59 protein-coding genes and 1 tRNA gene (1 of these 60 running past the window's edge) are annotated in these 57,146 nt (G+C 40.7%); 24 read left to right on the top strand and 36 right to left on the bottom strand.

The annotated features are described in order from the left end of the window. The 4 genes in view from GTQ34_RS00300 to GTQ34_RS00285 are tightly spaced (at most 33 nt apart) and all read left to right on the top strand, a layout consistent with a single transcriptional unit that may run on beyond the window. On the top strand, window positions 1-533 hold the 3' portion of the coding sequence (locus GTQ34_RS00300) for a thioredoxin family protein (protein WP_166521766.1). Its footprint begins 28 nt before the window's first position; the window shows 533 of its 561 coding nt (coding positions 29-561); the start codon falls outside the window, past its left edge; it ends in the stop codon at window positions 531-533. Window positions 534-548: 15 nt separating this feature from the next. Further along, entirely contained in the window at window positions 549-1,079 is a 531-nt protein-coding gene (locus tag GTQ34_RS00295) for a DinB family protein (protein ID WP_166521765.1), read from the top strand. A gap of 33 nt (window positions 1,080-1,112) precedes the next feature. After that, window positions 1,113-1,442, top strand: coding sequence for a cupin domain-containing protein (locus GTQ34_RS00290; protein ID WP_166521764.1), 330 nt, complete (start codon window positions 1,113-1,115; stop codon window positions 1,440-1,442). Then, complete coding sequence (locus tag GTQ34_RS00285) at window positions 1,432-1,959, top strand: GNAT family N-acetyltransferase (protein WP_166521763.1); 528 nt, start codon at window positions 1,432-1,434, stop codon at window positions 1,957-1,959. Before GTQ34_RS00290 ends, GTQ34_RS00285 begins: the two co-directional genes overlap by 11 nt. Before the next feature lies 1 nt (window position 1,960). Here GTQ34_RS00285 and GTQ34_RS00280 read toward each other — a convergent pair whose 3' ends face one another. Further along, window positions 1,961-2,503, bottom strand: coding sequence for a YfiT family bacillithiol transferase (locus GTQ34_RS00280; protein ID WP_166521762.1), 543 nt, complete (start codon window positions 2,501-2,503; stop codon window positions 1,961-1,963). Window positions 2,504-2,663: 160 nt separating this feature from the next. Between GTQ34_RS00280 and GTQ34_RS00275 the strand changes: the two genes are divergently transcribed. Then, on the top strand, window positions 2,664-3,302 hold the full coding sequence (locus GTQ34_RS00275) for a peroxiredoxin (protein WP_166521761.1): 639 nt from the start codon (window positions 2,664-2,666) through the stop codon (window positions 3,300-3,302). A gap of 488 nt (window positions 3,303-3,790) precedes the next feature. Here the strand turns inward: GTQ34_RS00275 and GTQ34_RS00270 are convergent, their stop codons facing one another. Further along, window positions 3,791-4,723: a peptidylprolyl isomerase gene (locus tag GTQ34_RS00270; protein ID WP_166521760.1), complete on the bottom strand. Its 933-nt coding sequence runs from the start codon at window positions 4,721-4,723 to the stop codon at window positions 3,791-3,793. A 203-nt stretch (window positions 4,724-4,926) separates the two neighbouring features. On the opposite strand from GTQ34_RS00270, the gene GTQ34_RS00265 reads away from it, so the two are divergent. Both GTQ34_RS00265 and GTQ34_RS00260 read left to right on the top strand, forming a co-directional pair. Continuing rightward, window positions 4,927-5,349: an SRPBCC family protein gene (locus GTQ34_RS00265; RefSeq protein WP_166521759.1), complete on the top strand. Its 423-nt coding sequence runs from the start codon at window positions 4,927-4,929 to the stop codon at window positions 5,347-5,349. A gap of 27 nt (window positions 5,350-5,376) precedes the next feature. Next, the gene (locus GTQ34_RS00260; RefSeq protein ID WP_166521758.1) at window positions 5,377-5,751 is read left to right on the top strand and encodes a hypothetical protein; all 375 of its coding nucleotides are present in this window, start codon (window positions 5,377-5,379) and stop codon (window positions 5,749-5,751) included. A gap of 35 nt (window positions 5,752-5,786) precedes the next feature. Here the strand turns inward: GTQ34_RS00260 and GTQ34_RS00255 are convergent, their stop codons facing one another. Continuing rightward, window positions 5,787-7,187, bottom strand: a complete 1,401-nt coding sequence (locus GTQ34_RS00255; protein WP_166521757.1) for a M20/M25/M40 family metallo-hydrolase — start codon at window positions 7,185-7,187, stop codon at window positions 5,787-5,789. After that, entirely contained in the window at window positions 7,184-8,068 is an 885-nt protein-coding gene (locus GTQ34_RS00250; RefSeq protein WP_166521756.1) for a PPK2 family polyphosphate kinase, read from the bottom strand. Before GTQ34_RS00250 ends, GTQ34_RS00255 begins: the two co-directional genes overlap by 4 nt. 177 nt (window positions 8,069-8,245) lie before the next feature. Here GTQ34_RS00250 and GTQ34_RS00245 point away from each other — a divergent pair, with 177 nt between their 5' ends. Then, window positions 8,246-8,965: a hypothetical protein gene (locus tag GTQ34_RS00245; RefSeq protein WP_166521755.1), complete on the top strand. Its 720-nt coding sequence runs from the start codon at window positions 8,246-8,248 to the stop codon at window positions 8,963-8,965. Here GTQ34_RS00245 and GTQ34_RS00240 read toward each other — a convergent pair whose 3' ends face one another. The 10 genes from GTQ34_RS00240 to GTQ34_RS00195 form a co-directional block, all read right to left on the bottom strand. After that, window positions 8,966-10,129 (bottom strand): sigma-54-dependent transcriptional regulator, encoded by a 1,164-nt coding sequence (locus GTQ34_RS00240; RefSeq protein WP_166521754.1) that lies wholly within the window; start codon window positions 10,127-10,129, stop codon window positions 8,966-8,968. A 10-nt stretch (window positions 10,130-10,139) separates the two neighbouring features. Further along, on the bottom strand, window positions 10,140-10,925 hold the full coding sequence (locus GTQ34_RS00235; RefSeq protein ID WP_235914935.1) for a DUF6268 family outer membrane beta-barrel protein: 786 nt from the start codon (window positions 10,923-10,925) through the stop codon (window positions 10,140-10,142). 104 nt (window positions 10,926-11,029) lie between these two features. After that, window positions 11,030-11,929: a mechanosensitive ion channel family protein gene (locus GTQ34_RS00230; protein WP_166521753.1), complete on the bottom strand. Its 900-nt coding sequence runs from the start codon at window positions 11,927-11,929 to the stop codon at window positions 11,030-11,032. 7 nt (window positions 11,930-11,936) lie between these two features. Beyond that, on the bottom strand, window positions 11,937-13,280 hold the full coding sequence (locus GTQ34_RS00225; protein WP_166521752.1) for an ABC transporter permease: 1,344 nt from the start codon (window positions 13,278-13,280) through the stop codon (window positions 11,937-11,939). After that, window positions 13,270-14,208: an ABC transporter ATP-binding protein gene (locus GTQ34_RS00220; RefSeq protein WP_166521751.1), complete on the bottom strand. Its 939-nt coding sequence runs from the start codon at window positions 14,206-14,208 to the stop codon at window positions 13,270-13,272. Before GTQ34_RS00220 ends, GTQ34_RS00225 begins: the two co-directional genes overlap by 11 nt. A 185-nt stretch (window positions 14,209-14,393) precedes the next feature. After that, entirely contained in the window at window positions 14,394-15,509 is a 1,116-nt protein-coding gene (gene dnaJ / locus GTQ34_RS00215) for a molecular chaperone DnaJ (protein WP_166521750.1), read from the bottom strand. A 6-nt stretch (window positions 15,510-15,515) separates the two neighbouring features. Continuing rightward, window positions 15,516-16,091: a nucleotide exchange factor GrpE gene (locus GTQ34_RS00210; protein WP_166521749.1), complete on the bottom strand. Its 576-nt coding sequence runs from the start codon at window positions 16,089-16,091 to the stop codon at window positions 15,516-15,518. A gap of 134 nt (window positions 16,092-16,225) precedes the next feature. Continuing rightward, on the bottom strand, window positions 16,226-17,185 hold the full coding sequence (locus GTQ34_RS00205; RefSeq protein ID WP_166521748.1) for a TIGR01777 family oxidoreductase: 960 nt from the start codon (window positions 17,183-17,185) through the stop codon (window positions 16,226-16,228). A 136-nt stretch (window positions 17,186-17,321) separates the two neighbouring features. Further along, the gene (mnmC2, locus tag GTQ34_RS00200) at window positions 17,322-17,984 is read right to left on the bottom strand and encodes a tRNA (5-methylaminomethyl-2-thiouridine)(34)-methyltransferase MnmC2 (RefSeq protein WP_166521747.1); all 663 of its coding nucleotides are present in this window, start codon (window positions 17,982-17,984) and stop codon (window positions 17,322-17,324) included. After that, complete coding sequence (locus tag GTQ34_RS00195) at window positions 17,981-18,457, bottom strand: DUF4920 domain-containing protein (protein WP_166521746.1); 477 nt, start codon at window positions 18,455-18,457, stop codon at window positions 17,981-17,983. Before GTQ34_RS00195 ends, mnmC2 begins: the two co-directional genes overlap by 4 nt. A 105-nt stretch (window positions 18,458-18,562) precedes the next feature. On the opposite strand from GTQ34_RS00195, the gene GTQ34_RS00190 reads away from it, so the two are divergent. After that, entirely contained in the window at window positions 18,563-19,630 is a 1,068-nt protein-coding gene (locus GTQ34_RS00190) for a branched-chain amino acid aminotransferase (RefSeq protein ID WP_208103799.1), read from the top strand. A gap of 29 nt (window positions 19,631-19,659) precedes the next feature. Here the strand turns inward: GTQ34_RS00190 and GTQ34_RS00185 are convergent, their stop codons facing one another. Continuing rightward, window positions 19,660-20,046 carry a pyrophosphohydrolase domain-containing protein gene (locus tag GTQ34_RS00185; protein ID WP_166521745.1) on the bottom strand — a complete coding sequence of 129 codons (387 nt, stop codon included), beginning with the start codon at window positions 20,044-20,046 and terminating at the stop codon, window positions 19,660-19,662. Between the two features lie 540 nt (window positions 20,047-20,586). Between GTQ34_RS00185 and crcB the strand changes: the two genes are divergently transcribed. The 4 genes from crcB (at window position 20,587) to GTQ34_RS00165 (ending at window position 24,037) form a co-directional block, all read left to right on the top strand. Next, window positions 20,587-20,961, top strand: a complete 375-nt coding sequence (gene crcB / locus GTQ34_RS00180; RefSeq protein WP_166521744.1) for a fluoride efflux transporter CrcB — start codon at window positions 20,587-20,589, stop codon at window positions 20,959-20,961. Between the two features lie 270 nt (window positions 20,962-21,231). Next, on the top strand, window positions 21,232-21,570 hold the full coding sequence (locus GTQ34_RS00175; RefSeq protein WP_166521743.1) for a P-II family nitrogen regulator: 339 nt from the start codon (window positions 21,232-21,234) through the stop codon (window positions 21,568-21,570). 33 nt (window positions 21,571-21,603) lie between these two features. Then, complete coding sequence (locus tag GTQ34_RS00170; protein ID WP_166521742.1) at window positions 21,604-22,860, top strand: ammonium transporter; 1,257 nt, start codon at window positions 21,604-21,606, stop codon at window positions 22,858-22,860. Window positions 22,861-22,978: 118 nt separating this feature from the next. Continuing rightward, window positions 22,979-24,037 (top strand): outer membrane beta-barrel protein, encoded by a 1,059-nt coding sequence (locus tag GTQ34_RS00165; protein WP_166521741.1) that lies wholly within the window; start codon window positions 22,979-22,981, stop codon window positions 24,035-24,037. A 47-nt stretch (window positions 24,038-24,084) separates the two neighbouring features. Here the strand turns inward: GTQ34_RS00165 and GTQ34_RS00160 are convergent, their stop codons facing one another. Beyond that, window positions 24,085-24,732, bottom strand: coding sequence for a DUF1684 domain-containing protein (locus GTQ34_RS00160; protein ID WP_166521740.1), 648 nt, complete (start codon window positions 24,730-24,732; stop codon window positions 24,085-24,087). A gap of 61 nt (window positions 24,733-24,793) precedes the next feature. On the opposite strand from GTQ34_RS00160, the gene GTQ34_RS00155 reads away from it, so the two are divergent. After that, window positions 24,794-25,531: a DJ-1/PfpI family protein gene (locus GTQ34_RS00155; RefSeq protein WP_166522732.1), complete on the top strand. Its 738-nt coding sequence runs from the start codon at window positions 24,794-24,796 to the stop codon at window positions 25,529-25,531. On the opposite strand, the gene GTQ34_RS00150 is transcribed toward GTQ34_RS00155, so the two are convergent. After that, a complete protein-coding gene (locus GTQ34_RS00150) occupies window positions 25,518-26,933 on the bottom strand; it encodes an alpha/beta hydrolase (protein WP_166521739.1) in 1,416 nt (471 codons plus the stop codon). The genes GTQ34_RS00155 and GTQ34_RS00150 overlap by 14 nt on opposite strands. Window positions 26,934-27,000: 67 nt before the next feature. Then, window positions 27,001-27,453: an Lrp/AsnC family transcriptional regulator gene (locus GTQ34_RS00145; RefSeq protein ID WP_166521738.1), complete on the bottom strand. Its 453-nt coding sequence runs from the start codon at window positions 27,451-27,453 to the stop codon at window positions 27,001-27,003. A gap of 123 nt (window positions 27,454-27,576) precedes the next feature. Between GTQ34_RS00145 and GTQ34_RS00140 the strand changes: the two genes are divergently transcribed. Continuing rightward, window positions 27,577-27,978: a TIGR03643 family protein gene (locus GTQ34_RS00140; protein ID WP_166521737.1), complete on the top strand. Its 402-nt coding sequence runs from the start codon at window positions 27,577-27,579 to the stop codon at window positions 27,976-27,978. A 15-nt stretch (window positions 27,979-27,993) separates the two neighbouring features. Here the strand turns inward: GTQ34_RS00140 and GTQ34_RS00135 are convergent, their stop codons facing one another. After that, on the bottom strand, window positions 27,994-31,452 hold the full coding sequence (locus tag GTQ34_RS00135) for a methylmalonyl-CoA mutase family protein (RefSeq protein WP_166521736.1): 3,459 nt from the start codon (window positions 31,450-31,452) through the stop codon (window positions 27,994-27,996). A 141-nt stretch (window positions 31,453-31,593) separates the two neighbouring features. Between GTQ34_RS00135 and purU the strand changes: the two genes are divergently transcribed. The 4 genes from purU (at window position 31,594) to GTQ34_RS00115 (ending at window position 35,663) form a co-directional block, all read left to right on the top strand. Next, entirely contained in the window at window positions 31,594-32,442 is an 849-nt protein-coding gene (gene purU, locus GTQ34_RS00130; RefSeq protein ID WP_166521735.1) for a formyltetrahydrofolate deformylase, read from the top strand. A gap of 70 nt (window positions 32,443-32,512) precedes the next feature. Further along, the gene (locus GTQ34_RS00125) at window positions 32,513-33,217 is read left to right on the top strand and encodes a DUF4197 domain-containing protein (protein ID WP_166521734.1); all 705 of its coding nucleotides are present in this window, start codon (window positions 32,513-32,515) and stop codon (window positions 33,215-33,217) included. A gap of 368 nt (window positions 33,218-33,585) precedes the next feature. Further along, a complete protein-coding gene (locus GTQ34_RS00120; protein ID WP_166521733.1) occupies window positions 33,586-35,109 on the top strand; it encodes a helix-turn-helix domain-containing protein in 1,524 nt (507 codons plus the stop codon). Between the two features lie 359 nt (window positions 35,110-35,468). Continuing rightward, entirely contained in the window at window positions 35,469-35,663 is a 195-nt protein-coding gene (locus GTQ34_RS00115) for a hypothetical protein (RefSeq protein WP_166521732.1), read from the top strand. Here GTQ34_RS00115 and pyrF read toward each other — a convergent pair. From pyrF to GTQ34_RS00065, 10 genes are all read right to left on the bottom strand, one after another. Beyond that, window positions 35,660-36,490, bottom strand: a complete 831-nt coding sequence (pyrF, locus tag GTQ34_RS00110) for an orotidine-5'-phosphate decarboxylase (RefSeq protein ID WP_166521731.1) — start codon at window positions 36,488-36,490, stop codon at window positions 35,660-35,662. The genes GTQ34_RS00115 and pyrF overlap by 4 nt on opposite strands. Before the next feature lie 9 nt (window positions 36,491-36,499). After that, window positions 36,500-37,576: a peptide chain release factor 1 gene (gene prfA, locus GTQ34_RS00105; protein ID WP_166521730.1), complete on the bottom strand. Its 1,077-nt coding sequence runs from the start codon at window positions 37,574-37,576 to the stop codon at window positions 36,500-36,502. A gap of 66 nt (window positions 37,577-37,642) precedes the next feature. Beyond that, a complete protein-coding gene (locus GTQ34_RS00100) occupies window positions 37,643-38,899 on the bottom strand; it encodes a DUF3570 domain-containing protein (protein WP_166521729.1) in 1,257 nt (418 codons plus the stop codon). Between the two features lie 61 nt (window positions 38,900-38,960). Then, window positions 38,961-39,170, bottom strand: a complete 210-nt coding sequence (locus GTQ34_RS00095) for a DUF4266 domain-containing protein (RefSeq protein WP_166521728.1) — start codon at window positions 39,168-39,170, stop codon at window positions 38,961-38,963. A gap of 9 nt (window positions 39,171-39,179) precedes the next feature. Continuing rightward, window positions 39,180-40,172: an FAD:protein FMN transferase gene (locus GTQ34_RS00090; protein WP_166521727.1), complete on the bottom strand. Its 993-nt coding sequence runs from the start codon at window positions 40,170-40,172 to the stop codon at window positions 39,180-39,182. Further along, the gene (locus tag GTQ34_RS00085; protein WP_166521726.1) at window positions 40,169-40,606 is read right to left on the bottom strand and encodes a thioredoxin family protein; all 438 of its coding nucleotides are present in this window, start codon (window positions 40,604-40,606) and stop codon (window positions 40,169-40,171) included. Before GTQ34_RS00085 ends, GTQ34_RS00090 begins: the two co-directional genes overlap by 4 nt. Window positions 40,607-40,623: 17 nt before the next feature. Then, complete coding sequence (locus GTQ34_RS00080) at window positions 40,624-41,064, bottom strand: QcrA and Rieske domain-containing protein (RefSeq protein ID WP_166521725.1); 441 nt, start codon at window positions 41,062-41,064, stop codon at window positions 40,624-40,626. Window positions 41,065-41,110: 46 nt separating this feature from the next. Continuing rightward, window positions 41,111-42,289, bottom strand: coding sequence for an AIR synthase related protein (locus GTQ34_RS00075; protein ID WP_166521724.1), 1,179 nt, complete (start codon window positions 42,287-42,289; stop codon window positions 41,111-41,113). Window positions 42,290-42,338: 49 nt separating this feature from the next. Then, a complete protein-coding gene (locus GTQ34_RS00070) occupies window positions 42,339-43,331 on the bottom strand; it encodes a serine/threonine dehydratase (RefSeq protein WP_166521723.1) in 993 nt (330 codons plus the stop codon). A gap of 6 nt (window positions 43,332-43,337) precedes the next feature. Further along, the gene (locus GTQ34_RS00065; RefSeq protein ID WP_166521722.1) at window positions 43,338-45,524 is read right to left on the bottom strand and encodes a glutamine synthetase III family protein; all 2,187 of its coding nucleotides are present in this window, start codon (window positions 45,522-45,524) and stop codon (window positions 43,338-43,340) included. Between the two features lie 211 nt (window positions 45,525-45,735). On the opposite strand from GTQ34_RS00065, the gene GTQ34_RS00060 reads away from it, so the two are divergent. Continuing rightward, window positions 45,736-46,746, top strand: a complete 1,011-nt coding sequence (locus GTQ34_RS00060; RefSeq protein WP_166521721.1) for a glutamine synthetase beta-grasp domain-containing protein — start codon at window positions 45,736-45,738, stop codon at window positions 46,744-46,746. Window positions 46,747-46,802: 56 nt separating this feature from the next. Here the strand turns inward: GTQ34_RS00060 and GTQ34_RS00055 are convergent, their stop codons facing one another. Next, window positions 46,803-47,744, bottom strand: a complete 942-nt coding sequence (locus GTQ34_RS00055; RefSeq protein WP_166521720.1) for a calcium/sodium antiporter — start codon at window positions 47,742-47,744, stop codon at window positions 46,803-46,805. 662 nt (window positions 47,745-48,406) lie between these two features. Between GTQ34_RS00055 and GTQ34_RS00050 the strand changes: the two genes are divergently transcribed. After that, window positions 48,407-50,185 (top strand): DUF885 domain-containing protein, encoded by a 1,779-nt coding sequence (locus GTQ34_RS00050; protein WP_417936238.1) that lies wholly within the window; start codon window positions 48,407-48,409, stop codon window positions 50,183-50,185. A gap of 84 nt (window positions 50,186-50,269) precedes the next feature. After that, window positions 50,270-50,413, top strand: coding sequence for an SsrA-binding protein (locus GTQ34_RS00045; RefSeq protein ID WP_166521719.1), 144 nt, complete (start codon window positions 50,270-50,272; stop codon window positions 50,411-50,413). Here GTQ34_RS00045 and GTQ34_RS00040 read toward each other — a convergent pair. After that, complete coding sequence (locus GTQ34_RS00040) at window positions 50,410-50,922, bottom strand: adenine phosphoribosyltransferase (RefSeq protein WP_166521718.1); 513 nt, start codon at window positions 50,920-50,922, stop codon at window positions 50,410-50,412. The two genes, GTQ34_RS00045 and GTQ34_RS00040, sit on opposite strands and share 4 nt — an antisense overlap. Before the next feature lie 64 nt (window positions 50,923-50,986). Between GTQ34_RS00040 and GTQ34_RS00035 the strand changes: the two genes are divergently transcribed. Together GTQ34_RS00035 and GTQ34_RS00030 are read left to right on the top strand one after the other, a co-directional pair. Next, a tRNA-Arg gene (locus GTQ34_RS00035) sits at window positions 50,987-51,060 on the top strand. 229 nt (window positions 51,061-51,289) lie between these two features. Continuing rightward, complete coding sequence (locus GTQ34_RS00030) at window positions 51,290-52,513, top strand: site-specific integrase (RefSeq protein WP_166521717.1); 1,224 nt, start codon at window positions 51,290-51,292, stop codon at window positions 52,511-52,513. Window positions 52,514-52,623: 110 nt separating this feature from the next. Here GTQ34_RS00030 and GTQ34_RS00025 read toward each other — a convergent pair whose 3' ends face one another. The 5 genes from GTQ34_RS00025 to GTQ34_RS00005 all read right to left on the bottom strand — a co-directional run bounded on the left by GTQ34_RS00025 (window position 52,624) and on the right by GTQ34_RS00005 (window position 57,027). Then, entirely contained in the window at window positions 52,624-53,169 is a 546-nt protein-coding gene (locus GTQ34_RS00025; RefSeq protein WP_166521716.1) for a BfmA/BtgA family mobilization protein, read from the bottom strand. A gap of 316 nt (window positions 53,170-53,485) precedes the next feature. Further along, window positions 53,486-55,051, bottom strand: a complete 1,566-nt coding sequence (locus GTQ34_RS00020) for an outer membrane protein assembly factor BamB family protein (RefSeq protein WP_166521715.1) — start codon at window positions 55,049-55,051, stop codon at window positions 53,486-53,488. Between the two features lie 80 nt (window positions 55,052-55,131). Further along, the gene (locus GTQ34_RS00015) at window positions 55,132-55,410 is read right to left on the bottom strand and encodes a hypothetical protein (protein WP_166521714.1); all 279 of its coding nucleotides are present in this window, start codon (window positions 55,408-55,410) and stop codon (window positions 55,132-55,134) included. A 145-nt stretch (window positions 55,411-55,555) separates the two neighbouring features. Further along, complete coding sequence (locus GTQ34_RS00010; protein WP_166521713.1) at window positions 55,556-56,218, bottom strand: hypothetical protein; 663 nt, start codon at window positions 56,216-56,218, stop codon at window positions 55,556-55,558. Window positions 56,219-56,277: 59 nt separating this feature from the next. Continuing rightward, window positions 56,278-57,027, bottom strand: a complete 750-nt coding sequence (locus GTQ34_RS00005; RefSeq protein ID WP_166521712.1) for a hypothetical protein — start codon at window positions 57,025-57,027, stop codon at window positions 56,278-56,280. Window positions 57,028-57,146 lie beyond the last annotated feature (119 nt).

Here is a 57,146-nt window from a genome sequence, read left to right as displayed (position 1 = left end):
CCCTTGGCACAAAAGCTCCTGATTTTCAATTGTTGGACACGGTATCAGACCAAGTGCTAACCTTAATGGATGTTAAGGGTGAAAAAGGCACTGTGGTGATGTTTATCTGCAACCATTGTCCTTTTGTGGTCCATGTAAATCCTATGATTTCAAAGCTCGGCAAGGAATACCAAGACAAGGAAATTGGTTTTGTGGCCATTTCCAGCAACGATATTGTCAATTATCCGCAAGATGCTCCACATTTAATGAAGGAAAAAGCTCAGGAAGAGGGCTATACCTTTCCCTATTTATTTGATGAAACACAAGAGGTTGCGCATGCTTATGATGCAGCTTGCACTCCGGATTTTTACCTTTTCGATGCCAAAATGGAGTTGGTATATCGTGGTCAATTGGATGATTCACGGCCGGGAAATGGCCTTCCTCTAACCGGAAACGACCTGAGAGCAGCCATGGACGCACTTTTATCGGGCGAGGAAATAGATTCAAATCAAAAACCAAGTATTGGTTGCAATATAAAATGGACAAATACCTGAACTACTTTTTTACAAATGGAATTTAACCTAACGGAAAGCATACAGATTCTTGGCAAAACACCCTATGTGATTTCAGATATTCTTAAGGACCTTCCTGATACCTGGATCAAAACCAACGAAGGAGGTGATACTTGGAGTCCTTATGACATTGTTGGACATTTAGTACACGGTGAGAAAACCGATTGGATTTCCCGCACTTTAATAATACTAAGCGAGGTAACGGATAAAACGTTCGAACCTTTTGACAGATTTGCACAGTTTAAAAACAGCAAGGGGAAAACCCTGGATAAGTTATTAAATGAATTCTGTCAACTGAGAAGCGAGAATCTTCAAAAGCTGAAAGCTTTTAAGATTGATGAACAGGCGTTAATGAAGACAGGGGTGCATCCCGAGTTTGGTCCTGTAACGCTCAAACAGTTATTGTCTGCATGGGTTGTGCACGATTTAGGCCATATCAACCAAATAACCCGGGTAATGGCGAAGAATTATAAAATTGAAGCTGGTCCATGGCCTAAATACCTCGCAGTGCTACAGGACAAATTATAGAGGCAGATTTTGACAATCAACTTTAATCATACAATGAAGATAACTCCTAAGGAAGCCCTAAAAAAATTGACCGAAATAGATTCTCCCTTTTTGACCTTGTTTGAACACGGAACACTATCCTTGGAGATATACAAGCCAGAAAAAGTAGATTTACAAAAACCCCATTCCAGGGATGAAGTTTATGTTGTGGTAGCTGGAAGTGGTACATTTATGATGGATGGCAAACATACTGATTTTGGTCCTGGAGATTTTTTGTTCGTTCCTGCTGGAGTAGAGCATCGGTTTGAAAACTTCACAGACGACTTTGCCACTTGGGTGTTGTTTTACGGTCCGGAAGGAGGTGAAAGTGCTCATGGAAAATAATGTTGTTTTAGAAATAGTTAGAGCGGATACGGTTGATACCTACATACGTGTTGGCAAGAAATCCTATTGTGAACATTATCTGCATTTATGGGAAAACGAAGACCCCAGTCCCTACTTAAATAGCAGTTTTACCCACGAGGTGGTCAGTTCTGAATTGGAAAATCCCAATGTTATCAATTTTTTGGTGAAGGCCAACGATGTGCCCACTGGAATTGTGAAACTGATCATTGATCAACCCTTGGATGAACATTCCGCCAAAGATTCCCTGTTGGCCCAAAAAATATATTTACTCAAATCCTTTTCGGGAATGGGCATAGGACAAAAAGTGCTTCGCCTTATAGAAAATTATGCTATCGACCTTAACAAGAAATTGGTGTGGCTGGATACCATGCAAAAAGGAAAACCCCTAAACTTTTATCTTAAAAATGGGTTCAAAATTAATAAGGAAAGTGCTTTAACGCTGCCAGGTGCCATACCTTCTGAAAAACCCATGTGGATTCTTACAAAACAACTCTGATTTACCAACCCTCTCGTTTAATCAGGCCCTCTATATGCGAAAAATGATGGGAGCCGTGCCATGCATAGCGTCCTACATTTTCAGCAAGAGTGGTTTCAGTGTTTCCCTCCGGATGGGTGAACACACGCTTCAAATCCTCTTTGGAAAGTCCTTTTAGCAAGAAGACCAATTTGGCATGGACGGCCTTGAGGTGGTCCAGTGAAAGTTGAATGGGTGCCGATTTTGCATCGAACAAGTTGGACCACTCTTTTTCCCGATACGGTTTTATAATGGGATTATCCTCCGTTAAGGCCCATTTAAAACGAATATAACTGTGATGATGACTGTCAGCAATATGATGGACCAATTGTCTCACCGTCCACCCTCCCGGTCTATAGGGTGTTTCCAGTTGGCTCGCAGAAAGTGGGGATACCAACATTTCCAACTTGGCCGGTAGGTGTTCCAAAACCGATATCCATTCCTTCAGATGGTCTTCGGTAATCTTTCTTGGGATTTGGTAATGCCCAACAGGATAGCGAAGTTGTTCCAGTGTTTCTTTTTCCATAGCTAAAAATAACAAACTTCAGGTTGTTAAGGGAGGTGAAATGATCAAAATCATTTTGGATTTCAAAACTTTAATAGACATTTAACGCTTTCATATTTATAACTGTTGAACATCTACTAATTTTGTAGACTACTAGTATTAACTTAATAAAATAACACCTATGGCCACTATCAGATTAGGCGATACTGCCCCAGATTTTACCGCAGAAACCTCCCAAGGAACCTTGAATTTTTACGATTATATTGGCGATGGATGGGGAATTTTGTTTTCGCACCCTGCAGATTTTACTCCTGTTTGTACCACGGAGCTTGGCACAGCCGCCAAGTTTAAGGATGAATTTGATAAAAGAAACGTAAAAATGATGGCTTTGAGTGTAGATGGCGCAGCATCGCACAATGAATGGATCAAGGATATCAACGAAACGCAAAACACTGTCGTTAACTTTCCCATAATTGCCGATGAAGACCGAAAAGTGTCCGACCTTTATGATATGATTCACCCCAATGCCGACGATACACTTACGGTAAGGTCGGTTTTTATTATTGGGCCTGACAAAAAGGTAAAGTTGATTTTGACCTATCCCGCCTCAACGGGACGAAATTTCTATGAACTATTGCGTGTCATCGATTCGCTTCAACTTACAGCGCACCACAAAGTGGCAACACCTGCAAATTGGAAGAATGGAGAAAAAGTGGTAGTGAGCCCGTCAATTCCTACGAATGAAGCCAAAAAAATTTTCACGAAGGGCGTGGAAGAAATCAAGCCTTATTTGCGTATGACACCAGACCCTAGCACCTAAATAAAAAGGCGCCCATAAAACCATTGACCCGAACTTAAGTTTGGGTCTTTTTGTTTTCTCCAGCTGAACGCAACCCTTACATTATTTTTAATCTATTGTTGTAAACACCGTTCCCCATAACCATTAAATAAACAAAGCATGAACACTTTCTTTGGAGTACTCCTGTTGTTACTGCTCGTTAATCTACTACTGCTTATTTTAAGCGTTAACGGGTCCAAAAAATAGTTGTATTTGGGATACATGTACCAGCCGCTTTTCTATTGCTAATGGAATTTTGCACAATATGGTAGGGTATTTTTGCGTTGGATTGTTATTGAATTGTAAAGACGCCAGATAGCTAAATTCGACAACCAATGAATACCTTTTTCACAATTTTGTCTTTATTGCTTGCTTTAAACCTGTGTTTACTTTTAGTGAGTGTGAACAGGTCAAAATAAAAAGCTCCCAAAAGAAATTTGGAAGCTTTTTTATGGGAATGGAATGAGAACTTACCCCACTTTCATCAATTCGACATCAAAAATCAAGGTTGCGTCCGGTGGTATTACACCGCCAGCGCCAGCACTGCCATATGCCAAATCTGATGGGATTACAAAGCGTGCCTTATCACCCACTTTGAGCAGTCCAATGCCTTCATCCCAACCAGGAATTACCTGACCAATACCCAGGGTAAAGTCTATAGGCTGGTTTCTTTTATAGGAAGAGTCGAAAACCTGTCCATTTGACAAACAACCCTCATAATGTACTGAAACAGTTTTTCCCTTTTCAGCTTTTGCACCATTTCCTTTTTGTATTATTTGATAACGCAGTCCGCTTTCGGTTTTATCAAAACCAGTAGCCAATTCCTCCATTTCAGCCTCCGCTCGCGCTTTAGCTTCCTCAATCCTTTTTTCTCTGGCCCCCTCAAAGGTCCGGAAGGCTTCAATGGCGTTCCATTTTTCAGCTTCTCCCCCTACTCTCACAATTTCAAGGCTTTCTATGGAATCGCCCTGCGCAATGACATCCACAACTTCCTGTCCATGTTCCACCTGTCCGAAAACGGTATGCTTGTTATCCAACCATGGAGTGGGCACATGGGTTATGAAAAATTGGCTTCCATTGGTTCCGGGTCCAGCATTGGCCATGGACAAAATTCCAGGGGCATCATGAACCAAGTCAGGGTGAAACTCATCATCAAATTTATAGCCCGGATCTCCCGTTCCAGTGCCTGATGGACATCCTCCCTGGATCATGAAATCTGCTATTACTCGGTGAAACTTCAAGCCGTCGTAATAAGGGGTTCCCTGTGGCTTCAACGAATTCTCCATATTGCCCTCGGCAAGGGCCACAAAATTGCCCACAGTTCCCGGAGTTTTATCATAGGTGAGCTTTACCAATATTTCTCCCTTTGTTGTATTGAATTTAGCGTAGATTCCGTCTTGCATATTCTAATTTTAATGTTTAAAATGCTCTTTCTTTTAAAAGTGTGCAAATGTAAAGGTTTTATAGGGCAATACCGAGTGGCTTGGGCAATTTCGGTTATGTCGGTTTCTAGGGTTGCCAATGCGAATCTCTTTTATCCTTATGGAAATCTCAACGATTTTCCTTAATTTCTGGTTGAATTTCTAAAGCATAATTACTTAAAAAAATGGGTGCTGTAGTCTGGAAAATACATTTGAACGCCAGCCCTGATTTGGTTTTCCAATACTTGACAACCCAAGAGGGACTTGAACAGTTCTGGGCGGAAAAAGCACTGGAAAAAGACGGTATGATACATTTTCATTTTCCGAATGGACAGGAATACCGTAGCAAAACTCTTCATATAGAGCAAAACAAAGAATTTCACATTGATTATTTTGACTCCTTGGTAAAATTTGTTTTGGAACCATCCCAACCTCAGGGTACCGACTTAATCTTAATCAATGAGGGTGTGGCCGAGGATGAATACTTGGAAGTGCATGCCGGATGGGTTTCTGTACTACTGACTTTAAAAGCAGCAGTAGATCATAATTGTGATTTAAGAAATCATGACAAAACAAGAACCTGGGACCAAAAGTATGTGAACAATTGAATCCAAAGATCAACAATAGCAATACCTATGATGCAAAGTCTGGATGAATTCAACAAAATTTTTACAGCAGGTTCCAACGCTCATAAAATGGGATTAAAACTTCGTGGTTTGGTTGCATCAAACTTTGAAAATATTGACGAGACCATAAGTGGCGGTGCTAAGGTGAAGCTTGCACTGTACAGTAGAAATGGAACAAACAATGTGCTTTGTGGCATACAACAGGGCAGTAATGATTCGTGCATGTTGTATGTGCATCATATTCCTGAATTGGAGCATGATAGACTTAAATTTAGTGGTAAAGGCAAGCATGCCAAACGAATCAAGTTTACCGATATCTCCCAAATATCTACCGAAGATATTACTTGGTTATTGGGCAAGGTTCGAGAAAATGCACCTTATTAGGACTTTTAAAAAGAGTGTGGGCTGGCTAAGAGTCATTATCCCTTTATTTGTTTTTGCGGAATAGTCCCGTACTTATCAATCAAATAGACCAAACTGGCCATGGTAGCTGCACCGAGCTCCAACTCCCTTTTGTTCACATGCTCAAAAGTATCGTTCTCTGCATGGTGATGATCAAAATAGCGTTGAGAATCGGGCCGTAATCCGGCGAGTACAAGTCCTTGACCTTTTAACGGTCCAATATCCGCACCACTGTATCCTTCCACAAACATGTGGATCAAATAGGGTTCAAAAAGGGGTTTCCAACTTTGTATCTGCTTAAGATTCTCCTCGGAACAATCAAACGAAAATCCTCTAGGAGTGAATCCACCTGAATCACTTTCAAGCGCAAAAACATGTTGTTCATTTTTATTTTGGGCGACTTCTGCATATTTATTTCCTCCCCTAAGCCCGTTTTCTTCATTCATGAATAATACAACGCGTAGTGTACGCTTGGGTCTATATCCGGTTTTTTTGAACAAACGAAGCACTTCCATACTCTGCACACATCCTGCCCCATCATCGTGCGAGCCGTCACCAAGGTCCCAAGAATCCAAATGTCCTCCTACAACCATAATCTCTTCCGGGTGGGTGGAGCCCTTTATTTCACCAATTACATTGTAAGACTCCACATCGGGAAACTGTTTGCAATTCTGCTTGAAATAAAACTTTATGTTGGGATTTAATTTTAAGGTAGTGCTTAAGAGTTCGGCCCCTTCGGTACTGATTGCAGCAGCAGGAATGCGATTTTCAACGGGCGTATCACCATAACCCATGGAGCCGGTATGGGGATAATCGTCCAAGCGTAGGTTCATGGAACGTACTATAACTCCCGATGCACCAAACTTTGCTGCCTCCGCAGCACCAGAATACCGCTGGTCCACACAACCAGAATAGGCTGCAAAAGTGCTAATTTTAGTAGGGTCCATCGGACGGTTGTAAAATACAATTTTGCCTTCTATGTTTTCAGTACCCAATTTTTCCAGTTCCTCTATTCCTTGAACTTCAATAATATTGGCCTTTAAGCCTCCATCCGGTGTGGCCACGGAGCCTCCCAAGGCACAGATGGGCACATTGGTGGTAAGTCCCGGCTTGGTCTCTATATAAGCAAATTCAGGGGTTCCCCTTACCCATTTGGGAACCATGACGGGCTGCAACCAAACCCGGTCCAGTCCCAACGAATCCAATTGCCCTTTTGTATAGTCAACAGCCTGTTGTGCTTGTACGGAACCCGATAGCCGACCCCCAATTTGATTGGAGAGGTGATTGAGCCAATCATAGGCCTTGCCGTTTGTCAATGCTGCGTCGTAGAGTGCCTTAATCTGTTTTTCATCTTCAGACTGGGCATAAAAAATGGTGCCACACAAAATCAATGCGACTAGGAGTAGGGGTAATCTCATTCTGCCGATTTTTCCAATTGCTTTTTAAACTTTTCCAAGTTAGCTTTTATTTCATCATCCAACTCGGGTTCCTCAACATCTTTATACATTTTTAACGATTCCAACAATATGGACGCCACTAGTACCCTTGCCGCCTTTTTGTTATCCGCAGGTATCACATACCAAGGTGCATGATCCTTGGAAGTTTTACTGAGCGTTTCTTCATAGTAGGTCTGATATTTGTCCCACAATTGCCGTTCTTTAAGGTCGTCTGGTGAAAACTTCCAATTTTTTCGCTTCAATCTAATTCTTCGGAGTAATCGCTGCCGTTGCTCTTCTTTCGACAAATGCAGGTAAAACTTAAAAATAAGAGTGCCGTTCTCGGCAATGTGTTTTTCAAAATTGTTGATTTGTTCATACCGTTTTTCCCAAAAATTGTCATCAATATCAGAAACTGATTCGATGCCCGGAATGTTTTCACCCAAAATATACTCAGGATGCACACGGGTCACCAGTACATTTTCGTAATGCGTTCTATTGAAAACGGAGAATTTGCCCCGCTCTGGCAATACAACGTAATGTCGCCATAAATAATCATGCTTCAACTCCCTAGGGGTTGGCACCTTGAAACTGTGAACCACTACACCCCTCGCATTGAAATCTTTAAAGACTTCCCTAATCAAGCTATCCTTGCCAGAGGTGTCCATACCTTGCAAGCAGACCAAGACACCGTATTTGCCATGGGCATACAAGGTGTCTTGAAAATCACCCAGTTCCTTTCTTATTTTTCTTAGATCCTTTCTAAGTTCACCGTCCGATTTTCCAAAATCCTCAAAAGTGCTTTTTTCTGAAAGTTTTACCCCGTTTTGGGCCCTGTAGGCATCAATTTCTATTTTTTCCATAGGATTGAAGATAGCTTTTTTTGACCATTCCTTCAATCATCCAAAAAAAATGCATTTTGTCGACACTATGTGCCATTGAAAGTGATAGATGGCACTTTTATCGATTTTTTTATTTTGTAAGATGATTCTTAACCTAATTTAGGCCCATCATAGACGCGAAGTCCCAAATCGAGCGTAATGAAAACTAGAAAAATTGTCCTACTTATCATTTTCATCATTGGTGTTATCAGCCTGTGGTTGATGTCTTCCTTTACCAACAAGAACGCCTGTGAATATGCCACTTCCAACATAGAATATATTAAGGAACAAATAGAAGCCGCAATTTTGGCCAATAGTTTTGATAAGTCAAAATACTTTGTTTACAAGGCTTTGAGCAGTATTGAGAAAACACGGTCCAATTTTATGGAATGTGGGTGCGATGGAACCATTGTAAGTTTGGAAAAAACAGCATCTGACCTGAAATTGGCCACAAAGGCTCCTACTGCTGAAATTTCAAAAAAATCCTTGCATGCCGCTTTGGACAATACACTCATTGGCATGAAAATACTTCAGGTTTTTGAACAAGAATATGCTAGCATCTATGGTACGGACATATTGGTAATGAACACCAAGGAAGCCCTACAACATACAAATGACCTTCCGTTGCCCCAACAAGGTAACTTAAGAAAAAAGGTGCACAACTGCTTGTTGGGATTTGAATCGTCTCTGGAAAAGGTTGTAACTGATGTTGAATGTAACGAAGCGGTTGAATTTATCACCAAAATCCATGATGAAGCCAGTGTTACTCTCTTAGATACTAACTTATCTGAAGCCAAGAAGCAATACCATCAAAGGGTTCGCACAATTGCTAAAGATGCTCTTTCCGACCTAGGCGATTGCAACAGCGAATCGAAGTAATTATTTGCTGGCAAAGAGCTTTACATCCTCTTCCGACACTTCCTGTCCACCTAAAATGATAAGCCGTTCCACTACGTTGCGCAATTCCCGTACATTCCCGGTCCAGTCGTAGCCCTGTAACAATTTAAGGGCTTTCTTTGAAAATGATTTAGGCGCACTTCCTTGCTCTGAAGCTATTTTTTGGGCAAAATGATCAATGAGAAGTGGTATATCGTCCCGTCTATCGTTTAAAGCGGGCACCTGGATTAAAATAACTGCCAAACGGTGGTAAAGGTCTTCCCTGAAATTACCTTCTTCAATTTCTTTTTTGAGATTTTTGTTTGTCGCCGCCAATACCCGAACATCCACTTTAATGTCCTTATCCGTTCCTACACGGGAAATTTTATTTTCCTGAAGCGCCCGTAGTACTTTGGCCTGGGCCGAAAGACTCATGTCCCCTACTTCATCTAAGAAAATAGTACCCTTGTTCGCAGCTTCGAACTTGCCCGCCCTGTCTTTTACAGCAGAGGTAAATGCCCCTTTTACATGCCCGAAGAGCTCACTCTCTATCAATTCCGAAGGAATTGCGGCACAGTTGACTTCGATAAATGGAGCAGAGGAGCGTGGGCTTTTTTGATGCAACCAGTGGGCAACCAGTTCTTTTCCAGTACCATTGGGTCCAGTAATGAGCACACGGGCATCGGTGGGCGCCACTTTTTCTATTATCTCCTTTATGTTTTCGATTTCAGCACTTTCGCCAATCATCTCATAATTTTTGGAGACTTTTTTCTTCAGTATTTTATTCTCAACTACTAATTCTTTCCGGTCAACTGCATTGCGAACCGTGGTCAATAATCGATTTAAATCTGGTGGTTTTGAAATGTAATCAAAGGCGCCTAATCGCATGGTATTTACGGCAGTGTCCAAATCCCCATGACCAGAAATCATAATGAAAGGAATCTCCGGTTTTATTTTTTTTGTCGCTTCCAACACTTCCACCCCATCCATTTTGGGCATTTTAATATCGCACAGCACCAAATCAAAATCTTCTTTTTTTAGAGCTTCCATTCCCTTTAGACCATCTTCGGCTTCATGAACCTGGTACTTGTCGTTCTCTTCCGTCAAAATCTTAACCAAAACCCTTCTGATGGCCGATTCATCCTCTATTACCAAAATTTTAGACATACTGTGCTATTTAAAATATTCCTATTTTGAAACCGGTTCTAATATAAAAATTTGCCTCATCATTCAACAAAAAAACATTGGCCCGGTCATCGTTCCGCAATATTCCTCTTTGCTCAATGGAGCGTCCTGCCATGGCAAAAAAGGACATTCTTTTAGATATGTTATATTGATATCCTACGGTGGCCAGCAAGGCAGAAAGCGATATCTTCGAGGCCAACTGTCCATCGGGCAAACTAATATTGTCTTGGATATTTATAAAGTATCCATCCAAGAATAATGCCATTTCTAATGTATGCCTTTTACCCATGTGATATTTGAAGTTGGTCTTTGGTATACCCAAGGTGTACGACCATTTCGGATGGAACCTCTTGTAGTAGCTTACAATTGGCAACGGTATTGGGAGTCCCGTGGTACTGTTAAAAGACAATCCAAGTACTATTCGAAACGGTTTTTCGGCATTTGGGCTTTCCTTCCAGAATGAAGCAGTGGCATTGAGAAAAAAATCATCGGTCAATGTGCCGCTTGTAAAGTTGGAAGCCAATCTCGGAGTAAGAATTGTGACCAAATTCCAATTCTCGTTCCATTTTGTTATAAAACCAAGATTTAAATCGGCCACGTGAAACCGAATAAGCTCGCTTTTATCAAATTGAAAATCCCGGGAATATCCAATATCCAAGCGGTTGTATTCCATTCCAGCAACGAGATAATCTTTTTTTTGGTTCAACCTTATAGGGAGATTGAAAAGTATTTTGTAGCGCTGGGTTTTGATTCCTGTATCGTTTTCTGGAATGTTCAAATACTCAAATCTGAAAATATCGGTGCTCTGAGCCAATGTTGTAAAATGGTACAGAAACAGGAAGACAAAAAGCCAGCCCAGAGATTTATGATATGTTGCTTTTTTTATTTTTCTTGAATTTGTTGATGCTGAAAAAGATGGACATCGCGTTGCGGGAACGGGATTTTGATGTTATTCTCCTTGAATTTGGAATTTATTTTATATCGCAATTCACTTTTTATTTTGGGGTCCCCAAAACTGTCGTTGGTATAAAAATTGAGCGAAAAAACTAAAGCTGAGTCACCAAAATCGTCAAAGAGCACAAAGGGCTTTGGAGTTTTTAATACCTGCCTTTGCTCTTTGGCCACTTGCTCCAGTATCTGTGTCACCAACTCAACATCACTTCCATAGGCCACCCCCAAGGTCACTTTTTCCCTAGTGGTCTTGTGGTTTTGGGTATAGTTGTACATAATGTCGCTGATGAATTTGTGGTTGGGGATGATGATAATCTTGTCATCCCTGGTAATGGCCCTTGTGGTGCGTAGTTTTATCTGAAAAACCTTGCCCACTTTACCATCCACATCAACGACATCTCCTACTTGCAGCGATTTGTCCAATATAATGAAGATTCCTCCTAGAATATCCTTGAAAAACTCTTGCAGGGCCAATCCCAACCCCACGAACAAAGCTGCGGATGCTGTTATTATTAAAGTGATGTCTATTCCAGCAGCACTCAAGGAGACTAAGACAACCACCAAATAAATCATATAATTGATGAACTTAAAGACACTGGTGAACTTTTGTTTGTCCTCAGGCTCCATTTTTCGGGTAAACAAGTACCTCAACCATTGAAGCAAGAACTTGGTGACCACTATGGAAACAATCAACAAAAGCAACAAACCAATCGTCAAATGAATGGATTTTTCACCCTCTCCAATGTGAAACCCGGTATTCAAGAATTCCATTATGGAACCCCAGATGTCTTCTTTAATGATTTCTTTTATTTCATCTCCCTCTTTTTGCATATCTAGATCAATATCTTAACCATTTAAAGAGTTCTTTATAGGTTGGTCTTTTGCCGTACATTAAAATGCCCACTCTGTAAATTTTGGCCGCCAACGAAACTATACCCCAAAAAGTTACAACTAATAGTGCAATAGACAACAACAGTTGCCACAAAGGTACGCCGCCTTCACCAATGCCGCCCGGCAAACGCATCAACATAACTATGGGAGAGGTAAGCGGAAATAAAGAAAATCCGACAGCTATAGGTCCGTGAGGGTTATTAAACACTGAAAAGAAACCTACATAAATAGCCAACATCAACGGTAAAATTATAGGAAAAATGAATTGTTGGGTGTCGGTTTCATTATCAACGGCCGCCCCAATGGCTGCATAAATGGAGCTATAGATCAAATACCCCAAAATGAAATAAATCAAGAAAGAACCTATTAATAGTATCCAAGGTATATTGATGATTTCGCGGGTATACAAAATCATCTCCTTGCTCATGGTTCCGGAAAATTGCGAGACATTGCTTCCCATCCCCGGTGCCATGGATGTTTGTGCCGCGACTGCGCCCAAATCAATATCCAAAAACAACAGGACTAAAAGCAACAATATGGATGCTGAAAAAATCCATATGATAAATTGAGTGATTCCTGCCAGTGAGGTGCCTATAATTTTGCCCAACATCAGTTGAAATGGTTTTACCGACGAGATGATGACCTCAATAATCCTGCTGGTCTTTTCCTCGATGACGCTTCGCATAACAAATCCTCCATAGATAATGATAAACATCATAATGGCATAGCCAAAAGCTCCTCCGATAAACGCTTTGATTTCGTTGATTCCCTTCACACTTTTTTCACCATCGAATGTGGCCAAATTGATTTCAAAAGGTCTCTCAACTTCCGAAAACTGCTCGGGCGATACACCCAACTGTACCAATCGGTTTTGGCGTAACTGCTGTTGAAAAACCCCTTCCAACGTTTGGGTGACATTGGTATTGGGATTTTCCTTGGTGTACAAATAAGCGGCTTGTGCAACTTCTTCCAAAGTCCCTCCCTTCGGGAGATACAGCAACCCATAGTATTCCAGAGCATTGGTGGAATCCTGGGCCTGTTCCAATGAAATACCATCAAAATGTACGTAGGACAATCCTTGGGAAGGTCGGAACTGTTCTTGGAAAAAACCACTCTCGTTCAAGACCGAAACCACCCTTGCTTCATTGTCATTTATTTTGGTGAGATAGGCAATCAATACAATCATCCCAACAATCAATAAAGGACTCAAAATGGTCATTACAATAAAAGACCTGTTGCGCACCTTGGCCAAATACTCACGTTTGATAATCAACGCCAACTTACCCGTCATGATCCTTGTCTTTTACCGTTTGAATAAATATGTCGTTGGCCGAGGGAATAGTTTCCTCAAAATGATTGATATTGGCGTGATCGGACAATTCTGCCAGCACTTCCGCCGTATGGCTGGACGGTAACTGTACCCTGAAGTCGAGTTGTTTTTCGGTTTTATCGTAATGGGATGAAAGTATGCTGAATTTGTCGTTCAACATATGCAATAGAGCATCACCATCTTCTTTTAGTTGCAATCCCACATTGAAAATGTTGTTTTTGTAGGCTTTCTTAATATCGGATAGCCTCCCATCCAAAATTTTTTCTGATTTATGGATTAAGGCAATGTATTCGCACAATTCTTCAACGGACTCCATTCGGTGTGTGGAAAATATAATTGACGTGCCCTGCTCTTTCAGTTGCAGTATTTCATCTTTGATGATATTGGCATTGATGGGGTCGAATCCGCTAAAGGGTTCATCAAATATGAGCAGTTTCGGTTGATGTAATATCGTTACGATGAATTGTATCTTTTGGGCCATTCCCTTGGAGAGTTCTTGGATTTTTTTGTTCCACCAGTCCCCAATATCCAAGCGTTCAAACCAATATTTAAGTCTTCTTTTTGCTTCCTGTTTGGAAAGACCCTTCAATTGGGCCAGGTAAAGTGCCTGCTCCCCCACTTTCATACTTTTATATAAACCACGTTCCTCGGGCAAATATCCAATTAGTGAAATATGCTTAGGTGCCAACGGTTCGCCGTTGAACCAAATTCTTCCTTCATCTTGGTAAGTAATCTGATTGATGATGCGAATAAACGTGGTCTTTCCGGCCCCGTTGGGGCCTAACAGCCCATAGATACAATTTCTGGGTATTTTTAGTGAAATGTTGCTTAGCGCAGTATAGTTCCCATACGTCTTGGAAACGTTCTCGGCAACAAGGATGTCGTCCATTCAAACTATTTTTTCAAAGATATGCAATTGCCCTAAAAAGTCCTCTGACTTTAAAAAACAAAACCCACCCTCAAAAAAAATTCAAGGATGGGAAAAAAATTGCTATGAAAAAGAAAATTAGATATTGGATATCCAACATCAATTTCAAATATACGTTTTTTATTTAAACAGAAAACTTTTTAGCTTCAAGAGAACATATCTTTTACCTTCTCGAAAAAGGATTTTTCCGATTTTTCAGGCTTTGGAACAAAGTTTTCATCATTGGCCATGCGTTCAAAAAAATCGCGCTGCTCCTTGTTCAACTCCTTGGGTGTCCACACATTCACATGTACCAGCAAATCACCGCTTCCGTATCCATTGATGCTTGCAATTCCCTTGCCACGTAAACGCAATATCTTTCCTGATTGAATCCCAGGTTCCAACTTTATCCGTACTTTGCCCCCTACTGCGTCAATTTCTTTGGAACTTCCTAAAACTGCCTCTGAAAAGCTGATATACAGATCATAATGCAAATTATCACCTTCTCTTTTCAAGGTTTCGTGCTCAACGGTCTCAATGGCCACCAAAAGGTCACCGGGAACCCCATTGCCAGGTGCCCCATTTCCTTTTCCGGACACTTTCAACTGCATTCCTTCTTCCACTCCGGGCGGAATTTTGATGGAAACTGTCTCTTCCTTAACAGTTAAGCCCTGTGCATCTGCTCCAACTGGTCTATTATCAATGATTTGTCCGGCTCCCCCACATGTGCTGCAGGTCGTGGAAGTTTGCATACGCCCCAGAATGGTGTTGGTAATTTTGGTCATTTGTCCGCTTCCGTTGCAAGTGGAACAGGTTTTATAGGTCACTCCATCGGCCTGTACCTTTCTTCTCACCTTCACCTTCTTTTCAACACCATTGGCCACTTCATCGAGGGTCAACCTAACCCGTATGCGTAGGTTGCTTCCCTTAACCCGACGCTGACCTCCACCACCAAATCCACCAAATCCGCTGAATCCACCTCCGAAAGCGCTACCAAAAATATCCCCAAACTGACTGAATATGTCATCCATGTTCATGCCACCACCGCCAAATCCACCACCTTCGAAGGCTGCATGGCCATACTGGTCATATTTGGCGCGCTTGTTTGGGTCACTCAGCACCTCATAGGCTTCGGCTGCCTTTTTGAACATTTCTTCGGCCTTGGCATCACCAGGATTTTTATCTGGATGAAATTCAATGGCCTTTTTTCGGTAAGCTTTTTTAATATCGGCTGCCGACGCCCCTTTGGAAACACCCAATATTTCGTAATAGTCTTCCTTCATAAACTCTTAGTTTCCAACAACCACCTTTGGATGTCGTATGATGCGATCTCCCAGTTTAAATCCTTTTTCAACCACATCAATGATTTTTCCTTTCAACTTTTTATTGGGAGCAGGTATTTGGGTTATGGCCTCATGTATTTCCGCATCAAAAACATCACCTTCTTTAACTTCAACTTGTTCCAAGCCTTTACTTTTGAGTGTCTCTCTAAATTTGATATTGATGAGTTCTACGCCTTTAAACATTTCCTTGTCCTCGGATTTGGAAAGTTCTTTAAGGGCACGATCAAAGTCGTCCATGATGGGCAATAGGGAAACCATTACCTCTTGACCCGCAGTTTTGAAAAGCTCCATCCGTTCTTTGGAAGTTCTTTTCTTAAAGTTTTCAAATTCTGCAAACAGTCTTAGAAATTTATCTTTTTCCTTGGCCAAATCTTCACGCAGTCGGTCTTCCATTGAAACTTCTTCATCTTCTTCAACTCCGTGGTCCGCACTTTCGTTTTTTTCGCTCAGTTCAGGGTTCTCGTTCGTGGGAACCCCATTGAGTTCCTCTTCCATTTCCTCAACCTTACTCTTTTTGCTCATAAACGTTTGTTTTATTTCTCTTTCTGAAGTGGCAAAAGTACTGCCAATTGTCCAAAAATGTCAAAATGTCATTATAAAACATAAAAAAATCCGCAGTAGCGGATTTTATCCATTCTATTAAAGGGTTTTGAGCTCTATACCAGCTCGTTCTTCATTGTCGTCGGCGACGTTTCTTTGTTATTGTTTTCAACATACAAATGCTCTAATGCCAAACTTAGGTTGGGATATAGAAAAATGAATCCTTGCTTTTCAATTTTTTTACTACTGACCCTTTGACTGGCAAACAATAGATAGGACATTTTTCCAAACACCGCCTTGAGCACAAATTTTGGGACATTTGGCAGCCAGAGTGGGCGGTTGAGTACCCGTGCCAATTCTTTGGTCATTTTAGTATTGGTCACAGGATTGGGCGAAACTCCATTGAAGACCCCGTGGAGCCTATTTTCCAAAACAAAAACGAACATTTGAGCCAAATCATCAATATGAACCCAAGATTGCCATTGCTCACCGCTTCCCACTGGGGCCCCGACAAAATTTTTGACGGGTGCTGCCATTCGCGGCAGTGCGCCTCCATCGGTAGCGAGTACGATTCCTATCCGAATTTTGGCCACATCAAGGCCAAGGTCTTCAAATTGGTCTGCGGAAGCTTCCCATTGTTTTACGACATCTCCTACAAAGCTATTATCCACCGCTGTTTCTTTTTCATCATAATAATGGGTCAAAGAATCAGGATATATTCCAATCGCTGATGCGGTTATAAACGATTTTATTCTAGCCGACTTGTCTGTGGCCAATGCGTTTCGCAGGGTGTCCAAGCTTTTGGTCCTGCTTTCCAAGATTTTTTGTTTGTGCTCCTTTGTCCATCGCTTTGCAATACTGGCTCCCGCTAAATTGATGACAGCATCCACTCCTTCCAGACAGGCCATGTCAATCTCACCATTGTTGGGGTTCCAATAAAATCCTTGAAAATCGGGAGAGTTTGTAATTTTCTCTTTGCTGGTGGTAAGGTAGTTCACCGAAATATTTCGTTGGTCCAGCACTTTAACAATAGCTTCACCTACCAATCCCGTAGCTCCTGTAATCAACACCTTCATACAATCATTTTGTTTCAAAGTTAGTAGTTTAAATGTCTGCTTTTCAGGTATTAATTTAGGTTTAACACAAATGTTTAAACTTTATGACAATTTATGATAGCAAATTTTCAGGGGTTAACATAACATTCAAACAACGTTAGGTTTTCGTGGCGCGCAGCATTTCTCTTTTTCCAGGCGGACCCGGCAATCGTTCCACTAAAAAACCAACAGTTTGCAATGCCCTACGTACACTACCCTTGGCCGAGTAGGTGATCAAAGTTCCATTTTTTTGGAGCGAACGATACATTTTCATAAAGATTTCCTCGGTCCATAATTCGGGTTGCACCCTAGGGCCAAAAGCATCAAAATAAATGAGGTTAAACAGGTTTTTGTCAGTTACATCCTTGAAATCTTTTTTTTGCTTTTGCAGAATAAATGTGTCGGTTAACTGTACGGATTCTTCCCAAGGGGCATCGTGCATTTTTTTCAACACTGTTTCGCAATCCTTGGCCCTGAAATGTTTACCGTAGTCTAGAGCGATAACTTCTGCCTGAGAAACGGGAAACGCCTCCACTCCCCTGTAATTAATGGTCAACTCCAGTTGTTCAGATTCTAAAAGTGTAATCAACGCGTTTAACCCTGTTCCAAAGCCAATTTCCAAAAGGTTGACCTCGGTTTTATGGAACAAGCACAATCCATGTTCAATAAAAACGTGATATGCTTCCTGAACCGCTCCATGTTTGGAATGATATTGTTCGCCCCAATCCTCTATTTGAATGGTTTTGGAACCATCTCCGGTTTCAATTATCCTGCGCTTCAATTTTCGTTGCGGATTAACACACCATCGGCCTCTAAACGCAATATTTTCTTGGGAGCCTTAATTTGAGCTATTTCTTCAGACGAGGCTCCTCTATCTCGTGCATAATGTTTTTGATCTTCGACCGACATCTCTTCCAAAAAAGCCATACCATTGACAACCACATCTTTACTGGCTGAATTTTTGGGCACAAAAAAACCATAGTCCTTAAATCTCACAAAAACTTCTTCACTGTTTTCCATAGTCACTTTCATCCAACATCCTTTTGCTTGGCACACTTCCTTAATTTTTCCCACCAATTGGGTTTGGACCGTGTCTTTTGGAAGAAGTTCCCGGTAAACACTTTGGATACCATACTGATTTTGCTGCACTTCGAAGACCTCACCATAAAAAACATCTGAATCTTCGTCCTGCGCTACGGCAAACTGTATAAAAAACATTGGTAAAACGGTAGCGAAAATGTTAAAAAACCTCATAATCAACAAGATTTGTGTTCTCTCTAAAAAAGAATAATAATTAGAATTCGGGTTAGGCCAAAACTAACAATAATTGGCTAATTTTAATGTCTAAATCATTAGGTCATGGAAGCAATGGTAAACAATATACCTGTGGAAAAAGCCAAGACTTCTAAAATTCATAATGTGGATTTTGACAATCTTGCCTTTGGGACCACGTATACCGATCATATGTTGGTCTCCGATTTTAACGATGGGGAATGGAGCGCCCCCAAGATTATTCCTTACCAACCCGTTACATTAGAACCTTCTTCTAAAATATTTCATTACGGGCAGTCCATTTTTGAAGGACTAAAAGCCTACAAAGATGAGCAAGGTAGTGTATGGCTCTTTAGGCCCATGGAAAATTTTAAACGATTGAACAAATCTGCAAAAAGATTGGCCATACCTGAACTTCCTGAAAGCCATTTTATAGATGGCCTGACGGCCCTGTTGCGATTGGAGCAAGATTGGGTTCCGCAAAATCCTGGGAGCTCATTGTATGTTAGACCTTTTATGTTTGCCTCTGGCACGGGCTTTCATGCGTCACCAGCGGATAAATACAAATTTATCATTGCCTTGGCACCCTCTGGAGCCTATTTTTCAGGCAAGGTCAAGGTTTTGATTGAAGAAAAGTATTCCCGGGCGGCCAATGGTGGTGTTGGGTATGCCAAGGCGGGAGGAAATTATGCGGGACAGTTCTATCCCACCCAGCTTGCTGCCGAAAAAGGATATCAACAAGTTATTTGGACAGATGACAACAACCATGAGTTCATTGAAGAGGCCGGGGCAATGAACGTTTTTGTGCGTATCAATGATACCCTGATCACTGCGCCCACCAACGATCGTATTTTGGATGGTATTACTCGAAAAAGTATTTTGGATATTGCCAAAGATGAAGGCATTGACACCGAAGTCCGAAAGGTATCGGTAAAAGAAGTGGTTGATGCCGCGAAAAATGGTTCATTGAAGGAAATGTTCGGAGCAGGCACTGCAGCGGTAGTTTCACCAATTGCTGCTTTTGGTTATAAAGATGTAGATTATGAGTTGCCGGAACTAGGCGACAGTTATGCGTCTAAGCTGAAGAAACGAATAACAGATATTCAATACAACCGCGCTGAAGATAAATTTGGATGGCGCTATAAAGTAGTATAATCGATAAAAGCACCATTTTGGTGCTTTTTTTATTTGTCCATAATTTCCTGAATATTAGGTTTGAAATAGTTCGGTCCCTTAAGCACTTTTCCATCCTCCCTATATATAGGCTTGCCATCTTTTCCCAACTTGCTCATATTGCTGCGCTGGATTTCTTCAAAAACCTCCTCAATCTTATATTGCATGCCATGCTCCAAAATGGTGCCACAAAGAATGTATAGCATATCGCCCAAAGCATCGGCGACCTCTATTAAGTCGCCATTATTGGCAGCCTCCAAATATTCTTTGTTCTCCTCGTCCATCAGATTGAACCTCAATCTATTCTTACCGAATCCCAAGTTGGCTGTTGGTTTTTGCGAAACGCCAAGGCCAAATGATTTATGGAACATTTCAACTGCCTTTATTTTACTTTTCATTGCTCGTTATTTGATTTAGCTTTGCGTAAAAATATAAAATATGTTCAGTACCGGACAGCTGGTTTTTGCCTTACTTTTTGTTATTGCCTTTATCGTACTCCTAGTTATTTCTTACCGCAAAGACAAAAAATTGCACCAAAGAAATTATAAAGGTGTAACATGGGTCTTAGTTTCCTTTGTGATTTTTGTAATCGTCCTATTCTTGATCAAACACTTTCTCAAAAATTAACAGCAACATTGCATATACCACAAAAAAGGAGGTCTTTACAACTTTTAATAAGGTTCTAAACGTATACTATAAGAAAAGGTGTACTTTTGTTTAACATTTATTTAGCAAATCCACTATGATTACATTTTTGGGAATCTTATTCGGCTTACTTGCTATAAACGCAGTCCTTTTGTTGTTCAGTGTTAATGGTACCACTGAAGTATTTGGAAGGTCAGCGCAGAAAAATGATAAGACTTCCGTTACCAAACTCTTCCCCCCGAAGTCTTCTGAAACTGAATACAAGAAAGCGGTTTAGTTTGTACCTTTAAGCTATGAAACATGCTCTTCTTGTTTTTCTTGGGGGCGGCTTTGGCAGTTTACTCCGCTTTGTTATTTCCAAATTCCTTAATCCCCAATTCCAGAATTTCTTTCTAGGTACTTTTTTGGTCAATGTTCTTGGTTGTCTATTAATAGGTGTAATACTCGGGCTATCTGAAAGGGGCAACCTTTTTTCTTTGAATACTTCACTTTTTTTGGCCACTGGCTTTTGTGGTGGGTTTACCACCTTTTCGGCATTCGCGTTTGAGCAGCACACATTTTTAAAGAATGGCGAGCTATTCAACTTCTCTTTTTATACTATTTCCAGTTTGGTGCTTGGTGTTTTGGCAGTTTCCCTTGGGTTCTGGCTTACCAGATTGGGCAACTAGTTACGTTTCTAACTTTTATGCTTCCTTTTTGTTTGTTTGATAACACATTTGTAATAAAAATCCTCATTACGTTCAAAATAAGCTCCCCGCTACCTTTTGTGTTATGAAAAAATCATTAAATGATTAAAAAAATGATTTGTATAATCATATACCCCTAAAATTATAGGGGTATTTTTTTTATAACAATAAAAATAGCATCCATACCCATATAAATTACATGGTCTAAACCGTATTAATCTATATTTGACCTCATCAATTAACATCTTAATTATGAAAAAAGTCGAGGCAATTATTAGAAAATCAAAATTTGATGAGGTGAAAAAAGCACTTCATGAAATTGAGGTGAACTTCTTCAGTTACTGGGATGTAACAGGAGTCGGAAACGAAAAACAAGGTCATGTTTACAGGGGTATCTCCTACAGTACATCAGATATTCAACGAAGGTATCTGGTTATAGTCGTGTCTGATGATTTTTTGGAAAAAACGGTCAACACATTATTGGATTCCGCTGCCACTGGAAATGTGGGAGATGGTAAAATATTCGTATCCGATGTGATTGAAGCGTATCGAATAAGAACCAAGGAGAACGGAAGCGCCGGAATAAACTAATTACAAACCAACTAACGACAATATTTAAAGATTATGGATTCAGGATTATTTACAGCAAATAACGTATGGATGATGGTATGTACCGGACTGGTGTTCTTTATGCACCTGGGGTTCTCCTTTTTGGAAATCGGTCTTACCAGACAAAAGAACACGGTGAACATTTTATTCAAAAATGTTTTCATTATATGTGTTGGAATTTTACTCTATTACATAGGAGGCTTTAATTTAATGTACCCTGGCTTTGAAGATGGGGATTTAGGTTTTCTCAAATTCGCAGGTTTCGGAATCGCTGCCCCAGAAAATGGTATGACACCGGAATATGCCGACGGTGGCTATACTTGGTGGACCGATTTCTTGTTCCAAGGCATGTTTGCGGCCACAGCGGCCACCATCGTATCTGGAGCGGTAGCAGAACGTATTAAATTGGGAAGCTTCATGGTATTTACCATAATATATGTAGGGCTTATCTATCCAATCGTAGGTTCGTGGCAGTGGGGAAGCGGATTCCTATCTTCCCTTTCTTTTGGTGAAGCCGAAGGATTCTACGATTTTGCAGGGTCTACATTGGTTCACTCCGTTGGAGGATGGGGCGCTTTAATGGCCATTTACCTTCTGGGAGCTAGAATCGGCAAATTTGGAGAGGATGGAAAAACAAAAGCCATTCCAGGGCATAACTTACCTTTGGCCGCAGCGGGTGTATTGATTCTATGGTTGGGCTGGTTCGGATTTAATGGGGGTTCCGTACTTTCCGCTGACCCAGAATTAACTTCCTTGGTATTGGTTACTACCTCACTGGCCGCAGCAGCCGGTGGAGTTTCCGCCTTTGTAACTTCATTCTTCGCTTACAAAAACTTTGACTTGACCATGTTCCTGAACGGAATCTTGGGCGGTCTTGTGGGTATTACCGCAGGAGCAGACCAAATGTCTCCCAATGAGGCGGTCATTATTGGTCTTTTGGCCGGTCTAATCATTGTTGCCGGAGTTGCCCTGATAGACAAACTAAAATTGGATGATCCTGTTGGCGCAGTGGCCGTTCACTTGATTTGCGGAATCTGGGGCACACTTGCCGTTGGAATTTTTGGACAATTGGCCGGTTTCGACCAATTTTTGGTGCAGTTGGCCGGAGTTGGAGCAGCAGCAACATTTTGCTCATTGACGGCTTTCATCATCCTGTTTGTGATCAAGAAAGTCTCTGGACTTAGGGTATCAGAAGAAGAAGAACTCGAAGGTCTTGATATCCACGAACACGGTATGGATGCCTATGCCGATTTTAGAATGAATCAACATTAAATTATAAAAAGGAAACGGAGCGTTCTGCCAAACGCTCCGTGGTATAACCTTTTCAACTTGAAACTCAAAAATTGAATTAAACGCTCCTCCAAGGAGGGCACTTAAACTATTTAAGATTATGAAAACGATTATAAATACAAAGTTCGCAAAAAAAATACTATTTGCAGCCCTTGCCATAGTATCGGTTCAAGGTTTTTCGCAAGAGGAAGAAGAGAAACCAAAATTCGAATTTACCGGGTCGGTGGATGCTTACTATAGGTCCAACATCACTGCGCCCAACGGAGAAGACGCGATTGCTCCCGAATCATCTTTTGCCAATCTTGATGGGTTCGCTTTGGGCATGGCCAACGTAATTGCTTCCTACGAAGGTGAAAAAGTAGGATTTGTAGGCGATTTGGTCTTTGGGCCTAGGGGAACAGATGCCATTTTTGCCTCCCCCATGTACTCTGCAACAGGGGATATTGTAAACCAATTGTACGTGTACTGGAATGTGAGCGACGCTGTTACCCTTACTTTTGGTAACTTCAATACCTTTTTAGGGTATGAAGTCATCTCACCTGTGGCAAACTTCAACTACAGTACCTCATACTTATTTTCTTATGGACCATTCAGTCATACCGGTTTGAAAGCTGATTTTGATTTGGGCAACGAATGGTCTGCCATGCTTGCCGTGATGAATCCAACCGACCTTACTGAGTTGAACGGCACTGGCGATTATGCAGTAGGAGCCCAATTGGGATATTCTGGTCAGTTCTTGAACCTACTTTATAGCCAAGGTGGATTTGAAATTGACTATACGGGTGGGTTTGATCTGTCCGAGGAATTCTTTTTGGGAATCAATGCTGCACACTTCAGCCAAGAGGATGATGGAGGTAGCTTTACTGGTGTAGCACTTTATCCACAATATAAAACCTCCGACACCTTTACCATTGGTTTGCGCGGGGAATACTTTATGACGGGTGACTTCTTTGGCGATATAGCCGGAATAGGTTCCGATGTTGATGGTGACGGAAGTGTATTGGCACTTACCTTAACCGGAAGTGCCACTATCGGAGATTTAATCCTAAAACCCGAAATTCGATTGGACAGTTCTTCGGAAGATGTCTTTATAGATAATGACAGGGAGGCTACAGGAAGCTTGGCGTCTGTTCTCTTTGCCGCTATCTACTCTTTTTAATCCACACAACCTGAGAATTTTGACAAAAAAGCCTTATTCCTCCGGGATTAAGGCTTTTTTTCAACCTTATAGTCTTTCACTCCTGCTCTCACACTAGTTCTCAAATAGTTTTGCCTTGGCACTAGAGGGCAGGAGTACTTTTTGTTATACACACAATAAGGATTGTAGGCCCTGTTGAAATCAATGACCAATGTATCCCCTTTGGGGATGGACAAATCAATATAACGTCCTCCCCCATAGGTTTCATCACCATTGGTTTCATCCAAAAAGGGTAAGAACAAGTAGTCTTCATATTCTTCTTGGTCCATCAAATCCAAACTCTGGTACACTTCCAATTGATGCATTGTACCATTCAAATTGAAATGGGCAATGCCATAAACCACCTCCAAGGATTTTCGGTCCGTGGTGGTAGGCATTTGAAAAGGCCCAGCATCTGGGGTGCGAACCAATTTTGCTTTTACCATATATGAAGTGTCCGGCTCAAAAAAATCCAATGTTTCAAAATCTTTGCGGTACTTATCGGGCAAGGGAGAGGTTTCGGGGTCACGAATACTCTCGTTAAGCTCCTCTTGAAAATCCACAATGGCTTTAAGTTTTTCAGATTTGTATTCTTTCCGTTCCGTTTGGTCGTGGTATTTTTTTCCACGCCCACAAGCCAAAACCAAAAGCATAAAAAAATAGAGGCGATGTTTCATTGAAACGAAATTTTGATGCAAAGGTATGGGAAAGCACAGTTTATGCTACCTTAGTTGCATGATGAAAAAACACCTCTCCATTTGTCTGCTTCTTGTCTTTTTTGGAGCTTGTGATCAGAAAAAAAAGCAGCAAAGTGCTACAAAACAATCGGAACGTACTCTACCCCATATAAATCCCGATTGGTACAACGTGGGTTTTTTGATTATGGATGGGGTCTACAATACCGAATTCACAGCACCGTATGATATTTTTCAGCATACCCAATACCGTAAAGGGATAAAGGCGATGAACACGTTTGCGATCGCCAACACGCTTAAGCCAATCACTTCGTTTGAGGGAGTTCGTATACTTCCTGATTTTGATTACACCCAAGATTCCATTCCGAGGATTGATATTTTAGTGGTACCCAGTGCTGAGCATCATTTGGATACTGACCTTCAGGATTCTACCATGATCAAGTTTGTCAAGAAGACAAGTCAACATGCATTGTTCGTCACTTCACACTGTGATGGAGCTTTTGTGTTGGCAAAGGCTGGGGTTTTGGACAGTGTGTTCTCGACCACATTTCCTTCTGATATTGAAAAGTACAAGATTATGTTCCCTAACCTCAAGGTTAAGGACAGCGTGCTTTTCGTACATGATGGAAAATTTGTTACTTCTGCGGGCGGAGCCAAAAGCTTTGAAGCCGCACTTTATCTCTGCGAACACCTCTATGGAAAGGAAATAGCAAAATCATTGGCGAAAGGTTTGGTGATTGATTGGGATTTAGAAAAAGTACCCAGTCTTATTCTTCAATGATATCATAGCGGGCGTCCTTTAAATATTTTGACACTACTTTGTTGAATTCTGGCGTAATGCGGAACAAGGCTGTATCTTCCAAATTATAAAGCTTATCCGTGTCTTTAAATCCTTTTTTCAATGCCTCTTCCAGATAAAACAACGCTGTCCCAAAATCCTCATTTTTGGAGCTCAAAGAAATAATGTTGAGATAATAATCAAAATTTTCGGGTTCAAGTACAGTTTTTAGCATATACAAAAAGGCAAGGGCATCCTCATCAATAATGGGTTCGGAGAGTTCAATATTTATGTTATCCACGGCCAGGGCGTTCACAAAATTCTGCAACCGATTACCCATTTGTTTTTCGTAGATGTCTGTGCCTGAGATAAACTTCTCCAGCTCCTGCATTTGGAAGTTCCACCATCCCAAATTGTTGAAATTATGGCTAAGGATATCCTCTTCCATATAATATTGATAGTCCTCTTTAAGTAGTGATTCTTTAAGAAATGCATTGTTCTCGCCACGGCGCATGGCCCTGTACAGTTTATCCCTGCGCAAATCTTTGAGCACGGCACGCAGTGAATCTAAATTCCTATGAGCCCCATAGATGGATGTCATTTCTCCCAAATACTGTTCGGCCAACAACAATTTTCGTCGCTGTATTAAACCGTTCACTTTTTTAACGTCTTCATTGAATGCGCTTTCAACATATGTGGAATCTTTTGGGACAACTCCCTTTGCCATGGCACCCAAAGTCAATAACTGCAAACTTTTTTTAAGATACTCAAGATCAGGCCAAGCTCCTTCTTTTTCGTGCAACAATATTTGGTTTGGAAATTTAAAACGATCTAAAATCTTCTCCACAGCTAACATCGATGTGTATTCAAAATTATTTTTTCCTACAATCCCCACAAAGTGAAAAGGTTGTTTCACGTTCAATAAATCGGTATTGGCAATAGTGGCCGCTATAGAAATGGCTCCACTAACGTTTTTGATGAAAATTGGAACAAGATTTGAAAATCGTGCTCCAGAATTCGCTCCTGCGGTATAAATTCTATTTTGCTGCACCGGAAGTAAGTTTGCAATGTGTTCAATAGTTTTACCGGTGGATACCATATTGGCCGACAGGGAAACAGTATCTGAAATATGTGGTGCAGCCAATAGGTAACCTTCCTGTTCCGCAGCTTGCAAAAACATGGAAAGTGTTCGTTTTTCTTCTCCATTCAAATCGAAGACCATTAATAAAGGCCATTTGCGGTCAGCATTGAATGTAGTCGGCAAATACAGCGAAAAAGTTTCTGGAATAGAATCGTGTATCGACAATCCTTCTAAAATGACCCCTTTCTTTAATGCAATCTGTTGGGAAAATATTCCTTGTACTATAAGAAACTGAAGAATGAACAGTAGGTGTATTTTTTTCATAGCATTTGTCCTTCAAAAATCCGGCCAAAGCAAATTACCTTCACCGTCTTCTTAAATTTACTCCAAATTATTTTATGTCCCTCGTTTTTTTAATCGGTGCATTTTCCACTACGTTGGACAGCACAATATGGGTCCTGCATTCCCCATAAACAATCAACTCATCTATAAATTTCTCCAAATGTGATTGATCCCGCAAAACTACTTCCATGATAATATTTTCGTTTCCAGTAATTCGGTAACAGTTTACCACTTCTTGAAATGATTTTACTTTTTCCAAAAAAGGCTTCAATTTTCCCATAAAAGCCCTCAACATGATAATGGCCTTTAATTGATGACCGACCAAGGTATAAGAAACTTGGGTGTTGTATCCTTTGATAATCCCAAAATCCTCCATCTTCTTTACCCGTTCTGCCACAGCCGGAGAAGTCAAGCCAATTTTGCGTCCAATATGAGCGAAGGACTCCCTGGCATTTTGTTGTAAATGTGCAAGGATTTGCCAATTGAGTGCATCTATTTTCATTTTTAAAGTGAAATGGTTAAACAAATTTACGATTAAAAAGCAAAATCAGCATATCACTTTAAAAAGTAAATCAAGAATAGTGCTGTCGTACGTAATTTTATAATAGAAAATTGCTTAAAGAAAATGGAGGGAAGTTCATTAAATTCTCTTGGTATATATCGCAAATCCTTGGCACTTCGTGATTTGAGCGAAGCCATTGCCATCTATTTTTCCAACAACAAAGAAGTACTGTCATTTCGAAAGGTGGAAAGCTTTCGAAATGATATCACAAAATCCATGTTGACGGATGCCATGCTCATCACCAAAGAAATTGAGCAGGTGACATTGAGTAATTCTTATTCGGTACGGATGAAAAGTTTGACTTTCATTAACATTATGACCCGTAATATTCTAGCCTACTGCAATGGACTCGAAAGGGACGGTGTAAAAGAGAAGGAATACCTCAATTTGCTTCGAAAAGAAATCAAGGTATTTAGATCTTCTTTTAAAAAATGGAGAAAATCAATTCTTAATAGAAACGATTAGACCACTTCTGCTTATTTACATATTTCTTCTATACTGTCCACCCACTTCAAATAAGGCATTGGTAATCTGCCCAAGAGAACAATATTTCGATACCTCCATCAGCTTCTCAAAAAGATTTTCATTCTGAATGGCGGTATTCTGCAAAGCTTCCAACTGGGCAATCGCTTCTTTTTCGTTGCGTTGATGCAAATTCTTCAAGGTCTGGATTTGGTTTTTCTTTTCCTCTTCGGTAGCCCGAATCACCTCGGCTGGAAGTATAGTGGGTGAGCCCTTGGAGCTTAAGAAAGTATTTACTCCAATAATGGGATACGCTCCAGAGTGCTTTAAGGTTTCATAGTGCAAGCTTTCTTCCTGTATTTTGGAACGTTGGTACATCGTCTCCATAGCGCCCAACACCCCACCGCGTTCTGTAATTCGGTCAAATTCCATCAGCACCGCTTCCTCTACCAAATCGGTAAGTTCCTCAATGATGAAGGAACCCTGCATGGGATTCTCGTTTTTAGCCAATCCCAATTCTTTATTGATGATCAGCTGAATGGCCATCGCCCTTCTGACCGATTCTTCCGTAGGGGTCGTAATGGCTTCATCGTAGGCATTGGTGTGCAGTGAGTTGCAATTATCGTAAATGGCGTATAAAGCCTGTAAGGTTGTGCGAATGTCGTTGAAGTCTATTTCTTGGGCGTGAAGACTCCTTCCCGAAGTTTGAATATGGTATTTCAACATTTGTGCCCTTGGATTCGCTCCATATTTTTCCTTCAAGGCCTTGGCCCATATTCTACGGGCCACTCGACCAATTACGGCATATTCTGGGTCAACGCCATTGGAAAAGAAAAAGGATAAATTGGGCCCAAACTTATTGATATCCATCCCACGGCTTAAGTAATATTCCACATAGGTAAAGCCGTTGGAAAGGGTAAAAGCCAATTGCGTTATCGGATTAGCCCCTGCCTCTGCAATGTGGTATCCCGAAATGGAAACAGAATAGAAATTGCGCACCTGGTGTTCAATAAAATATTCTTGAACATCCCCCATCAACCGAAGGGCAAACTCCGTAGAGAAAATGCATGTGTTCTGTGCCTGGTCTTCTTTAAGGATATCTGCCTGTACTGTACCACGAACCTGACTGAGGGTCTCCTTCTTGATTCTTTCATAAACTTCAGCTGGCAACACCTGATCTCCGGTTACACCTAAAAGCATCAGACCCAGGCCATTGTTGCCCTCTGGCAAATACCCCATATAGGCAGGCATTTCATTGCCTGCTTTTTTGAATATCTTCTTTATTTTTTGCTCTACTTCTTTCTCAAGTCCCTTCTGTTTGATGTACTTTTCACAATTTTGGTCGATGGCAGCATTCATGAAAAAGGCCAGTAGCATGGGTGCTGGCCCGTTGATGGTCATACTCACCGAAGTCATGGAGTCGCTAAGATCAAATCCAGAATACAATTTTTTGGCATCATCCAAACAGCAAATGGATACCCCAGCATTTCCGATTTTACCATAAATGTCAGGTCTGTGGTCGGGATCATGACCATACAGGGTAACAGAATCAAAGGCCGTGGATAGCCGCTTGGCCGGCATATCCAAACTTACATAATGAAACCGTCTGTTGGTTCTTTCAGGACCACCTTCCCCTGCAAACATTCTTGTGGGATCCTCCCCTTCCCTTTTAAACGGATACAATCCTGAAGTAAAAGGAAACGCTCCCGGCACATTCTCCTGCAAAATCCAATAAAGTATATCTCCCCACGCCTTATATTTAGGCAAGGCCACTTTAGGGATTTGACTATGTGATAAAGATTCCGTGTGGGTCTTGATTTTTACTTCTTTCCCTCTAACCTTAAAGGTGTAAATTTCAGATTTATATCGATTTATCTTTTCTCTCCATTGCAAAATAGATTCCCAATTGTGTGGATCCAAATCCATCTTTACCTTGTCAAATTCTTTAATCAACAGCGAGCAAAGTGTCTTATCCTGTTCTTCTTTGACCAGAGAAAAAATGGCCGATTCGTTCAATCCTGATTTATCCAAAAAGCGGTTTTCAGCGTTTTCAGCATTTTCATCGAAAAAGGAAGTAATGGTCAAGAAAATTCCATAAAGTCTTTGGGCAATTTTTGCCTGTTGTTCCACTTTATCGTCATAAGCCCTATTGGTCTCTGCAATTTCAGAAAGATAGCGTGTTCTTGCCGGGGGAATAACAAATATTTTCTCGCTCATTTCATTGCGCACCTCAAATTTTGAGCGCAAGGCTGGTCCTGCTTTCGCTGCCAAGATGTCCATCACAGCCACATAAAGCTTATTCATGCCAGGATCATTGAACTGGGAGGCAATGGTACCATAGATAGGCAAGTCTTCACTCTTCGCATTCCAAAGACCATGGTTCCTCTGATATTGTTTTTTCACATCGCGAAGTGCATCCAAGGAACCTCTTTTATCAAACTTGTTAATGGCTACGATATCGGCGAAGTCGAGCATATCAATTTTCTCCAACTGGGTGGCAGCTCCAAATTCAGGGGTCATCACATAGAGTGAGTTATCGCTATGTTCCAAAATTTCGGTATCAGATTGCCCTATTCCCGAAGTTTCCAAAATAATAAGGTCAAAATGAGCTGCTTTTAGCACCTGCACAGCTTCCGAAACATGTTTGGAAAGTGCCAAGTTGGATTGGCGTGTGGCCAAAGACCGCATATAAACCCTATTATCTTTGATGGCATTCATACGAATACGGTCGCCCAACAGTGCTCCTCCGGTTTTACGCTTGGAAGGGTCCACCGAGATAATGCCAATATGTTTTTCAGGAAAATCCAATATAAACCGACGTACCAGTTCATCCACCAAACTCGATTTTCCAGCGCCACCCGTTCCTGTAATGCCAAGCACCGGGGTTTTTCCCGATAGTCTTTCTATTTCTTTTTGATAGGTTTCATAGACATCATGCCTGTTTTCTGCCAAGGATATCAATCGGGCAATGGTGTTGGGATGCTTCTCTCCCAACAAATCGACGAAAGTGTAGTCTTTGGAAACCTGTAGGTCGGGGATTGCATTGTCACAGCGCTGCACCAAATCATTGATCATGCCCTGCAATCCCATCTCACGACCATCATCGGGAGCGTAAATGCGTTCAATGCCATAATCCATCAATTCCTTGATCTCTTCTGGAAGGATTACTCCACCACCGCCACCAAATATCTTGATATGCCCAGCATCTTTCTCCTGGAGCAAATCGTACATATACCGAAAATATTCATTATGACCGCCCTGATAAGAAGTCATGGCAATGGCATGGGCATCTTCTTGAATGGCACAGTTTACAACCTCAGCAACACTTCTATCATGCCCCAAATGGATGACCTCAACCCCAGTTGCTTGAATAATTCGACGCATAATGTTTATTGCAGCATCATGACCATCAAAAAGTGAGGCTGCTGTAACAATTCTGATCTTATGTTTGGGCTGATAGGGTTTGATTTGTTCCATTGACAATAAAACGTCTTTTTTAGCCCTGCAATTTACAGAAAATGCAACTGAAAATTGATTTTGTTTCGAATTTTACAAAAAAATAGCGACGGTTAGATTTCCTTTTTTGATTGTTCTAAATTTATCGGTCAACTTTTGACCATGAAACTCACAATACTCATCCATTGTCCCGACCAATCGGGAATCATACGAGCGGTAACCACTTTCATCTACGAACAAGATGGCAACGTGGTATATCTGGATCAGCATGTGGATAAGCAAGCGGGGGTCTTCTTCATGCGATTGGAATGTGAATTTGAACTGGAACAATCATTGGATAATTTCAGTAGGGAGTTTGAAAAAAAACTGGCGTTCAACTTCCAGATGGATTGGGATATTTACTCTGACGATTACAGACCTCGTATGGCTCTATTTGTTTCCAAGTACAAGCATTGCCTGTATGATTTATTGACCCGACACAGTGCTGGAGAGCTACAAGTCGACATCCCCATTGTTTTGAGCAATCACCCAGATTTGGAACCCATAGCCAATCAGTTTGCCATTCCTTACTATCATATTCCAGTAACAAAAGAAACCAAGGAAGGAGCAGAAGAAAAACAACTTCAACTGTTAAAAGAACATCAAGTGGACTTTATCGTATTGGCTCGATACATGCAGATTGTTTCTCCCACAATAATCAATGCCTTTCCACAAAAAATTATTAACATACACCATTCCTTTTTACCAGCCTTTGCGGGGGCCAAACCGTACCATGCCGCTTTTGAACGTGGCGTTAAAATCATTGGTGCGACCAGCCATTATGTTACTGAAGAACTGGATGCAGGACCCATTATCGAACAGGATGTGGCAAGGGTATCCCATTCCCACTCCATTCAGGATTTAATTGCCAAAGGGCGTGATTTGGAACGTCTTGTACTTTCCCGTGCGGTGCATTTTCATGTAGCACGAAAGACTATAGTGTATAACAACAAAACCGTTGTTTTTTCATAGAAATTCTTCAGGTAGAGTTGCTTTTTTATCGTTTAGCCTTAATTTGAGCACAAATTCTAAACGTTGAATCATGAAACGAATCTTACTTTGCTTTTTGGCATTTCAGTTTTTTGGCTGCACTGAGCTACAACAGGTCGTGAACCAATTGCCTCAGGGAGGACCAGGCATAGGGAATCCTGAAATTGCCCAAGGACTGAGAGAGGCACTTCAGATGGGCATTGACAAACAAGTGAACAAGTTGGCCCTAAAAGACGGTTTCTTTAAAAATGAATTAGTACGAATTCTACTTCCGGAAGAGTTAAAAAAAGTTGATAAGACTTTAAGGGATGTTGGTCTTGGAAATTTGGCAGACGAGGGTTTGCGTATAATCAACCGAGCTGCCGAAGATGCCGTTGGTGAAGCTACACCCATCTTTGTTCAAGCGGTCAAGGGCATCACCTTCTACGATGCCAAGCAAATACTTTTGGGATCGGACAACGCCGCAACGCAGTATTTGGAAAAGTCCACCAAAACCCAATTGTATGACAAATTCAATCCTGTTATTAAAAATTCGTTCCAAAAAGTAGGTGCTGACCAGATTTGGAGCAATATCATAAACAAATACAACAGTCTACCCCTAACCAACGATGTGAATCCAAACCTTACGGACTATACGACCAAAAAAGCCCTTGAAGGTGTTTACCAAATGATTGCCATAGAGGAAAAGGAAATTAGGACAAAAATTTCGTCAAGAACAACAGAATTGTTAAAAAGAGTGTTTGCTTTGCAGGATTAAGTGCTTTTTTTTCAGAATTATGCAATAACCTGAAAACTATGCCGTTATAAATTCAATAAAATGAGGCAATTATAACAAATTGCTAAAGTTAATTTAACCTTAGCCTGAAGGTTAAGGCGGAATTTTGTAACAGAAATTATCTGAGTTAGCATTTTTTTGAGTTAGTTAGTTTAAACCGGTGCGTGCACCGGTTTTTTTTTGTTTCATGTGCAACATATTGATTTTCAACTGTTTTTTTTAACCTTAAAAAATAATAGAATATTATAATAGAGAGGTAAACTATTATCGGGGTTTCCGTTTTTAAGATTTTTTTAACATTTCAAATTTGTTAAATAATTAACTTGAATAAGGCTAATTCGAACTCAAAAATGAGAACTTGGGGTTTTCTATTGATTATTTTATTGTTTTCTCGTACGTCTTTATCTGCTAAGTCGTTCGAGTTTCAAATTGCCAATACCGACAACTCAATCAATACCACCATACCGGATTCCCTTGCATGGGCCGATTATTATTTCAATATCCACAGGTACAAGAAGGCACTTCCTCTATATCAAAAAAATCTTGGCAACACAGAAGAGGAAAGGAAACATATCCTGAAAAAAATGGCTTTAAGTGAGGCCGCATTGGAAAATCCATCTAAATCCATTGAGTACATCTATGAATGTTTCAAGACCGATTTTAATCCCAATTTTTTGTTGAGCGAAGGTTTTGACCCTATTAGAAAAACTGAAGTGTTTCAAAGTATAACCACCAAGCTAATACCAAGGGCCACTCCATGGTCCCTAGTATTTCTTTTTGTGGCATTAATCGGTTTTTACGTTGTATTCATTATCGTTCTGAACAACAAAATTCATCCCACTTCCAGGGGTTTGATTGGTCTGTTTGTGTTCATTCATTCTCTTTTTATTTTGAATATAAGTGTCAACAGGGCAAATTATCTGTTTGAATATCCACATGCCTATTTGATGTCCACTTGGGCCTCCTTTCTGTATGGCCCCTTGTTATACTTCTACTTTAAAACCACTACACAGAAATATCGATTTAAGAAGAGGGATGTTTTACATTTAATACCCACTGTAATACTGCTTGCCTTTTTGGTGGTTGAGGTTTACTCAATGTCGGGAGAAGCGAAAATACGGCTTATGTTGGCAAGGGTTTTCAATGGCTTGAACCCAAGCGATTCCGATAAACTCTTGCTCTTGGTGCTATTAAAAATTGCTTCTCTGGCAATCTATGGATATTTGGTTTGGAAAGTATATCTGAAAAGCAGAATGTTGAAATTATTGAGTCACAAAAACCAAATATGGCAAAAGAACATATACCATATCCATATTTTTTATGTAATAACCTACTCAATCTATGGGATTGTAATTATTAATCAGTTCGATTCTGGGATTCTCTTTGACACCTCGGCAATCGCCATGGCTGCAATGGTGCTTTACGTGGGTTATTCAGCCAACATTCAGCCCGATGTTTTCAACGGGGCCTATTCTTATATAAATAGGTTGTTTCCGAAGTATCAGAAATCCGGACTTACCCCAAGCTTGTCCTTAGAGCTCAAAGAGAATTTGCTTGATCTTTTCGCCAACGAAAAAATTTATAAGGAAAACAATATAAGTTTGGATATGGTGGCCCTAAGACTCAATACTACCCGCCATAATGCTTCACAAATCATTAACGAGCATTTTAATGTCAGTTTTCACGAATTTGTGAACATCTACCGTATTAAAGAGGCCAAACAGCTTCTGCTAGATAAGAAGGCGCGAAGTCTCAACATAATCAATATAGCCTACGAAGTCGGCTACAATAACAAAGTAACTTTTAATAAAGCATTTAAAAAAGATACACAACTAACTCCATCCCAGTATCAAAAAAGTGTATTGAAATCGTAGTCGGATGAATACTAAATGGTAAAGGTTTATAAGATTTCGCCCGTGGTACCTGCCGGTTTCTTACTTTCATTTTGAACAGCCCAAGGGAATTGACCGAGATTGCACTCTCAGTTTTTGGGTAAATGGTTGAATTAGTCTTCAATATGACCCCGATGGGCTGTTTTTTTCATTTTAAGCCGAACAGACCCTACCTTTTATCAAACGGTTCATTTTTTATTTATAGAATGTTAATCCGAACGGCAAATGGGCTACAATTGTTAAATTTTAGACAAAGTGCTTGATTTTTAGATGAATACGCACATACCCGCTAAACTTTTCAGTGCTTTTCAACGTATCTTTGATATAACAAATCTTAAGTTATGAATAATCAGTATTGCAAGGTAGGGACTGTTACTCCGATAACCCACGGAAATCAAGCCATTGCCGCTTTGGAATTTAGGTATCGTGCTTTTTTGGAAAAAGCCAAGGATGCCACTTATGCAAACACCAAGTTGGGTGATTTTTTTAAACAAAAGGCTGAGGCATTCAAAAATATTCTGGATAGCTTAAGCTAAGCTATTAGGCTGGCCCTTTTCAATTCCACTTCCATATGCTGCTGCAAGGCTTTCGCTTGCCGCTGGGCCATTATTGCAAAATCTTCACCTTGGGAGGCATAAAGTATTCCCCGTGAAGAATTTATCAAAAGACCTATATCCTTGTTTAAACCGTGTTGGCAAACCTGCTCCAAGCTTCCTCCTTGTGCCCCCACTCCAGGAACCAAAAGAAAGCTATCCGGGATAATATTTCTGACATCTTTCAGATAATCAGCTTTGGTAGCCCCTACCACATACATGAGCCTGTTTGAATTTTTATAGGTTTTTGAAACTGTCAGGACTTCCTTGTACAATTCATGCGCTCCCACATTTTTGGTTTGAAAATCAAAAGCTCCCTTGTTCGATGTGAGTGCCAACAGAATGGTATGTTTATCTTCAAATTGCAAAAAGGGTTCCACCGAATCCCTACCCATATACGGCGCAATGGTTAGGGAATCAAAATTCAAGGTTTCAAAAAATGCTTTTGCATAGCGTGTAGAGGTATTGCCAATATCTCCTCTTTTCGCATCTGCAATGGTAAACAGTTCGGGGTGATTTGTATTTAAATACTCCATGGTGCGTTCCAAGGATCTCCACCCTTTTAACCCATAGGCTTCATAAAAAGCTATATTGGGTTTATAAGCCACACAATAAGGATGGGTAGCGTCGATAATCTCCTTATTGAAAGCGAAAATAGGGTCTTCCTCTTTAAGAAGATGCTTGGGTATCTTATCCAAATCAGTATCCAAGCCCACACAGAGAAAGGACTTCTTTTTACGTATCTGGGAAATTAAATGTTCTATTTTCATGGTTAGGGCCTAAAAAATCTCCGAGGCCTCTTTTAGCTTTTCGGTATTCTCCACCAACATCAACTCATCAATGATTTTTTGGATATCCCCATTAATAATGTTTTGCAAATCATATAGGGTAAGGCCTATTCTATGGTCTGTTACCCTACCTTGGGGATAATTGTAGGTCCTAATCTTGGCAGAACGATCGCCGCTGCTTACTTGGGAATTACGCTTTGCAGCATCTTCGGCCTGTTTTTTAGCCAATTCCATATCATACAATCTGGACCTTAACACCTTAAATGCCTTGTCCTTGTTCTTATGCTGTGATTTTTCATCCTGACATTGGGCGACCAATCCCGTGGGGATATGGGTTAACCGCACTGCAGAGTATGTGGTGTTTACCGATTGCCCTCCGGGGCCTGAGGAGCAGAAATAATCTATACGAACATCCTTTGGATCTATTTGAACATCAAAATCCTCCGCCTCTGGAATCACCATTACCGTTGCTGCACTGGTATGCACTCTTCCTTGGGTCTCCGTTTGCGGAACACGTTGCACTCGGTGCACACCGGCTTCAAACTTAAGTGTACCGTAAACATCTTCACCGCTAACTTCAAAATGGATTTCCTTGTAACCCCCGCTAGTACCTTCACTCAAATCAATAATGTTGGTTTTCCACCCTTTGGATTCACAATATTTGGCGTACATGCGATAAAGGTCACCAGCAAAAATGCTCGCTTCATCACCTCCGGTTCCCGCCCTGATTTCCATAACAACATCTTTTTCGTCCTCAGGGTCTTTGGGAATCAAAAGAAATTTAATCTCTTCCTCCAATTTGGGCATTGCGCTTTTCGCTTCCTCCAACTGCATTTTGGCCATTTCCAACATTTCGGCATCACTGCCATCTGAAATGATCTCCTCTGCCTCGTTGATATTGTTGACGAGTTCAATATACTGATCGCGTTTATCAGAAAGAATTTTCAGGTCCTTATATTCTTTATTCAGTTTTACATAGCGTTTTTGGTCCGAAATGATATCAGGCTGAATAATAAGGTCTGAAACCTCATCAAAACGTTGTTTTACAATATTGAGTTTGTCAAGCATAGATCAAGCTGCGTTAAGAACGCAAATTTACGATTTTTGGATGGATTGAAACCCGCAGGGAATCAATCAATTGCCCACAAAAGTGGTTCCCAATGTGATGATGTAAGCATTGAGTCCGTCACTACGATCATACTGGCTAAGACGCAGATCTATGGTTTTTAACCCAAAGTTGAAGATTTTAGCACTGGTAAAGATATCCTTGTACTGTATTCCCAAACCATATTGGTGTGCATCATATTTGGACAGGTCATAGTCCGAGGTATAAAACTCGAATGTGGACAGAGCTGTTTCCTTGGGATAGAAATAATCTGCTGCCGTCTGGGTATAGTACCTATATATTGGGTAGAGCGTAAACCTATCCGTTAATTTAAAAGGAATTTCTAAACTTGCCGTATGTGAAGTTATGCCCCAATCATCCCAATAGAAACGATAATAGGCACGCAAAATCACCAAATCATTTAGATAATAGTTCAATCGCCCTCCAAAGGGAATTTTAAATCTGCTATCGGGTAAATTTTCCACGTTGTCGGCCAATTGAAACTCATCGATGAAAAAATCTTCCAAGTCGGAAAAATATACCCGTTGAAAAGGCGTGCTCAACAAACCGCTCTGCGATACCACATCCATAAAAATAGCCCCCTGCAGTTTTTTACCCAAAATTTGTGATAAGCCCAACGAAAGGGAATAGGTATTTCTGTTTTCCTTGTCAAATTCACTGAAATTAGGAGAATACGTTCCATTTCCAACAATCCGATCATCAAAAAATCCTTCACGGAGTTCTATGGGGTATATAGCATTCCACTTATCCAAAAACACGCGTCCGCTCAAAGTGATTTCCGTGTTCTTTTCGTTGAACAACCTGGTATAACTACCCCCAAAACCAATGGAAAAGTAGTCGTACTCCGATGAAAAATAAGCATTTGCGCTCCAGATTGAGTTTCGGTCTTCCGAACTATGTTGGTAACTAGGATTAATATAGGCCAACATGTCTTTTCTGGATTCCCCTGAAGAGGCATCAAAAGGATTGGCGCCCAAACCTCCATCCAAAGGATTTACATTGCTGGAAGAGGCCGAAGTATATGCGGACAAACCCACATCAACCGTTAATATGTCATCTTCATTCATGGGCATGCGCAAGACTATGGTAGAAGTGGCATCCGTCAAAGCTTCCGTGCCCTCCCCTCCCGTTACGGCAGCATTTGAGCCATCTTGATCATAATAACTGAACAAAAGGTCAATCTCACTGGACTCCAATACCCTTTTTGTATAGGACACATCCGTCTGTTGGGCCCAGCCCAAGAAGATCGATAAAAAGAGGGCCATTGGAAAAAGGAACGACTTTAGACGGTACTGTTGGGCCCTTTGGACTTTGATTAACTCAGTATTAATTACACCCACAACCGCCTCCTATTTTACCTCCATTGGCTCCAGCGGAAGCCTCTCTGTAAATATGGAAATTGGTCTCAAAACGCTCACACATTTTTGCCCTCAAATCCATTTCGGGGTCATTGAGATAGACTTTCTCATATTCTCGTACAACGACACAAGAGCTCGCAAAAAGTATGATGAACATAAAAACTATCAACTTGGACATACGCCTAATTTACTGATTTGTATCAAACATAATCCCTGAACTCCTATGTATTTTGTTTTCCGAATCAACAACTACTACCTCTACCCCATCCATTTGGTTAACCAGGTGTATGCCGGTGTCCTTGCCCATAATGAACACAGCCGTGGCAAGTGCATCGCACAGTTCCGCCTGTTTTGCAAAAATGGTGACACTATTTATTCCGCTTGTGGGATATCCGGTTCTTGGATCAATGATATGGGAATATTTCCTTCCGTCGAACATGAGATATTTCTCATAATTTCCGGATGTGGCCACCGATGATTCCACTACTGGCAGCCAACTGAATACCTTGTCCTTGCTCAATGGATTTGCAATGCCCACCAACCATTTTTCTCCGGTGGCCTTGGTGCCCCAAGTGGTTAGGTCACCAGAGGCATTGATAATACCTCCCTTTACTTGTTTTGAAACTAAAAGCGCCTTTGCCATGTCAGCGGCATAGCCTTTTCCTATTGCTCCGAAACTGATGCGCATGTCACGTTCCATCAAAAAAACGGTTTGCTCCTTTGGATTAAGTATTATGTTTTCATGACCCACTTTGGCCACAGATGATCTAATCTGCTCTTCTGAAGGTATTTTATCCATAGTACCATCAAACTTCCAGATCTTATCCATGGAGGCATAGGAAATATCAAAGGCCCCGTCCGTTATTTCCGAAATCTTTTTTGAACGTTCTATCAATCCATAAAGTTCTGGACTAACCTTAACTGGGTTCAATCCAGCATTTTTATTGATTTGGGATGTCTCTGAATCATCATCCCATGATGAAATCATTTTTTCTATGCGCTCAATTTCAGAAACCGCTTCATCAATGTTGATGTACCCTATTTCCTCATTCGGCGCCACTACGGTAATCTCGAACCGGGTTCCCATCAACTTCAAGGTCTTCTTTACGGTAACGCTGCCTTCTTGTCCTCGGGACATTAAGCCAAAAAAACAACATAGAAGGACAGCTAGCGATTTCATTGTATAAAACTGTTTAGCAAAGAAATATATTTCTCGGGTGCCGGCTTAGCATAAAAATCAGCCGCGCCCAAGACCCGTTGTTCCTTATCCAAGACCACCACAAGTGGAAAATGGCCCCTAGGATTATATTTTTCTGCCAACGATTTGTTCACGCTCAATTTCTCCAATGGCAATTGATTCTTTTTTTTCCTTGGAAAATCTGCGTTGTACAATACATAATGGTCGGATGCGTAGCTCTTGAACTCTTCAGAATCTAGAATGTGCTTTTTCAATCGGATACAGGGTGCGCACCAATCTGATCCCGAGAAAACCAGCACAATGGGCTTGTTTTCATCCTTGGCTTGGTTCACGGCATCTTCAAAGCGTTCTTGCCATAGTTGAGCATGCAGCGCTCCTATGTAGAAAAAACAGAGTACGGGCAAGAACTTCTTCATAGTGCGCGGATTAAAGACTACTCAAATACCCTCAAAGTGGACCCTTCAAGCTCCAGATTATAAATTTTAATGGGTTTGGCGGGATTGCTGTCAACCTGATTCAAAGGGGTTCCATCTTGGGCAAATCTGGAGCCGTGCACATCGCAATAAAAAATTCCACCGTCTTGATCAACAAATCGGACCTGATCATAGGATTGATGGCTGCATACTTGGCTTGCTGCCACAAAATCCCCTTCCAGATTTTTAGCCACTACCACTAAATTTTTAAGGATAAAGCCTCCATTGGCATTTAGGGGCTGGGCCTCTTCCGAATTAAGGTCTATAGTGAAATCGACTCCTGTGGGTTCTTCCACAATATCGCCGTCTATTTCATCCTTGGAACAGCCCTGTAAACAAGGGAATGTAAGGGCAAAGGCTGCGCCTGCACCCAAACTTCTTAGGAATTCTTTTCTTTCCATAGCGTGAGGTTTAAATAAAGAACGATAAAATAAGGGGAATCGTATGCTAGTATTCAAACGTTCCGTACTCGCTTTGGATGGTCAATCTCTTATTTTCTGAGGATGCCACACGGCCAATGATTTGTGCATCCACATCAAAACTTTTAGAAATGGCGATAATATCTTCCACCACCTCCTTATCCACGTACAATTCCATACGGTGGCCACAATTGAAAACTTGGTACATTTCCTTCCAATCTGTTCCAGACTGTTCCTGTATCAACTTGAACAATGGAGGAATCTCGAACATATTGTCTTTGATAACGTGGAGGTGCTCCACAAAGTGTAGGATTTTGGTCTGGGCACCGCCACTGCAATGGACCATGCCATGAATTTCAGTAGCAGAATACTTTTCCAATACTTTTTTGATAATTGGAGCATAGGTCCGCGTTGGTGACAACACCAATTTCCCAGCATCCAAAGGCGAACCAGGAACGGCATCCGTCAATCTTGCGTTTCCAGAGTAAATCAATTCCTCAGGAACGGAAGCATCAAAACTTTCAGGATATTTCTTCGCCAAATAATTCCCAAAAACATCATGCCGGGCAGAGGTAAGTCCGTTACTGCCCATTCCGCCATTGTACTCAGTTTCATAGGTGGATTTTCCAAATGAGGCCAAACCAACAATCACATCACCAGCGTTAATGTTGGCATTGTCGATTACCTCAGCCCTTTTCATTCTTGCTGTTACTGTAGAGTCCACAATAATGGTTCGAACCAAATCGCCAACATCGGCAGTTTCACCTCCCGTGGAATGGATAAGGATACCGTGGTTCCTTAAATCGGAAATGAGCTCCTCCGTACCGTTGATAATGGCCGAAATCACTTCTCCTGGAATCAAGTTTTTATTCCGGCCAATGGTGGAGGACAACATTATGTTATCAGTGGCACCGACGCAAATCAAATCATCCACATTCATGATAAGCGCATCTTGCGCAATTCCTTTCCATACCGAGAGGTCACCAGTTTCTTTCCAATACATATAAGCCAATGAGGATTTGGTCCCTGCGCCATCGGCATGCATAACCAGACAATGTTCCTTGCTCCCTGTTAAATAATCGGGTACGATTTTGCAGAAAGCATTGGGAAATAATCCTTTATCAATGTTCTTTATGGCATTGTGCACGTCTTCCTTGGCGGCTGAAACCCCACGTTGTGCATATCTTTTACTGGTATTTGAAGACATAAAAGTGGTTTAGACAAAAATAGGGAAACTGGACACTATTCCCACCGTTTTATATAATACTTGTGGGTATAACACCGAGCCAATCTTTTTGCCAAATTTTTTGGGTAGTGGCCTGGTCCATGTTCCCTCCCGAAATGACAACGAGCACACGCTTTTTGGTTTTCTTTGTCCCCAGCCATCTTCTTACCGCTTCCATGCTCATGGCACAAGTTGGCTCAATTCTACATTTTAGGAGATGTGTTAACCACTGGGTCCAATAAACGATATGATGTTCTTCTATTTCAAAGAAATCATCAAGCTGTTTCAAGTATTCAAAGGTGATGTCTCCAACAGCCATGGTCATGGCACCATCGGCCAATGTATTCGGTACTGTCGACAAACGCTGAATGCTTCCCTTTCGTAAAGATTCAGCAGCATCATTCGCATTTAAGGGCTCAACGCCAATAACTTGTGTTTTTGGTGACAACCCTCTTGTCGCTATCAAGGATCCTGACAACAAACCTCCCCCTCCGCATGGTGCAAAGACGGCATCAACGTTCTCCAAGTCCCGCAGTGACTCATAAACCGCAGTACCTTGACCACAAATAACCTGGTTATGGTTGAAAGGAGGAATCCAATACACACTCTTTTCGGAGGCTGCCTCTTGCACCTTTTCATCTGTAATGATTCGTGTTTTGCTCAAAACAACCTCAGCACCGTAAGATTTGGTGGCCTGTATTTTTATTTTGGACGAATATTCGGGCATAAAAATGGTTACCGGAATGCCAAAGCTGCTTGCTGCATAAGCTACTGCCTGAGCATGGTTTCCTGAACTGTTTGCTACGATTTTACTGGGTCGATTTCCTTGTTCCTTTAGCCAAGCTATGGTATTGCATGCACCTCTGGCCTTGAATGCTCCTATCTTTTGAAAATTTTCTGCCTTGAAAAAAATCTCATGCCCCAACCACTGGTTTAAAAGTGATGAGGTTAGAATAGGTGTTTTATTGATATATGGTCCTATTCGGCTTCGGGCCTTTTTTATGTCATCCAGCTTTAAACTCACATGGCATTATTTTGCAAATAATAGTTCCCGGTATTTCGCAAACGGCCATAGGTCATCAGCGATGAGTTTTTCCAGCTTGTCGGAATGTGACCGTATGGAATCAAAATAAGGTTTTACATTGTTGCAATAAGCCTGCGCTTTTTTATTGATGGTCGCTAGACTGTTCGCACTTTTTCTGGCTTCGATCATTTCATCCGTTAATTTTTTGACCGCAACAACATGCTCTCCAATTTGCTCCAAAATGTTCAACTGGCTCTCCGCTACTTTCTTGTGGGCCGCTCCATATACCTCCTTTAGATTGTTAATGTTCTCAAGAAGCAAATTTTGATATCGAATCGCAGCCGGTAAGATATGGGTGTAAATCATTTCGCCCAATATTCTTCCTTCAATCTGAATATGCATCACATAAGCTGCAAGTTCCACCTCCTGATGTGCGCGAAGCTCCACTTCGTTCATCACATCCATCTCCTTGAAAAGTGCTACGCTTTCTTTTGATGTAAGCACTTGAAGTGCCTCTGGTGTATTTTTATTGTTGCTAAGTTTACGCCGGCGTGCTTCTTCCTGCCATTGCATTCCATAGCCGTCACCTTCAAACCGTATTCGTTTGGAGCTCTTGATGTATTCTCGCAAGATGTTGAAAACAGCTTCGTCCTTTTTTAGCTTTTTTTTATCGATGAGTGCATCAACTTCTTTCTTGAACTGCTTTAGCTGTTTGGCCACAATGGTGTTTAAGACCGTCATGGGTTTGGCACAGTTCATCTTGGCGCCCACTCCGCGCATTTCAAATTTGTTTCCCGTGAAAGCAAAAGGTGACGTCCTGTTCCTGTCGGTGTTATCCAGCAAAATTTCTGGGATTTTCCCAACTACATTGAGTTTTAATTCCGTTTTTTCTTCAGGGGACAACTTTCCTTTGGAAACCCCTTCCAATTCATCCAGTACATCACTCAATTGTTTACCAATAAATATGGAAAGAATGGAGGGAGGCGCCTCGTTGGCACCCAACCGATGATCATTACTGGCTGATGCAATGGAAGAGCGCAATAATTCTTCATAGGTGTCCACCGCCTTAATGGTATTGACAAAAAAGGTTAAAAACTGAAGGTTTTTCATGGGTGTGGAACCTGGACTTAGCAAATTCACCCCTGTATCGGTTGCCAAGGACCAGTTGTTGTGTTTTCCAGAACCATTGATTCCAGCAAAAGGTTTTTCATGGAAAAGCACCATAAAACTATGGCGGTCGGCAATCTCCTCCATAACATCCATCAACAAAAGGTTATGGTCTACCGATAGGTTGGCCTCCTCGAAAACGGGAGCCAGTTCAAATTGGTTTGGAGCCACTTCATTATGACGGGTCTTAACAGGAATTCCCAGTTTAACCGATTGCTTTTCCAGATCGCTCATAAAACTTAACACCCTTGGTGGGATAACTCCGAAGTAATGATCATCCAACTGTTGTCCTTTCGCAGCTGGATTTCCTACCAAAGTTCTTCCAGTCATCACCAAATCGGGCCGGGACCTTGCCAACTCTTTGTCGACTAGGAAGTATTCTTGCTCCCAACCTAAAGTAGCATGAACTTTCCTTACATTTTTGTCAAAATATTGGGCCACCCCAGTAGCTGCTTCGTCCATCGCATGCAAGGCTCTCAACAACGGTGCTTTGTTATCCAAAGCCTCTCCGGTATAGGCCACAAAAATGGTAGGTATGCACAATGTTGTTTTATAAATAAAAGCTGGTGAAGTAGGGTCCCATGCAGTGTATCCACGGGCTTCAAAGGTGTTTCGAATGCCCCCACTGGGAAAACTTGAAGCGTCTGGTTCTTGCTGAACCAATTGGGACCCGCCGAATTTTTCCATGGCACGCCCGTCTGAAATTATGTCAAAAAAAGCATCGTGCTTTTCGGCCGTTGCCCCGGTCAAAGGCTGAAACCAATGCGTATAATGGGTAGCTCCCATAGAAAGTGCCCAAGCTTTCATCCCTTCGGCCACTTGATCGGCAATCTTTCTATCTATCTTACTGCCTTGAAAACTAGCTGACTTCACATTATCAAAAGCCTCACGGGTTAAAAACTGAAGCATCTTTTCTTCATTGAAAACCTGCTGTCCAAACAGCTCAGAGCGTTTTCCCATTTCTTCAATTTGGGTATGTTCTCTTCGAAGGCTCTTTTTGAGGGCTTCAAATCTCATATTTGGCATAGTTGTCTATTTATTTTGCAAAAATACAATTAACAATTTAATAATATAATTGAGGAAAATTACTTTTTTTTCATCATACCCCTCTTTAAATAGGGGTTATATAAATATTCAACTATTAATTGAGAATTTGACCCTATAAATTTCAGATTATTACATTGAATAAACTATTTTTGTCAATCAAAAATTTGAGAACAAAATAACTACCTTAATTATGAGCAAATCTAAATTAGAGTACATCTGGTTGGACGGCTACACTCCCACCGCCAACATGAGAAGTAAAACAAAGATTGAAAAAGATTTTAGTGGCAAACTGGAAGACTGTCCTATCTGGTCTTTTGATGGAAGTTCCACACAACAAGCGGAAGGTGGTTCTTCTGACTGTCTGTTGAAGCCTGTTGCCATTTATCCCGATCCCGCAAGAAAGGAAGGGTACTTGGTGGTTGCGGAGGTTCTTAACTCCGATGGAACACCCCATGCAAGCAACTCCAGAGCTACCATTGACGATGAAAATGATGATTTCTGGTTTGGATTTGAGCAGGAATACTTCATCATGGACTCCCATACCCAGTTGCCTTTGGGCTTCCCAGTGGGAGGTTACCCTGGGCCCCAAGGCCTTTATTACTGTTCTGTGGGAGGTAGGAATACCCATGGCAGGGACATCGTAGAGCGACATGCCGATTTATGTTTGGAAGCAGGGTTAAACTTTGAAGGAATAAATCAAGAAGTGGCCTGCGGACAATGGGAATTCCAGATTTTTGCCAAAGGTGCCAAAAATGCGGGAGACCAAGTTTGGGTAGCGCGCTACTTATTGGATAGGTTGACCGAGGAATATGGGTATTATATTGAGTACCATCCCAAGCCTGTTAAAGGAGACTGGAACGGATCTGGTATGCATGCCAATTTCTCGAACAGCGTATTAAGAACTGCTGGAAACAAAGAGACCTATGAAAAAATATGTGAAGCTTTCAGGCCTGTCACCAAAGAGCACATTGCAGTCTACGGTGAATTCAATGATGAGCGTTTGACCGGCTTGCATGAGACCCAATCCATAAACGAATTCAGCTATGGAGTTTCTGACAGGGGAGCTTCTATCCGTATTCCAATTGCCACTGTGGAAAGTGGATGGAAAGGATGGTTGGAAGATAGAAGACCAGCTTCAAATGCAGATCCATACAAAGTTGCTGCTAGAATCATCAAGACGGTAAAATCCGCTGAGGTATAGAAACAACTAGATTAATTGTTGCTAAAATTAAAAACCGCCCAACTTAGGGGCGGTTTTTATTGTCGTATGGTTACGTAAATAAATCCAACGTAAAAGAGCAACAATATCACCCCATCGCGCCATCCCAATCGCAGCCCTTTTGGAATGAAGACCAAGGGTAATATTAAAAAAGAGATGCCCAGCATCCAGAATATATCATTGGAAAGCAGCCCTTGATCCACTACCGTTATCGGGGTGATTATGGATGTGATTCCCAAAACGGCCAATAGGTTGAAGATATTGGAACCGATAAGGTTTCCCAAGGAAATGGCCTTTTCCTTTTTCAAGATGGCGATTATAGAAGCCGCCAACTCAGGAATGCTGGTGCCTACAGAAACTACAGTTATTCCAATAACCCTGTCACTGACACCAAATGTAGAAGCCAGTCCAACAGCTCCATCAATCAAAAGTTCGGACCCCCCCCAAAGTGCCGTACCCCCAATACCCAAATACAGCACCGTTTTGTACCAGGGCAAAATTATGTCATCCTCAGGCATTTCATCCACAACCGCTGTTTTTTGAAATCTGAGAAGGTAAACCAAAAACAAGAACAGAAAGACAACCATGATGATTCCTTCGTAGCGCACCAACTGACCATCAAAATAGATAAATCCGAAGAAGAGCAGGGAAGCCACCATCATCACAGGCCAATCTGTGGAATAAAAGCTCTTTCGAACATCTATGCTTCCCAAAATTACCGTAATTGCCAAAACCAATCCTAAATTGGCAATATTGGACCCTACGACATTGCCCAAAGACAAGTCAGGAAAACCATCAAGAGCAGCCTTAATGCTCACTATTAGCTCAGGAGCCGAGGTGGCGAATGAAACCACCGTCATACCAATTACAATCTTTGGAATGGACAATCGAAGCGATAGGGCAACAGCAGCTTTCAAAAGCCAATTCCCGCCTGCTATCAGCAAAGCAAGTCCTATAATTATATATAATAGGTTTTCCAATTGATCAAATTTGCGCAAAGATAGCCGATGAATCCTTGGTATCTATCATAAATCATAAAAAGCATAGATGAAAATCTATACTATTTTCTCCAAAAAAATGCCTTTAAATATTACACCGGTTATCAAGAAGAGATGCTTCTATTGGAAACGAAAACCGAAAAATTGGCCATTTTTTTAACGAAATGCCCCTTGGTTTTCAGAAATCATCAAAAATGGCCTCTACAATTATAACAATTTCATATAAAATAAGAACTATTTTATTACATACCGTTACTTTTTTGTAGATCAATAGCTAAATTTTAAATATAATTTCATTTTAAACCCTACAATCCTGTATTCAATTGTATAGAAATCAATATAAAAATTTGGAAACCTGATTTTCATCATTTTATCTTAAAAAAGTAAAATAGCAACCAACGGTGCATTTCACCCTTAAAAACATTTATTTCAATGATTGTGATTGTAAAAATTTTAGTAGCCTTACTCATCGAACTTCTGACCATTTTCTTTGTATGATCCTTCCAGATTGCTCCCAAGAAAATGTCGCTATAACAATTCTTTTGTGCAAGCTTGTCAGCAATATATTGGTCGATGTCTCTTTTTAACATATTTGAACCCCAGTATTTGTTACTTTTAGCGGTCAACATCCAAAAACCTGTAGTGTGAAAAAAATAACGTATGTACTAATAGCCCTTGTTGCGATGAACTCATGTAAAGAAGAAATCAAAAAGGAGGACCCTATACAACCTAATAGGGAATTTGCTGCGCTATTGGACAGCTATTATGAAGATGGGCTGAAACTAAATCCCGTGAGTGCTACAATGGCTGGGGATAATAGATTCAATGATGAGTTTCCCAATTTTCTATCGGAAGAATACGAGGAAAAACTAAAGTCCCACTATGAAAATTACAAAAAGGAACTCTCTAAATTTCCTGACGATCGGTTGTCTGCCAGCGAGCAAATGAGCAAGTCTATTTTGGAGTGGCAGTGCAACATCAATTTGGCTGAATTTAATTTTAATGCTGATTTAAAACCCATTGACCAAATGTGGTCTGCCAATCTTTTTATAGGCCAATTGGCTAGTGGTTCTAGCGCACAACCATTCAAGACGGTGGAAGATTACGAAAAATGGATGAAACGAGTGGATGGCTATTTGGAATGGATGGCAAGCGCTGAAGAAAACATGAAAAAAGGCATGGAAACGGGCCATGTGCTTCCAAAATCCTTAATTGTTAAAGTACTGCCCCAGCTAGCATCTTTGACAACCAAAAATCTGGAGCAACATCTTTTCTATCAACCGATAAAAAAAATGCCTGCCGACTTTACTGAAGAAGAGAAAAAATCGTTGACGGATGCATACGGTGACATGGTCACTGAAAAGGTGATCCCCGCCTATGAAAAATTACATGCTTTTATGAGTGGTCCCTACCTCGAAGCTGGACGGGAGTCGAGTGGCATTCAAGGTGAACCCAATGGTGACGCCTACTATGCGCACCAAATAAAGAAGTACACGACCACCAACATGACCGCAAATGAGATTCACGAATTGGGCTTGAGCGAAGTGGCCCGAATCCGGTCCGAAATGGAAGAAATCAAAAAGCAGGTGGGCTTTGAAGGGGATTTGAAAGCCTTCTTTGATTTTGTCCGTGGCAACAAAGAGCTTATGCCCTACACAGAGCCTCAGCAGGTAATAGATCATTTCAACAAAATTCATGAACGGATGAAACCCCAATTGGAGAAATTGTTTGATATGAAGCCAAAAACTCCATTTGAAGTCCGCCGAACGGAAGCCTTCAGGGAAAAATCGGCCAGTGCCGAGTACAACCCGGGCTCGTTGGACGGCACGCGTCCCGGTATTTTCTATGTGCCCATTCTCAATGCGGAAGCTTACAATATTCATTCCGATGAGTCTTTGTTCCTTCATGAGGCCATACCAGGGCACCATTATCAAATATCCCTAACCCAAGAGAATGAGGATTTACCTAAATTCCGAAAAACATTGTGGTACAGTGGTTATGGTGAAGGTTGGGCACTGTATAGCGAATCTCTGGGCAAAGAACTTGGATTGTACACAGATCCCTATCAAGTTTTTGGCATGCTGGGTGCTGAAATGCACAGGGCAATCAGGTTGGTGGTCGATACCGGATTGCATGCAAAGGGATGGACCCGGGAGCAAGCCATTCAATATTCATTGGACAACGAAGCCGAACCAGAGGCAAGCATTATTTCAGAAATTGAACGCTATATGGCCAACCCAGGTCAGGCATTGTCCTATAAAATAGGACAGTTAAAAATTATTGAGCTTCGAAAAAAGGCTGAAGAGGCTCTAGGCGACGCATTCGACATACGACAATTCCATAATGAAGTCTTGGAAACCGGATGTGTTCCGTTGGCTCTGCTGGAAGACAAAATAAATAACTGGATTGAATCCAAGAGGTAACGATAAGAAGGGCTGCCGATGGCAGCCCTTCTTTCTGAAAATCAGTTATATATTGCGTATATTTGCGTCAGACAAACCAAGACCATGCTTTATAAAATATTGGCCAAAATAAACAAAGTCCTTTTGCCTTCGTATACCAAAAAAGGATTGGATTTGGCCAAGGCCTCCAAAATGCAATTGGCCATTATTGGGTGGCGATATTATGTGACCATAAGGGCATTGGGCTAATAAGTAAGCAGTGACCTAATTTGATGCCCATTTAGTTTATCCGCACCTTTCAAGAAGGTTAATTGTATCAAAAAATTGCACTGCACCACTTCCCCGCCCAACTTTTCAATCAACCGACATGCTGCACTGGCCGTACCACCGGTGGCCAATACGTCATCATGAATCAATACCTTTTCACCTTTTTGGATGGCATCCGTATGAATTTCCAAGATATCCGTACCATATTCCAAGTTGTAGGTTTCGCCAATTGTAGCAAAGGGTAGTTTCCCTTTCTTTCGAACAGGAACGAAACCTGCTCCAAGCTTATTTGCCAACATGGGTGCAAAGAAAAAACCGCGACTCTCCATGCCCACCACCTTATCAACGGCCTTGCCATTAACAAGGTTGAACAAGCCTTCAAATGCGGCATTCAAGGCTTTTGGGTTATTGAACATGGGAGTGATGTCCTTAAAAACGACGCCGGGTTCTGGAAAGTCCTGAATATCCCGTACAAAGGGGCGTAGATCCATTTATTTTGGGTGCTTCGGTTTTGCAGTAAAGGTAAAAAGAAATATATTTGCACCCCGTTTAAAAGGCCGCGTGGCGCAACTGAATAGCGCATCTGATTACGGCTCAGAAGGTTGCAGGTTTGAATCCTGCCGCGGTCACTCAGGATTTTTATCTTTATTCAAAAAGTCTGTGAATCAATGATTTACAGACTTTTTCATTTTGATCCAATCTATTTGATTTCATATAAAATCATACAATTCGGTGGACGATTCGGTGCCCTCTTTTTCATAATCCGTAAAAAGAATACCCGATGTGTGTTAAAGAACCGGAGCTTGGGTTTTTAAACAGAAAGTTATTTGAAATTAAATAACCTAAAGTTTGGAAAAAATGAAAGATTCCTTTTCTACCTTGTTTTACATTAGGGGCAGCAGAGTGGACAAAAATGGCATGACCCTGATCTATCTGAGAATTACCGTTAATGGAAAAAGATGTGAAATAAGCCTGCAAAGAAAGGTAAGGCCCGAGAGATGGGATTCTAAAAAAGGAAGGGTCAGGGGGACAATACATTCTACTCAGGAACTGAACCAGTTCCTTGATGGCATAGTATCAAGAGTCTATCAAATACAGGGAGAATTCATCTCTGAAGGGATTCCCTACAGCTCGGATATGATCCTAAATGCTTTTCAAGGAACGGGCAATAGACACAATACACTTTTATCGATTTACGGAGACCACAATGAGGAACTTTCAGAATTGGTTGGCAGGGAGTTCTCATCCGGGGCATATCAAAGACACCTAAGAACAGCAAGGCACTTAAAAGCTTTCATAAAGAAAGAATATGGTCATGAGGACATTAATGTAAGAAAGATCGACCTGAAATTCATCAACCGTTTTGAACATTTCCTAAAGACAAGTTTGAAAAACTGTGGGCAGAACACCGTAACAAAATATGTCACCAATCTCAAAAAGATCATGCGGATTTGTTATGCCAATGATTGGATTTCAAAAGACCCCTTCTATCATTGGAAGGCAAAATGGAAAAAGGTCGAACGTGACATTCTCAATGAAAGGGAACTTAAAACCATAATGGAAAAAGAACTCCCATCAAAAAGATTGGATCAAGTAAGGGACATCTTTGTTTTTTGCTGCTTTACTGGCCTATCCTACATTGACGTGCAAAAACTTTCAAATAATCATATCGTATTGGCGATGGACGGAAAAAAATGGATAAAGATAAAACGTACCAAGACTGATACTAAGAGCAGCGTTCCCCTGCTAATGGTTGCCGAAAAAATATTGGACAAATACAAGGTAAAGGGTCTGTTAAATAATACAGACAAACTTCTTCCTGTGATCAGTAATGAAAAATTGAACGTCTATTTAAAGGAAATAGCAAATCTATGCAATATAGAAAAAAGGCTCACTTTTCATCTATCGAGGCATACCTTCGCTACAACCGTTACCCTTGCCAATGGGGTTCCTATAGAATCTGTGAGTAAAATGCTGGGGCACTCCAGTTTGAAGACTACTCAGATTTACGCAAAGGTGCTTGACAAAAAACTCATGGAGGACATGGAACTAGTAAGGGCCAAATTCAAATTCAGCGGATGAATATTGTATGAAAAAAAGCGAGTGAAACAAAGTTTCACGCTGCAAGTCCCAATCTTACCAAAACAAACCTGCTGAGCGTGGCAGGGAGACCAATATCGTTCGTGAAGTATCTATAGGTTTCGAAGGGTCCGTTTGTAGTTTTCCAGCTCACCTTCCGTAATCTCCAGTTTCAGATAGGGCTTTCCGAATGAGGGTTTTACCAAAGTAATGTGGTCGACAACATATTGGCTTTCCCTTTTGAACATCCCCATTTTGTCCATCAACCGCTCATAGCGGATCTTGGGAACCGTTATCTCGATCTCCGGTTGTTCCTTGATTGTCCTCTGCTCAACCTTCATCGGTTTTTCATGCTTGATCTTTTGTTCGAGAAGTGCCTCCAGAATGGCATTGGTGGGCCTGGTCTGTGTAATCTCGATGTCACGGATAATGGCAATGGAGGCCTCGGTGCGTTTCCGGTTCTTAAGGATTTCCTGAAGGATGCTTTTTTCAAACCTTTCATTGGGAGTGAAGCCATGCCACTCAAAAAAGTCCATGATGCACGTCAACGTTTCGGTATGTGAGCTTGCAATCCTTTTCGAGAAGCGGCGAAATCTTTTTGCGACACTTGCCTTGATGCTGATGGCGGAAAACCCATATTCTTTTGCTCTCTGTACCATTTTACAGTAACTTTTTTCAATGTTTTAAGGTTTTCTGAGAGGGTTTACAGTAAATGGCGGATTCCGCGCCAACTTTCATTTCCTTTTTGCATCCTTTGTTCATGGGGCTTTGCGGAGCAAAATATGATTGTAGCATCGCCCTGGCGTGCTACCCTCTCGCTTCTCCGAATCTTTGACAAAGTCAAATTCGAAGAACTTTTTCTTAAGGTAAAGGCACTTTAAACAAAAAGATTGGATTGAATGGATTTTAAGGAACTGAATTGGGGGATTTTGCAAATAGTTTATGAGGGACTTACCATTCCTGAAAATTTACCAATCAAGGTTTGCCATCAATGATTTGATTTAAATCTATAACGAAAAGACTTTTATCCGAAACACTATAAAGCTTACTGCCAATTAATTTAGAATTCTTATTAACTGTGATTTTCGCGATTTTCTGACCTTCTCCATCAATTATTATAGTACCATTCTCTTTGGAGAGAAAATTGTAATCATTCCATTTAAGGTAATACAAATAAACATCATTCGTATCAATTTCATTTTCAGGCTTCAATTCCGAATCGAGGACAAGTATTTTATGTTTGTTTGTAAGTACGTAGTACTTTGTCAAATCTGTTTTTGGCAAACTTGTATATCTGGAGTTCTTTTCAATATAGACATGTTCACCAATGAAATTATTTAATCCTCCAAAAGCTACTTCACTGAATGATATACTTTCGATGAGTTGGCCGCTTTCCAAATCAAACTTTGATATCCGATTCGGAAATATTAATATAAGGTTATTTCCGTCTATGTCCATAGCATTTATATTGTCATCCTTTTTCTCGCCTACCTCTATCAAGTATTTTTGCCCCCCGGTTTCTCTGTCAAAGCAAGCTACGAAAGGTGTCCCAACATCAAGTTTTCGATATCCCAAATAGGCATATCCTTTGTTGACCACGAACAGTTCTTCTTCCTTTTTAAAGATTTGCGACTTACTGGTCTTATCATCAGGCAATTTTATTTGCCACTTAATGCTCCCTTTTTTATCCAATTTTGTAAAGTGTTCGTTTGAAGCAAAATAGAGATTCAAACTATCCTCTATAACATTTGAAGAAACATCTCTAACAAGGTCATGACCGGTTGATGCTGCATATGTTCCGGTCAAAAGCCCTGCAACTATTCCAAGGCCAGTACCAATAGTCGAGGAAGTATAGTCTTTCTTCCCAGTTTTGGTATAATAATCCCAACCCGTACCGTCATTTATATTCAATGTGTGGATGCCACCTGCAACTATCATAAGGTTAGACTCATCAATTCTGTATATATCATTCCATCCGTATTCACGAGTGATGAATCTTTCCCAAACAACATTTCCATTTCTAAGGTCAATCCCTTCCAATATTTCTGAGTCCTTATTAGAAGTGGCCAACCGATATCCCAGTGCAATTTTCTTTGTCTGGTCAACAAAAAGAATGGAATTCCTTACCTCCCATAGCTCCTCTGCGGTATCATTATCAATGCAGAAAGTTTTCCCTCCTTTGGTCCTAAGGGTAATACCCTCAAACTGTTCGATATTTTCCAATTGGTAGTTCACTTTTTCTGACCATAAAACTTTTTGCTTTACTGCATCGTACCGCAATGTGTAGCCTTTGTTCTTGAGCCACTTTCCATTATTGCTCAATCCTCTGATTTCTAAGGCAATATGGTTTGATAAAGTATCCATTTGAAAATCATTAACTCTTTCTGGAAAAACATATTCTGTGGCAAGAATTGGAACATGGGAAATTAGATTGGTGCCAATCTCTTTTTTATCATTCGTATAGACAGTTATATTTTTTTGGGAATTTACCTTAATACTTAGTACAAGTAAGGCTATAAGGGCAAGTTGGTTAGTTGTCATTGGCAATCCTTTTGAATAGGAAATTTGTTTAATCATTTTTTTGAACTTTTGCCTGATAGTCTAGTATAACACGTGATTTCTTATCCTGATATTTTCTTTCTAATAAACTTCGCAAATAAAACAATCCCTGTTGCTTGAATTAAGGTATTCAAAAAGAGTAATAACAAATTATCCAATGTCCAAAAATTAGTGTTTGATTGTATCAGTGGGAATCCATCCTTGAATTGACCAACTGGAAATCCGACAATGCTATTAACAATTCTATTAAGTTCCATTTGTTTATTATCGACATCATCTCCCATTGATAGGATTCCAAGGATAAAAGATAAAATCATCAGTCCTATTAGGATAAAAACCATTATTAAGATTATTTGGTAAATACTCTTTGTCTGAGCTTTCAAGTTATTTGAATTTAGTTTTCAATCCTTTATTTGAACTTTGGTAAAGGTCTCGGCTAGGAGTATTTGTGAAGCAATTACCTATAGCCAATGTTGTGATGCGAATTTAATTCATAAGTTTTATCATTGTTCCAAACTGCAATAACATAAATCCGCTTATTATCATCGTAAAAATTGCAATTTTTTTTATATCATTTAATTCTCTTCCCTCTTTCAAAATTAACCGCCTAAAACCAGCTGAAATCAAACTGAGTAGAGCAGTCAAAAATAAAAGTCCGACCGCTGCCAAGACTCCGTTACCAATTGGAAACCCATCCGTTTTTCCAAGAAAGAAAGGAATGAAATCAGTCAGAAATAGTAAATTCCAAACGACTATTGCACCAATCGCAAAACCCTTTTTTATTGGAGGTCCCCCTTTGGATTGTTTTTCAATTATTGTTTTGTCAATATGTTGATTTCGAACATTCTCCGAATTTAAGAACCCGGTTTCTCGAATTTGTCGAACCACTGAATTTGGATTTTTAAAAGTCCAAAATATTACCCTTTCTTTATATGATGAAACCCTATGATTAATCTTTATACTTTGTCCAATAATTGGAATCATTGTATAAGGCTCAATTGATATAATGTCTGAAGGTCGAAAAGAAAGATTGCCAACGATTGAAGCGTTTAATTCCAAAGAATCTTTGTTGACTCTAAGAGTAGCAAATGGAAATGTCGCATTAGCCATTCCAACCCTGGCTCCGCCTGTTAATTGTAATTCCTTCATTTATCTTCTAATCGTCTTTTTGAACTTTAGTTTACCTCTGACTTTTCAAATTGCAATGATTAATTCAAAAACAATAAAGGAATGTCAAACTCCACTTCCTTTTCACCCTTGTTAATTTCAAGTCCTTTAATCTGAATAAATGTCCTGCCATTTTTCTCCAGTTTTCCAATAGTGAACTTATAGTTTTTTGCAACCAAATTCTGAACATCCTTCAACATTTCACTATTTAATCCGTTAGGAAACTCAAATGCCCAGTTATGACCATTCCATCTGCTTTTAAATCCGTTTTCATCATTGTCAACTTTAACGGAACCGGAATATGACAATTTGATTTCCCCTATTTCAATCTCATTTTTGACTGAATTGATTTTAACCCTGTTCAGAATTTGAAGCCCGCCAAGGCTATTAAATGATATTGTTGAATCCGTTTTAATGATTTCAACATTTTCCTTTCCCGATGAAGTAATCTCAATATTTTTAATGAGCTCTTGAAGCTCATTATATTCATCTTTAGTAATTCCAAGATTTGGATGATATTCCATCGGCTTACCTGGAGTTGATTTTTCCATATATTCAACGAACCATTCATAATTATTTTGAATTCCTTGTTGAAATTTCATCGTCAATTCTTGTTGTTTTGGACTTTGAATGATTTTGTCCATAACATCAACGATGGATTCACCTTCTGTTAAAAAGTTGTCGATGTCAGATTGGACCTGCTTTGTTATATCCGATTTAGAATTATCCTTTTGAGAATAACTATTAATCATCAGGAAACAAACAGCAATTAATATTATAGATTTCCTCATCGTTTTTTTGAACTTTGATTTAACACATGGCCAGATTAGACTATGGATAGTTTTTATTCGTTTTTCACTTCTCCATTTTCGTCAAATAGAGTTCTTTTTGTCAAAACTCCATCTTTGTC

Origin of the sequence: Flagellimonas ochracea (assembly GCF_009903685.1) — a bacterium.
Taxonomy (GTDB): Bacteria; Bacteroidota; Bacteroidia; order Flavobacteriales; family Flavobacteriaceae; genus Flagellimonas; species Flagellimonas ochracea.
The sequence above is the reverse complement of the archived record's forward strand: the minus strand, read 5'-3'. Positions and strand labels throughout refer to the sequence as shown.

Coding starts and splice junctions, on each gene's coding strand:
- GTQ34_RS00145 (WP_166521738.1), bottom strand. CDS start 27,453: ATGAAAATAGATGCACTCAATTGGCAAATCCTTGCACATTTACAACAA.
- GTQ34_RS00165 (WP_166521741.1), top strand. CDS start 22,979: ATGAAAACGATTATAAATACAAAGTTCGCAAAAAAAATACTATTTGCA.
- pyrF (WP_166521731.1), bottom strand. CDS start 36,490: ATGAAAATAGAACATTTAATTTCCCAGATACGTAAAAAGAAGTCCTTT.
- GTQ34_RS00250 (WP_166521756.1), bottom strand. CDS start 8,068: ATGGAAAAAATAGAAATTGATGCCTACAGGGCCCAAAACGGGGTAAAA.
- GTQ34_RS00245 (WP_166521755.1), top strand. CDS start 8,246: ATGAAAACTAGAAAAATTGTCCTACTTATCATTTTCATCATTGGTGTT.
- GTQ34_RS00270 (WP_166521760.1), bottom strand. CDS start 4,723: ATGCAAGACGGAATCTACGCTAAATTCAATACAACAAAGGGAGAAATA.
- GTQ34_RS00045 (WP_166521719.1), top strand. CDS start 50,270: ATGCTTTATAAAATATTGGCCAAAATAAACAAAGTCCTTTTGCCTTCG.
- GTQ34_RS00135 (WP_166521736.1), bottom strand. CDS start 31,452: ATGGAACAAATCAAACCCTATCAGCCCAAACATAAGATCAGAATTGTT.
- GTQ34_RS00085 (WP_166521726.1), bottom strand. CDS start 40,606: ATGAAGAAGTTCTTGCCCGTACTCTGTTTTTTCTACATAGGAGCGCTG.
- GTQ34_RS00120 (WP_166521733.1), top strand. CDS start 33,586: ATGAGAACTTGGGGTTTTCTATTGATTATTTTATTGTTTTCTCGTACG.
- crcB (WP_166521744.1), top strand. CDS start 20,587: ATGAAACATGCTCTTCTTGTTTTTCTTGGGGGCGGCTTTGGCAGTTTA.
- GTQ34_RS00260 (WP_166521758.1), top strand. CDS start 5,377: ATGATGCAAAGTCTGGATGAATTCAACAAAATTTTTACAGCAGGTTCC.
- GTQ34_RS00280 (WP_166521762.1), bottom strand. CDS start 2,503: ATGGAAAAAGAAACACTGGAACAACTTCGCTATCCTGTTGGGCATTAC.
- GTQ34_RS00040 (WP_166521718.1), bottom strand. CDS start 50,922: ATGGATCTACGCCCCTTTGTACGGGATATTCAGGACTTTCCAGAACCC.
- GTQ34_RS00080 (WP_166521725.1), bottom strand. CDS start 41,064: ATGGAAAGAAAAGAATTCCTAAGAAGTTTGGGTGCAGGCGCAGCCTTT.
- GTQ34_RS00205 (WP_166521748.1), bottom strand. CDS start 17,185: ATGAAGGTGTTGATTACAGGAGCTACGGGATTGGTAGGTGAAGCTATT.
- dnaJ (WP_166521750.1), bottom strand. CDS start 15,509: ATGAAGGAAGACTATTACGAAATATTGGGTGTTTCCAAAGGGGCGTCG.
- GTQ34_RS00285 (WP_166521763.1), top strand. CDS start 1,432: ATGGAAAATAATGTTGTTTTAGAAATAGTTAGAGCGGATACGGTTGAT.
- GTQ34_RS00160 (WP_166521740.1), bottom strand. CDS start 24,732: ATGAAACATCGCCTCTATTTTTTTATGCTTTTGGTTTTGGCTTGTGGG.
- GTQ34_RS00005 (WP_166521712.1), bottom strand. CDS start 57,027: ATGAGGAAATCTATAATATTAATTGCTGTTTGTTTCCTGATGATTAAT.
- GTQ34_RS00015 (WP_166521714.1), bottom strand. CDS start 55,410: ATGGTTTTTATCCTAATAGGACTGATGATTTTATCTTTTATCCTTGGA.
- GTQ34_RS00175 (WP_166521743.1), top strand. CDS start 21,232: ATGAAAAAAGTCGAGGCAATTATTAGAAAATCAAAATTTGATGAGGTG.
- GTQ34_RS00065 (WP_166521722.1), bottom strand. CDS start 45,524: ATGCCAAATATGAGATTTGAAGCCCTCAAAAAGAGCCTTCGAAGAGAA.
- GTQ34_RS00265 (WP_166521759.1), top strand. CDS start 4,927: ATGGGTGCTGTAGTCTGGAAAATACATTTGAACGCCAGCCCTGATTTG.
- GTQ34_RS00095 (WP_166521728.1), bottom strand. CDS start 39,170: ATGTCCAAGTTGATAGTTTTTATGTTCATCATACTTTTTGCGAGCTCT.
- GTQ34_RS00140 (WP_166521737.1), top strand. CDS start 27,577: ATGGAGGGAAGTTCATTAAATTCTCTTGGTATATATCGCAAATCCTTG.
- GTQ34_RS00155 (WP_166522732.1), top strand. CDS start 24,794: ATGAAAAAACACCTCTCCATTTGTCTGCTTCTTGTCTTTTTTGGAGCT.
- GTQ34_RS00010 (WP_166521713.1), bottom strand. CDS start 56,218: ATGAAGGAATTACAATTAACAGGCGGAGCCAGGGTTGGAATGGCTAAT.
- GTQ34_RS00195 (WP_166521746.1), bottom strand. CDS start 18,457: ATGAGGTTTTTTAACATTTTCGCTACCGTTTTACCAATGTTTTTTATA.
- GTQ34_RS00220 (WP_166521751.1), bottom strand. CDS start 14,208: ATGGACGACATCCTTGTTGCCGAGAACGTTTCCAAGACGTATGGGAAC.
- GTQ34_RS00060 (WP_166521721.1), top strand. CDS start 45,736: ATGAGCAAATCTAAATTAGAGTACATCTGGTTGGACGGCTACACTCCC.
- GTQ34_RS00030 (WP_166521717.1), top strand. CDS start 51,290: ATGAAAGATTCCTTTTCTACCTTGTTTTACATTAGGGGCAGCAGAGTG.
- GTQ34_RS00225 (WP_166521752.1), bottom strand. CDS start 13,280: ATGACGGGTAAGTTGGCGTTGATTATCAAACGTGAGTATTTGGCCAAG.
- GTQ34_RS00210 (WP_166521749.1), bottom strand. CDS start 16,091: ATGAGCAAAAAGAGTAAGGTTGAGGAAATGGAAGAGGAACTCAATGGG.
- GTQ34_RS00240 (WP_166521754.1), bottom strand. CDS start 10,129: ATGTCTAAAATTTTGGTAATAGAGGATGAATCGGCCATCAGAAGGGTT.
- GTQ34_RS00025 (WP_166521716.1), bottom strand. CDS start 53,169: ATGGTACAGAGAGCAAAAGAATATGGGTTTTCCGCCATCAGCATCAAG.
- GTQ34_RS00275 (WP_166521761.1), top strand. CDS start 2,664: ATGGCCACTATCAGATTAGGCGATACTGCCCCAGATTTTACCGCAGAA.
- GTQ34_RS00075 (WP_166521724.1), bottom strand. CDS start 42,289: ATGTCTTCAAATACCAGTAAAAGATATGCACAACGTGGGGTTTCAGCC.
- GTQ34_RS00290 (WP_166521764.1), top strand. CDS start 1,113: ATGAAGATAACTCCTAAGGAAGCCCTAAAAAAATTGACCGAAATAGAT.
- GTQ34_RS00115 (WP_166521732.1), top strand. CDS start 35,469: ATGAATAATCAGTATTGCAAGGTAGGGACTGTTACTCCGATAACCCAC.
- GTQ34_RS00090 (WP_166521727.1), bottom strand. CDS start 40,172: ATGAAATCGCTAGCTGTCCTTCTATGTTGTTTTTTTGGCTTAATGTCC.
- GTQ34_RS00230 (WP_166521753.1), bottom strand. CDS start 11,929: ATGCAAAAAGAGGGAGATGAAATAAAAGAAATCATTAAAGAAGACATC.
- GTQ34_RS00190 (WP_208103799.1), top strand. CDS start 18,563: ATGGAAGCAATGGTAAACAATATACCTGTGGAAAAAGCCAAGACTTCT.
- GTQ34_RS00125 (WP_166521734.1), top strand. CDS start 32,513: ATGAAACGAATCTTACTTTGCTTTTTGGCATTTCAGTTTTTTGGCTGC.
- GTQ34_RS00150 (WP_166521739.1), bottom strand. CDS start 26,933: ATGAAAAAAATACACCTACTGTTCATTCTTCAGTTTCTTATAGTACAA.
- GTQ34_RS00185 (WP_166521745.1), bottom strand. CDS start 20,046: ATGAAAAGTAAAATAAAGGCAGTTGAAATGTTCCATAAATCATTTGGC.
- GTQ34_RS00295 (WP_166521765.1), top strand. CDS start 549: ATGGAATTTAACCTAACGGAAAGCATACAGATTCTTGGCAAAACACCC.
- purU (WP_166521735.1), top strand. CDS start 31,594: ATGAAACTCACAATACTCATCCATTGTCCCGACCAATCGGGAATCATA.
- GTQ34_RS00255 (WP_166521757.1), bottom strand. CDS start 7,187: ATGAGATTACCCCTACTCCTAGTCGCATTGATTTTGTGTGGCACCATT.
- GTQ34_RS00170 (WP_166521742.1), top strand. CDS start 21,604: ATGGATTCAGGATTATTTACAGCAAATAACGTATGGATGATGGTATGT.
- GTQ34_RS00100 (WP_166521729.1), bottom strand. CDS start 38,899: ATGGCCCTCTTTTTATCGATCTTCTTGGGCTGGGCCCAACAGACGGAT.
- GTQ34_RS00020 (WP_166521715.1), bottom strand. CDS start 55,051: ATGACAACTAACCAACTTGCCCTTATAGCCTTACTTGTACTAAGTATT.
- prfA (WP_166521730.1), bottom strand. CDS start 37,576: ATGCTTGACAAACTCAATATTGTAAAACAACGTTTTGATGAGGTTTCA.